This is a genomic window from Candidatus Villigracilis saccharophilus, from assembly GCF_016711665.1.
This window is the reverse complement of the sequence record NZ_JADJSO010000021.1, coordinates 1-57671: the sequence shown is the minus strand read 5'-3', so window position 1 is coordinate 57671 and position 57671 is coordinate 1. Positions and strand designations below refer to the sequence as shown.

Genomic DNA, 57671 nt, shown 5'->3' with positions numbered 1-57671 from the left:
GTTGCAACCTTCCCTCCATCAGACGTCGAAGAAGAAGATGACAGCATCAAGATCGCCATTGTTGGAAAACCGAACGCGGGCAAGTCCAGCCTATTGAATAAATTGGTCGGCGAGGAACGCGTGATCGTCAGCCCCATCGCCGGAACGACCCGCGATTCAATCGACACAAAGATCGAATTCGGCGGCTTAAATGTTACATTGATCGATACAGCGGGCATCCGTAAGCGTGGAAAGATCGATCATGGTGTGGAGCAGTACAGTGTCTTGCGGGCATTCAAATCCATTGAGCGGGCTGACGTGGCCTTGTTGATGATCGACGCCACAACTGGCATCACCGCGCAGGATGCTCACATTGCCGGATATATTCTGGACGAATGGAAATCATGCGTGGTACTGGTCAATAAATGGGATGCCATTGAAAAAAACAATGAGACCATGGATGAATACACCGACAAGATCCGTCGGGAGTTAAATTTTATGTCCTATGTTCCCATTTTGTTCATTTCCGCCAAGACCGGTCAACGCATGGAACAGGTCCTGCCAATGGCGCTGCAGGTCCAGGAAGAACGCCTGGCACGGCTGACCACCTCCACACTAAACGAGATCATTCATAAAGCGCAGGATGCCCATCCGCATCCCACACACGCCGGGCGCGCGCTCAAAATGTATTATGCCACGCAGGTTCGCTCTGACCCGCCGACCTTCATGATCTATGTCAATGAACCAAAGTTAATGCACTTCACTTATATTCGATACTTGGAGAATCAGATCCGCGCGGAATATAGCTTTTTAGGAACTCCAATCCGCATCGTAACAAAAGGACGCAGGGAATAAGGGGATGGCGAAAAAAATATCTCTTATCCTGGGTGACACCCTCACATTAGCCATCGTTACGTTCATCGGCTTCGCTACTCATGGCGAAGCTGATGTCTCTTATTTATCGCGCATGGCAGCGTCCTTCTTTCCACTCATTCTCGCCTGGTTTCTCATCGCCCCGTGGCTCGGTCTATTCGACGAAGGTGTAACAGTAAACTATAAATTGCTCTGGCGGATATTCCCCGCAATGGTATTTGTCTCACCGCTGGCTGTGATCTTGCGCGCAGTTGCATTACACAGCGCGGCACAACCCCTTTTTGCGCTGATCTTCGGGCTGACCAACGCCCTGGGCATATTGGTTTGGAGAGTTATTTATCTTTTCATTGCAAGAAGGTAAAATACCCATCTATGGACGAAACTGCGCTCATACATTCCGCACAAAACGGTGATCTTGATTCGTTCAATACACTCATCCTGCATTATCAAGATTCTGTTTTTAATACCGCGCTTCGAATCATGGGCGACGAAGACCTTGCCCAGGATGCAGCCCAGGAAGCATTCATCTCCGCGTTTCGGAGCATCTCCACATTTCGCGGCGGATCATTCAAAGCCTGGTTGATGCGTATGGTCACAAACGCCTGCTACGATGAATTCCGCCGTCAAAAACGGCGACCCACAACCCCGCTTGAACCTGATACGGCGGACGGCGAGGAAATGGATTCTCCGAAATGGCTGGCAGACCCCAACATGACTCCAGCAGAACGATCCGAAGCCGATGAATTGGAACACGCCATACAACATTGCCTCGATGCGCTCCCAACCGATTTCCGCACAGTGGTTGTGTTGGCTGATATTCAAGGCATGGATTACAGCGAAGTGGCAACCGCCTCAAAGGTTCCACTTGGAACCATCAAGAGTCGGCTTGCGCGCGCGCGCCTGAGATTGCGTGAATGCCTGCGCGGTTTCGAGGAACTTTTACCTTCTTCATTTCGTCTGCAAGAGGAAGGCAACTTATGAAAAATTTCCGCGATATCGAACAACTCTCCGCTTATCTGGATGGACAACTCAGTTCATCTGATTCTGTGCGAATTGAGTCACGCATCTCTGCCGACCCCGAACTTGCTTCCACACTACATGACCTTCGCTCCGCCCGCGGCATTCTCCGAAAACTGCCCGCGCGCAAAGCGCCGCGCAACTTCACATTGACCCGCAAAATGGTCGGCTTGAAACCGCCATTGCCGCGCACATTTTCATTCTTTCGTTTCTCAACTGCGTTCGCTACATTTTTATTAATGCTGACATTCGCGGCGAATTCAATATTACCGCGCGTGAGCTTTGGCGCCGCGGCTCCCATGGCTGCCCAGGAAGGGTATGGGATCGGCGGTGGCGGCAGCGGCGGTGGATGCGAAGAGCCGTGTCTTCCAGCTTTGGTCGCCCCTGAAGCCGCCGCGACTGAAGCTCCGTCCATGGCAATGGAAGCGTTGCCAACGGAGGGACTCCCCTCTGCAAGCGAGGATGCGGCCCGGGTTGGGGAAACAGCCATAACAGCGACACCTGCTGCCAAAGAGGCAGGCAATGCAGCAGCACCGCAGGATCAGGATCAGCCTGGAGTTAAGAGTGAAGCGCTGATCCCCGCGTCATGGCAGCTTGGTCTATTGATCATCGGCCTGCTTAGCGCATTGACTATGTTCGCTTTGCGTCAATCTGCGATCCAAAAGTGGAAATAAATCCAAGTAAAAAATAATGGCAAGAAACGAGAATTTTAAGTTCTGTCCGCGTTGCGGGGCGGAAGTGGCGCACGAAGACAAGTATGGGATGGTGCGCCCAGTCTGTCCGCAGTGCGGGTGGATCCATTTTGTCGACCCAAAGGTTGCCGCGGCTGTCCTTATTGAGTGGGATGGCCGCGTTCTGCTTGTGCGGCGCACGAACGAGCCATTTCGCGGAATGTGGACCTTGCCGGCTGGTTTTGTAAATGGCGGTGAAGACCCCGCTGAAGCGGCCGCGCGTGAATGTTTGGAGGAGACGGGTCTGACCGTGCGTGTGACCCATGTTCTGGATGTGATCGCGGGACGGGAACATAATCGCGGTGCGGATTTTATTATCGTGTATCAGGCTGAAGTAATCAGCGGAGCACTGCTGGCAGCCGATGATGCCGACGCCGCGGAGTGGTTCGCGCGTGAAGCGCTGCCGCCTTTGGCGTTCAAGGCCACTCAAAGAATCCTGGCGGGAAATTAATTAGACATTGCAGTTATTTGTCAATATCACCAAAGTACTTTCGCATTGTTGGTTTCTAGAGTATCCTTGCGAAAATTTTTCAAACCCATACAAGGAGATTTAAGTCATGAAATCGCAATACCGCATGTTATTTGCTTTTGTTGTTTTCCTGGTGGCGATTGGCTGCGTATGCAGTACGACTGGCACCCCCACGCCCGCGCCAGTGCCAACTGACAAGCCAACCTCCATTCCAGTCCCAACCAAGGAATCCATATCCCTACCCACCGCCGCGCCGCAGCCCATTGATACGCCTGTCCCAAACAGCGGGGGGACCAGTTCTGATATCCTGACCTTTACAGATCAGAATGACCTGCTGGCTTTTGACCTGCCCGGTGACTGGACTTATGAACACACCGAACTGGGAGACCAGGTGTATTCGGATGCCGATGCGTACAGCGATCTATTTACATCTCCGGATGGCGCTGCCAGTATTGAAAGTCTGGTCATTTTTGCCGCGACCTCCCTGGATAATTCAACAAGCGCTGCCGCCGCATTAGACCTGTTACACAGGTTCTACAGTACGACAGGCAAGGTTGGCGATATCCGCATCTCCAGCGACCAGATCATGCAGGATGGATCGGAGCGTTTTGAGTGGACATCCAAAGGCGGCGATTATTCCGGCAGAACCTACTTCGAACTGCGTGGGAACAACCGAAAAACCTATTTGATGTTCACCGCCTGGTGGGTCAACGATGTGGATCAATCCACATTAGATGTGATTGACAACGCGATTAACTCCTACTACGTTCCCTAGCATATTTTTCAAAAAAGTGACTGGAGAGATCCAGTCACTTTTAATTTCTGTCTGGCCATTAATCACCATTTCCCCGGTCAAGTTTTCAAACACAGTTAAGAGCGATTTATTATGAGATCACAGACTTGTATTCCATTTGTAATCGTCGTTTTATTGTCCATCCTGAGTTCATCTTGTACCGCAAAAAGCGCGCCTACCGAAGCGCCCACCGCAGCGGCAACCATGGACGTCCCTGCCAGCACACCACAGGTAACGGATACGCCCATCCCAACCAGCGGCGGTTCGGAAATTACCATGTTCGTGGACCAGAACAACCTGTTCGCTATTGATCTACCCTCAAACTGGACTCGCGCAACCGAAGCGCAATCTGACCATTACACCGACACGTTCACATCCCCGGACGGCTCGGCAAAGATCGAGAGCCTGATCTATAACGATGGACAACCTTTCGAAGAAGCCAAGAACAAGGATTTCGCGCTTTACCTGCTGAACACCTACTATAGTTCCACGGGCAGGGCTGGCGATATCATTATCAACAGTGACCAGATGATGGAGAACGGTACGCAGCGTAATGAATGGAACTCAAAAAGCGGTGGGTACTCTGGCGTATCCTTCTTCGAACTGCGCGGAGATGACAAGGCGACCTTCCTGATGTTCACTGCTCAATGGAAGGATGGAACTGAGCAGGCAACGCTGGATATAGTTAATCAGATCATTGCGACGTTTAAAGCCCCGTAAGTAATTTGATAAAAAGTGACTGGCGAAATCCAGTCACTTTTTATATGCTACAATAATTTTATGCTTGATACTCGTCCCTCCCCTATCGCAGGCAGATGGTACGAAGCAAATCCCAAAACACTTGCCGCATCCATTGACTCGTACCTGAATAACGCCCAGCTTCCCGAACTCAACGGGGAAGTTATCGCTGTCATTGCTCCTCATGCGGGACACATCTACTCAGGGCATGTGGCAGGCTACGCATTTGCGGCGCTGCGCGGAATACAGCCAGATCTGGTCGTCATCCTTTCTCCATATCACAATTATTCTCCCCATCCATTCCTTGTCACAGCGCATCAGGCGTATGCCACGCCTTTGGGTGAGATTGAAGTAGACCGATCCGCGCTGGCAGAATTACAAACTGAACTTGGACTTCCCATTACAGCCATTACCAAAGACCAAGAACATTCGCTTGAAATTGAACTTCCCTTTTTACAGCGAGCGTTAAAAAACGAATTTAAACTGCTGCCGATCATGGTGCGTGCTGAGTCACCAAAGATCGCAAAAAATTTTGGTGATGCGCTTGCAAACGTTCTTAAAAACAAAAAAGCCCTCATCGTCGCATCCACAGATCTATCCCATTTCTACGATTCAAAGACCGCAGCCATTCTCGACCACGAAATGTTGAAGCGCTTCGAATCCTTCGACCCCGATTCCATTTTTGAAGCCGAGCAAACAGAAAAAGGATTTGCCTGCGGTCACGCGGCAGTCGCATCCATGCTCTGGGCGGCAAAGTCACTCGGCGCAGACAAAGTGCAAACGCTAAAATATGCCACCTCTGGCGACATCACAGGCGATCACACTTCCGTTGTTGGTTACGGCGCGGCAGTTGTCTTGAAGAAGATATAATCATCTTATGTTCGCCCGCATCGCAGTCAACGTCCCCACCATTACAAACCTATACGACTACTCCATTCCGCCCGAACTCGCGCGTGTGCAGGCGGGCTGTCTTGTCACCGCGCCATTTGGAAATCAGATCGTGCAGGGTGTGATCGTGGATTTGTTGGACTCTCCCTCCGTGGAGAATCCCAAGGCGATCATTGACCTGCTCGACCCTGCCCCCGTTCTGACTCCGCCCCAGCTTGCTCTGGCGATTCGATTGGCAGAATCAACGCTCAGTCCGCTCGCGTCCATCGTCAGCCTCATGCTGCCGACAGGGTTATCTCAGCAGGCAGATGTCACCTACGAATTACGCAACCCGAATTATGAAGACAAAACGCATGCCATCACAACCCGCCTGCTGAATTTACTAAAGGAACGCGGCATATTGCGCGGCCGTCAAATCGATTCCCATTTTGCGAGAATTGATTGGCGCAGAACCGCACAGGTGCTTGTTAAGAAAGGCATCCTTTCAACAAAGCATGTTCTTCCCGCGCCTCGGGTCAGACCAAAATTTGTACGCGTTGCCCAGCTTGCAGTTCCGCCCGCAGAAGCGCAGGAGCAAATGCCGAGCCTCGGAACAAAACAAACTTTGGCGCGCCGTCAGGCCGCGTTAAAATTTTTAATTCAACAACCCGATGCAATCAACCTTTCATGGGTCTATGCTGAAACAGGCTGCAAACTCGCAGACCTCCAAGAGCTTGAAGAGCGTGGACTGATCCGCTTGTTCGAAAGCGAGATATTTCGAGACTCCCTGGAAGGGATCGGCAGACAGATCAACAAGGAAACAAGTAGACAAGTACTTGAACTTACACCCGAGCAATCCGTTGCACTTGAAAACATTTTGAATGCACAGCCTGTCGCGACTTTTCTTCTGTACGGTATCACAGGCTCAGGCAAAACTGAAATTTACTTGCGAGCCGCAGAGGAAGCGGTCAAACACGACAAACAGGTGATCATCCTTGTGCCGGAGATCGCGTTGACTCCGCAGGCGGTGCGCCGTTTTCTTTCACGCTTCCCCGGGCAGGTGGGGATCGTCCACTCAAAATTATCCGAAGGTGAAAGATACGATACCTGGCGGCGCGCGCGTTCCGGGAAATTAAAAGTCATCATCGGTGCTCGTTCTGCCTTGTTCACACCCCTGCCCAATGTCGGCTTGATCGTTGTGGATGAATGTCACGATGGCTCATACTATCAATCCGATATCCAGCCTTCCTATCACGCCGTGACCGCCGCGCAGGAATACGCGCGGCTATGCGGCGCAGTGTGTGTGTTGGGATCTGCCACACCCACCATCGAGCAAAGATTCAATGCTGAGAACAAACAATCCATTAAGTTAGAGCTCCCCCGCCGTATCGTTGAAACTGGTCTGCCGCCCGTTCAGGTTGTGGACATGCGCGAGGAACTCAAGACAGGTAATCGCGGAATCTTCTCGCGTGTGCTGGCAGAGTCCCTGGCCGAAACCGTTTCGCGCGGCGAGCAAGCCATCCTCTTTCTGAATCGGCGCGGAACGGCCACGTATATTTTTTGTCGTGATTGCGGCCATGTTTTGAAGTGTCCCAATTGCGAAACACCGCTGACTTTACATGCCGAAAATAAAGTGCATTTGCTCTGCCACCATTGCGGATATACGCGCCAGAGACCGAAGACCTGTCCGAATTGCAACAGCATCCAGATCCGCGAATACGGGCTCGGCAGTGAAAAAGTGGAAGCCGATGTGCAAGCCATGTACCCCAATATCCGCACCCTGCGCTGGGATTGGGATACCACCCGCCAAAAAGACGCGCACGAAATGATCCTGACTCATTTTTCCAACCACCAGGCGGATGTGCTGGTTGGGACTCAAATGCTCGCCAAAGGACTCGACCTGCCCCTGGTGACTTTGGTCGGTATCGTGCTGGCAGATGTGGGACTGAATCTACCCGATCCATTTGCAAGCGAAAGAGTATTCCAAACGCTGACGCAGGTCGCAGGCCGCGCGGGGCGCTCCACATTGGGCGGCAAGGTCATCATGCAGACCTTCATGCCCGAACATTACGCAATCCAATTCGCGGCACAGCATGATGTGGATGGCTTTTATCTGCGCGAGTTGGAGTATCGCAAACAGCTGGGATATCCGCCATACACAAGACTGGCGCGGCTGGAGTATCGCCACGCTGACCCTGTCAAAGCGGAGGAAGAGTCAAAGAAAACAGCGGACAAGCTCAAGGTCAAAATCGAAGCGGAACGCCGTCATCAAACAGAATTGATCGGACCCGTTCCCTCGTTCTTCTCGAAAGTGGATGACCTGTATCGCTGGCAGATCGTGGTGCGCAGCCCCGATCCTGTTTCATTGCTGCGGGATATAAAATTAACAGATTGGCGAATTGAGATTGACCCAATAAGTTTGCTATAATCTGCGCATCTTTTACAGGAGTGTGAATTATGGAAAGTTTTTCCCGCGGTTGGTCTTTTCTTCAACAAGCCTGGGGCATGGCATTCAAGGACAAGGATCTGCTCAAGCCCTCGGTCTATGCGCTCGTGGTTGGGATGATCGTTTCAGTGATCGGGATCATCCCTCTGGCGATCGCATATTTTATTTTTGGCGGCTCGCAGGCAGGGAATTTTGTTCTCTTCATCCTGGGCGGCATTTTGGTTTTTGCGCAATTCGTGGTCACCTATGTTTTTTCAGGCATGACCGTGTACCTGATCTACGGGTATCTCTCTGAAGGCGATGGCCGCATGGACAAAGCCTGGGCGATCGTCCAGCGCGACTTCTTTGATATTCTCACATTGGCGGCGGCATCCACCGCTGTGAACATGTTAAAGAGCGCGGCCCAGCGTAACCGCAAGAATAGCGTTGTTTCAGGTCTGATGCGCTCGGCGACGAGTCTGCTCGAAACTTTGTGGACAGAAGCAGCCTATTTGATCCTGCCTGCCATGGTGATCGATGATCTAAATCTTAAGAACAGTCTGCAGCGTGTATGGAATATCACCAAACAGAATCTCCTGTTGATCGGTATCAGCACGGTCGGTGTGCGCTGGGTGACAGGCTTGATCAGTTTTGTATTCAGCGCGATCGGATTTGCGATCGCTTTTGTGATCGGCGGAGGATTGGGATTTGTCTCCGGCGGCAATACGGCAATTTCAGTTATTGGGATCGTGATCGGCGCTTTGGTCTTTTTTACATTCGTGATGGTGGCGAGTATTTTCAGTTCCTATACCAACACGGCATATCATACCTGCCTGTATATCTGGGCGCGTGATGTCGAAACCGCCAAAGCACAGGGCAGTTCTGTGCCGGTGAGTGCTCCCGCTCCATTGGCCGCGGCTTTAGCGTAATAAAATAATGTCATTGCGAGGAGCGTTGTTGCTCTTTGCGACGAAGCAATCTCCAACGTGATACGAGATTGCTTCGTCGGGAAAAGTATTCTCCTCGCAATGACAGAAAAAAAGGATTTCCATGCAACCTGCTGAACCTCGCCGAGAAATGATCACATGGCAGGAAGTGGATAAGTTAATTGATTATCTGCTTCCCCAATTTCACCGTGAATTTACCGCCATGGTAATGATTACACGCGGAGGCATCATTCCCGGCGGAATGCTGGCCGACGCGATGAACATTACCCACATCCTGACCGCCGCGGTAGATTTCCCAGCACAATCCAAGAGCCAAAAATCGAGCCTGATGGTCTGGCCGGAGTTCATTCAATTCCCTGCAGAGGATAAAGTGCGCGGCAGACCGACCTTGATCGTTGATGATGTTTGGGGTTCGGGGCGGACCATCACCGCAGTCAAGAATCGTGTTTCTGCCGCAGGTGGATTCGCCGAAACCTGCGTTCTGCACTTCAATCCCTATCGCAATCTATTTGGCAGCGCGCGCCCTGATTATTATGCCGCTGTGACGGATGGATATATCGTGTATCCCTGGGAAGTGAATCGCGGCACGGATCAGGTACTGCTCGGCGAAGTATAAACACATCATGAAAACGGTTGAAACAAAATTTGAAGAGCGCATCAAAACATTGAGGGGAAATCAATATTTTGACGAGCTTCCAGACAAGCTTTTGAAGGAAATTTCAGAACACATGAACATGCGTGAGTATCCACGTGGAGATGTTTTGTTCTGGGAAGGCGACCCTGCCAACGGGATGTACATCATGGAACAGGGCAGCGCCAAGATATTTCGCAGCTCTCCGCAGGGACGGCAGTATATTGTCCGCATTTTGCAGGAGCGCGATACCTTTGCAGAAGTACCGGCCTTTGATGGCGGAATGCATCCCGTCAACGTGGAAGCGCTGGAAACCTGCCGCGTTTGGGAAATTGACGGCGAGACGCTTCGGGAACTTGTCAATTTTTACCCGGCGTTCGCCCAAAAAATTATAAGAAATTACAGTCAAATGCTGCGCGGCATGGTGCGCATGGTAAGTGAGATGGCGTTCTATCAGGTAACCCATCGCCTGGCGCGTTTGATCGAGAGTATGCCTCAGGACAAATCCGCGCCGCATTGGACACAGGAACAACTCGCCGCGCAGTTGGGGACTGTCCGCGAAGTGGTGGCGCGTTCGCTGAAGGAGTTGGAACGCAGCGGCGCGATCAAAATGGAAGACCGCCGCATTCTCATTGCCGATAAAGAGATCTTTCAACAATGGGTACAACCCAACAATTAAAAGAGAGCCATGAAAATTCATGGCTCTCTTTTTGGGTCAAGCAGATTTACCTCAGCACTTCAAGATTGGATACTGAAAGACTGAGCTCGTCATCAGCGGCGGCTTTGATATAGTCAAAATATATCTCAGCGGGAAAGCCGCGGGTGGAGTCATATGTCACAGTGACTTCTTCTGCGTCGCCCGCCAGACCAGCTTCCAGTTCAGAAAAGAGGCGTTCGATCGTGGCGTGTTGAGAGAATAGCTCATAGTTTGGATCAGTCTCAGCGACCAGAGTCCCATCAGGATAGGTCATCGAAATAACTTCGCCATTCTGCACTTCAACAGTGATCGGCATTTTATCGCTGAAGACACAGAAGCATCCGATGTGCAGTGAAAAACGATAATGGGTAACGCCAGAGTCCTGCCAGGTTTGGCGGTTGCGGTCAAGTTCGGATGGCGCGGCAGCAGAACAAGCCGTGAGGATAACAATAAGGGTGAGTAGAATTAACTTTTTCATTTTAGCTCCTTGCTCAAAATAACGAAATATGAGTACAAAAAGTTCCCAGTTGACCCTGCCTTCCAAACAAAAACTCCCCGCCAATTGACGGGGAGTTGATCTTGATGAAATGAATTTACGGGGTCGGCGTCACATAATACGCGCCCGTATTAAGCAGGCTGGTATCGCCAATGGACTGCGCCGCGAGCATTTGCGCCTGTCGCGCGCGGTTGGTGGCGTCGGCCAAAGTCTTCAAGGCATATTCGGGATTATGGAAGCCAGTGCTATTTTCAGCAGAGACAATATCCCACATGTACTGCGCTTCGCGGTGAAGTTTGCGCGCTTCATCGAGCAATGCGGCGTCGGCATTGCCAGCGGCGACCGCGGCTTTGATGGCTGTGACCGCATCAATGATCGCATCCTCAGTGGAGATCTTTGTGGTGGCGACTTGTTCTTGAATAATGTTCACACGGTCAATTACATATTCAGTATCGGTGTGACATTGACCGCAGGATTCTTCCGGGTTGAGCAATGGGCTATGCACATCATGCGAGGAATACTTCGTCGCGCCGTCACGGGTGTATGGCATGTGACAATCTGCGCAGGAGACACCCGCATTATAGTGAGTGGAACCAGCGGTGAAGAATTCATATTCAGGATGCTGGGCTTTGAGCATGGGTGTATCGGTTTCAGGATAGACCCAATCTTTGAATCCAATTCTTCGTAATAGGTAAGGATTTCTTCAACCTTTGTGCCGTTGTCCCACGGGAAGGTGAGATATTTTCCGTCGCCCTTGAAATAATATTCAACATGACAGTTCGCGCAGACAACGGTCCGCATTTCCTGGCGGGTAAACGTTGTCCAATCCTTGCCCTGACGTTCAAAGGCTTCCTTGAGCGCGGGGTTGGTCACGATCAGGCGCATGGTGCCTGCCTCATGACAGTTGGCACAACCGAGAGTGTTATTGATGTTCGGCGTCATTTCATTGAACGACATCTTGTCATAGGCTTCCATGCCCATTCTGTCCCATAGACCAGGATTATCAGATGATTTGCAGGAATAGCATGTGGCGGGTGTATGTTTGGGATCGCTGTCATCCAGATTCAAACGCTTGGTGGCGCGCACATCATCGAGCATGTTGATGTGACCGCGGTCATCGTTGTAATCCTTGCTGAACGGGTAGCCCGCAAACAGGATCACCTGACGCGGATCACGTTCGAGCCATGAGAACTGCGAAGAACCCCCGTAGGTGGTATCCGTATTATTCGTCTTGGTCTTCATCAAAGAATCATATTGATTGGGGAAGTTGACAGCCCATTTTGCCGAATCAGGTTCCATGGGCGCGATCTCAACCAATGGCTGTACAGCGCGTTTTTCCGCAGGTTGATTCTTCACATAAGTCAGAACGCTGACAAGCACAACAGCCAGAACGACCACAAGGCCTGCCAAAATAAGATTAATATATTTTTTCATTGATGTATTCTCCTTTATTTGATCGGATAAATTGTCGAGTCTTGATAGGGAATATTTGAAGCGCCGCGTGTGCCATGCGCGATGTCACGATGGCAATCCCAGCAATAACGGTCAAAAGGCTGGGCGCCCATCACAACAGTTTCAGCAGCATCTTCATGGCAGTGGATACAATTGGCTTGAATGATCCCCTTGGTCTTTTCATTCGCGCGGATCGCCACAGGAATTCTCCCCGTCACAAAAGCGAAAGTATCCTTCGCGCCCTGCCTGCCCTTCTCGGCATAATACACCGCGAAGTTATCGTGCGGCAAATGACAGTCGGTACACTTGGCGAAATTTTCGTGCGCGCCATGATACCAATTTTCGTATTGCGAATCCATCACATGGCAATTTGCACAGGTTTCAGGCGCATTCCCGCCATAGGCGGCGGCATCTGAAACAAACACAAAATATCCAAGCGAAAAGATCGCGGCAGTAATAGCAAGAACGATTGGGAATTTTGACATTGGCTACCCTCGAATAAGATTAACTAATGCTTAATATAAATTAACCTTCGAAATCTTATTGTGACTTTTGTCACATTTTGACGAGGAAAATTCACCGTGAATTTATCTGATATTGAATTTTTAGCGCTTCATTCCCCACTCGTGCCTGCTCCCCCGGAATAGGCATTGACTTCTACTTTGGCTTGTACAACCTACCCTTCCAGGTCACACCTGTCCCTGAGATCACCTTCCACGCTGAAGTAAGCATCATGGAAGCGAAAACGCCTGCGCCTAAAGGTGTTGTCCACGCATACCAGGCCGAGATGTTCATCGCGCGTGCCACTCTTGCGCGCATCAAGATCAATACCCCAAATACTGTCAGCGCCTGCAAGATAATTCCCAATGCCAAGACATCACCTGTTTTTATATACAAGAGCAAACCAAGCACAGGCCAGATCGGCAGGAACAAGGCCGCGATCAAAGCCAGCAACGCGCCAAACGCGCCCAGCAATAACATGGATGGATGATCGCGCAAGCCAAGATAAATATTCTTCGTCCAGCCTTCCCACATGGTTGCCAGGGATGTGTACATTCGAGTACTTAAGACCTGCATCCCATCCGCAACGACAAGATGATATCCATTCCACTTTACTTGTTCCGAGATGGCTTTATCTTCAACGATCTGATCCTTTACGCTTTCATGTCCGCCGATGGCATCATAGACACTGCGCTTGATAAAAATGAATTGACCATTTGCGATCGCATCGCGAGTCTTTGGGTCATTGACCTTGCGCGGAGAGAAGCCCACTGAGAGTGCGGTCATCACCAATGGCATAACCACCTTCTCCCAGAACGAACCTAATATCTGCTGATTCATCGTGGTGAACAAGTCCGCTTTTGTTTCAATGGCTTTGGCATACACGGAGGAAATGGCTTCGGGTTTCAGAAATGTATCCGCATCCACAAAGCACAGCCACTCACCATGTGCCGCTGCCGAGGCTTGGAATAATGCATGGGGTTTTCCAGCCCAGCCTTCGGGTAGGTCTGATCCGCTGATCGGGATGAGGCGAGAATCACGGGACGCGATCTCTCTTAATTGAGACAGAGTAGCATCTGTGGAGCGATCATCCAAAATGATGACTTCAATATTGGGATAATCCTGTGCAAGTGCAGACTCAGCGCATCGGCGAATATTATTTTCTTCATTGCGGGCGGGAACACAAATTGAAATTAACGGAGGATTGATCGGCGGTTTCGCTGGCGTGACAATAATATCGAGATGATATTGATTGTGAATCCAAAAAATGATGATCAGCGCGGCGACAAAAAGAATAGTGGATGTTATGAAGTAAGGCATGGAAAATTGTCCAAGGTCGAAAGTCGAAGGCCTGCTTTTGACCTTGAACGTTCGACAAATTTATATGACGGTAACTGAGCTTCCCCGATCTGTCTTTTCAATTTCAATGCGATTTGGGAACGCATCCTTGAGTTCATCAAGATGAGTGATGACGAGTATTTTTGCAAAATCATGTTTGACAAGATTAATGGCTTCAATGAGTCTCTGGCGGCCCTGCGCATCCTGCGAACCAAAGCCTTCGTCAATGACAAGCGTTTGCAAACGCGCGCCTTTACGCTGCGCAAGAATTTCAGAGAGCGCCAGCCGAATGGCAAAATTAACACGGAAAGCTTCGCCGCCCGAATACATTTCATAATCACGCAGTCCCGATGAATCGCTGATCTGAATATCCAGCGTTTCTTTCAAATCATCACGTTTCTTATCCTTGTATTCAGCCTGCGTTACAAAACGAATCGACATTTGTCCGTCGCTTAATCGTTCAAGCAGGTCATTCGCTTTTTGTTCGATCTGCGGAAGCGCCTGTTCAATTAATAGAGCTGGCACACCATCCTTGCCGAATGCGCGTTCCAATGTTTTGTGACGGACGATCCTCTGGTTGTGTTCTTCGCGTTGGACGGCATAATCTTTTTTACGCGCGCGAAGTGTAGTTAATACATCCACTTTTTGACGGGCGGCACCGACCAGATCACGGGTTCGATTTTCATCTTCACGCAGCGTATACAGTTCGCGTTCCACAATATCCAGGTTGGGAGATGCCCCTTCGGCAGTTTGGAGATTTTTTAGCGAGACTTGATAATCGGTGTCCAGGCTGACGATTTCGGTTCTTCGATTTTCGATTTCGGACTCGAGATTGGAAATTTCACCTTCAATCTGTTTGTTCACTTCACGAGCTGACTTTAGACTATTAAACTCCTCCTCGGTGCTGCGGCCATGTGTTACAGTGAGTCTTACTGCTTCGTGCGCAGCGTGTCATAGCCAAGTTTTGCAAGTTCCTTATCCAGTTTTGTCAGTTGTTTGCGCGCATCCGCCGAAAAGATTCTTTTTCCAGAATTTTGGTTACATCTGCAAGGCGTTTTTTACCGGATTTTTCCCAATCTTTCGCAAGGCTGCAAAGTCTCGATCCGTTCGGTGAGCTGGGAGATGGTGCTGGAATATTTCAGTCGGTCGTTTTCCGCATTCGCAAGTTTCGCAATATTTGAGCTGATATCCGCCAGTTCTTTTTCGAGGTCGTCATTCTCGGTCTTATTGGCGCGGAACTTATCCCCTTTTTGCTTGCCTTCCTCTTCCAACTGTTCAAGAGTGGACTGACGGTGCTTATCAGTCAGATCCTGACCACACAACGGACAGGTCGCGCCGTCTGCGGCTTTGAGCGATTCGATCCGCTCCTTTAGGCTGTTCATGCTTTCTTTGAGTGCTTCGTTCTCCGCTTTCAGAAATGCCTGTCTTTCACGCGCGACATTTCTTCTGTTTTCCAAGTCCGCACGTTCAATGACCTTCGCCTCTGCATCCTGTAATTCCGCTTGAGATTTTTCAATTTCAAGGTTGAGCATATTGACAGAATCGTTTTGACTGCCCATCTCTTCCTGCTCAATCAAAAGACCGCGCTGTTCTTCTTCCAATCTGGCTTTTTCTGTTGCAATTTGTTCCAACAGCGGAGTGCGATCCTTCTCATGTTCGCGAAATTTCATCGCGACCTGATCCAGCTCTTCCAATTCCTTGCGCGCCTTTTGCCAGCCTTTATAAGCGGATTCGATCTCTTTTGCGCGGCTGATCAGATCTGGTATCCAGTTCGGTCCGACTCTTTTTCCGAGAGCCTGGTCTCAAGTCCGCGCAGGAAAAGCGCACGCGCTCCAGTGAAGCGGCCAATGTGTCAATATGTTTGCGCTGTTCCGCAAGCAATGCCGCATTCTTCCTGATATTCTCCAGCGCAGATTCCTGCACAGCACGGGTGGATGAGAGCTGCTTCAAGGTGGTCTCAAGTTCCGCCAGCCGTGACTTGCGTACATCTTCCTCCGACAATTCAGTGTCAATCTCAGCGATGCGGCCGTCTATTTCATCCACCTCGCGTTCGATGAGTTTTCTTCTTTCAGCGGTGCGATCCTTAAATTCATCCCAAACTTCCAAACCAAGGATCGTCCCCAGAACAGTTTTTCGCTCGCTGGCTTTCTTCTGCGTGAACTGGTCAGCTTTGCCCTGCAGAAAAAAAGACGCATTGATAAAGGTCTCATAATCCAGCCGTAAAGTCTGCTCGATTCGCGCTTGTGTATCACGGGTTGTTTTTTCAGTGAGGGGTTTCCAATTTTCCTTGTCCTGAACCTGAAATTCAAGCACAGTGCTTTTTCCGCGCGGAAGAGTTCTTTGCACGCGAAACACATTCCCTTCATATTCAAAGATCAAGGCAACTTCCGCGGCTTTGACATCCTTATGCAAATTGATGACATCCATCCCCTTTCCACGGGCCTCACCGAACAAAACCCAGGTCAATGCATCCAGCAGAGAAGATTTACCCGCTCCGTTATGACCCGATATACAAGCAAGTTCAAAAGAATTGAAATCAAGATCGGCCGGGTCCCGATAAGAAAGAAAGCCTGAAATGCGAAGATGGCGGGGAATCATGATGGAACATATCCTGTTGAAAAGAAGGTGTAATTTTGATCGCTAAAAACATCGAACGAGCGCGGGAAATATCTTATTGATGATGTTGGATTATAATCGACGAGATATGTCTGAAGATGTAGCGCCACATGCCCGCCGTCGAATGACCATCCTCGCGGTCATCATTGCCACCATTCCATGTTATTGCATTGGTTTCATTACGCTATCACTCGCTCCAGATTCCCGCAGCACTGCCACCCCCACGATCACTTTTACCGCAACCGGCGCCACCTCCACTCCAAGTCCCAGTTTTACTCCGCCAATCATAACAGGCACCATCACAAGCACACCCAGCGGCACCCCGACCCATACTCCAACGATCACACCCACAGGCACCACAACCAATACACCCTTCCTGCCCAATACCAGTACGCCAACTTTTACGAATACTCCAACACAAATACCTTCCAGTACCTTTACACCAACATCCACATCAACAGAGATCCCTTCCAACACGCCCACTTTCACGTATACTCCAGTTCCGCCCAATACACTCACGGCTTCGCCAACAGCACTGGGTGCTCCATAAGCCTTAGATCACATCCCAAATCAAACTTCAGGGTCAACTATTTATGACTGATATTCTTCCTTTCCTAAAATCAATAATTTCTGTATCCGGTTTATCTGGATACGAAACACCAGTAGCAAACCTCATCGAAGAAAAATGGACTCCGCTGGTGGATGAGATCAGCCGAAGCAGGCTCGGTTCCATTCACGGACTGAAAAAGGGATCTGTTTCAGGGAAAGCGCCCCGCCCCTCGGTCTTGATCGCCGCCCATATGGATGCCATCGGATTGATGGTCACACGTATCGTGGATGGATTCATCTACGTTACGAACATAGGCGGCGTGGACTCGCGCGTCCTGCCTGGTACACCTGTCATGGTGCACGCCACGAAGAGCGGAGAAAGCCTTTATGGCGTCGTGGCTATGCCACCTGCCAATTTGCTGCCAGAAGGACAAAGTTCTGGCGCGGTCGCTTTAAAGTATCTGATGATCGATACAGGGCTGACAGCGAGCGAAGTCTCGAAGCGGGTTCACATCGGAGACAGAGTCTCCTTTAACACGGAACCAGTTGAAATGTCAGGCGGATGCGTAAGCGGCCATACACTTGATAACCGCGCATCCATTGCGGCGCTGACCATCTGCCTTGAGGAACTAAAATCCAAGTCACACGCCTGGGATGTTTGGGCGTTGGCATCCATTCAAGAGGAGGTCACTTTTGCGGGTGCATATACTTCCTTAAACCAATTAAGACCGACCATCGCAGTGGCATTGGATGTGACTTTTGGAAAAGGCACAGGCGCGAACGATTACCAGGCATTCCCGATCGGTAAAGGCGTGACGCTTGGGATCGGTCCCAGCATTCATCCGTTTTTACATAAGCGGTTCAAGGAAGTGGCGGAAAAAGTGGAAATCCCGGTTAAGAGCGAGGCGATGCCAGAGCATTCTTCCACAGATGCAGACGCAATGCAGTTAACCGCCGAAGGCATCCCAACCATGGTCTTGAGTATTCCGCAAAGATATATGCACACGCCTGTGGAATTGGTTGCGCTAAAAGACATTCAGCGCGCTGGACGATTGCTTGCAGAGTTCGTGGCTTCCCTTGAAGCGGATTTTATAAACCAGATCGCGTGGGATTAAAAAGGTAAACAACTATTATGCTTTCACTTGGTGCAACACAATTCAAACTGCTTGAAAAATTATGTAACGCAATGTCCGTCTCCGGTGACGAGGGCGAGGTTCGGCGTATTGTTCTCGAAGAAGCTAAACCTTACGCAGATGAAATCAAGGTGGACGCGCTCGGAAGTGTGCTGGTAAGAAAAAAAGGATTGACTGCGAGCAGCCACAAAAAACCGTTAAAAGTCCTGCTCGATGCACATATGGATGAAGTCGGTTTTATGATCGTGAATGATGATGAGAATGGTTTCTATAATTTTGAAACCGTCGGCGGAATTGACCCGCGCCATCTTGTTGGCAAGCAGGTCATTGTCGGCAGGGATCATATCCCCGGCGTGATCGGAGCCAAACCAATTCACCTAACGACTGTCGATGAACGGAAGAATACCATCAGCACAGATGCCATGCGCATTGATCTGGGTCCCGAAGGCAAGGCGAAAGTTGGTGACCGCGCAACTTTCGCGACTAAATTCAAACGCGTTGGACCGTCCATCATGTCCAAATCCATTGACGACCGTATTGGAGTGGCGATCCTGATCGAACTTCTAAAACATGCGCCAAAGAACATAGAATTGTGTTTATCGTTCAGCGTCCAGGAAGAAGTCGGTTTGAGAGGAGCAAAGGTCGCGGCTCATTATTTTGAACCTGACCTCGCCATCGCGGTTGATTCCACGCCGGCACGCGACCTGCCAGACTATGAAGGCAATGAAAATATCACTTACAACACAAAACTTGGCGAGGGTCCGGCAATTTATGTAGCGAACTCATCCACGATCGATGACCCGCGCCTGGTGCGTTTCCTTGAAGAAACGGCCATCAAGGAAAATATCCAATATCAATTCCGTCAACCCGGCGGAGGCGGAACGAATGCGGGCGCGATCCAACGTTCACGCGCGGGCGTGCCTGTCGTATCGGTATCGGTCCCGCACCGTTACACCCATTCCCCCGTCAGCGTATCCCGCATCAGTGACTGGAAGAATACATTAAATCTTTTACACATGGCATTAAAGAATATGACCCCAGATCTTCTTAATAGGTAATGTGATGAATGGACTTGTCGCTTTATTAGGTTCTGGAGAATATTTGCCTGTTATGGATGACGTGGATCGTTACCTGCTCGCCAACTGCGGAGCGGGTGAACGAAAGCCGCGCGTTGTCTGCCTGCCGACTGCGGCTGGACAGGAAGGCGATGCAAGCGTAAATCGCTGGTCTACGATGGGCATTGACCATTTCACCCGCCTCGGGGCTGACGTTCAGGCTCTCCCAGTGATCGACGCGGAATCAGCCAACGATCTGAACCATGCAACGGCTGTGGAAGATGCGGATCTGATCTACTTCTCAGGTGGCGACCCGTCCTATCTGTATCGCACCATGAAGGATAGTCTCGTCTGGCAGGCGGCACAAAAAGCATGGGCGCGTGGAGCAGTGTACGCCGGCTGTTCGGCAGGTGCAATGATCCTGGGCAGGGAAATCCCTGATTTTCGAACCATGGGACTGCGATCCAAGCCTGCATTTGGACTTGTGCCGATCGCATTCGTCATGCCCCATTTTGACGCCATTCCGTTGTTTGCCAAACCGCTCGCATCTTCCCTGCGTGGTCGATTAAAGGAAGGCGAGATCATGGTCGGTGTGGATGAGAACACTGCCATCGTCGGGAAGATGAATACAGAATGGACTGTGCTGGGAAAAGCAAAAGCGCACATCTTTACAAAAAATGAAAGCAAGAGTTATGCCGCGGGCCAAAAATTTTCACTAGGAATATAAACGATGAAACAATTATTAAAAACACTCACAGAAACATTCAGCCCATCAGGTTACGAAGATGAAATTCGCAAGGTAATCACCAAGGAAGTCAAAGCGCTGGCAGATGAAGTCCGGGTGGATGCTCTTGGAAACTTGATCGTGCGCAAGAAACCGTCAATCGGATCTAAAGATGCCAGAAAGATCATGATCGCCGCGCACATGGATGAGATCGGCGTGATGGTGACGCATGTGGATGAAAATGGATTTGTGCGTTTTACGAGCATTGGCGGCGTCTATTCACGCACACTGGTGGGCGGACACGTGCGCTTCGCGAACGGGGTCAGCGGCGTGATCGGGCTTGAACCGACGAATGCGCCCAACGAGATCCCGCCTATGAGCAAAATGTTCATTGATGTTGGCGCAATCAGCAAAAAGACTTGTCCAGTCAAGACAGGCGATGTTGCTGCGTTCGAACGTACATTCCTCGATCTGGGTGATCGTGTGGTCGCCAAATCCATGGATGACCGTATCGGATGCCTGGTGGCGATCGAAGCATTACGTGCCTTGAAGTCCACACCCCATGATGTTTATTTTGTATTCACGACTCAGGAGGAAGTTGGCACACATGGCGCGCAAACCTCCGCATTTGGGATCAATCCTGATCTGGGTTTTTCAATTGATGTAACAGGCTGGGGCGATACACCAGGCCAGAAGGATTTTGACGTGGCGCTCGGCAAAGGTCCCGCCATTAAGATCCGCGACGGCGGGATGTTGTCCGATGCACGCATCGTAGATTGGATGATCCGCACGGCTGAAAAAGCCAAACTCCCCTATCAACGTGAAGTTCTTTTAGGTGGGACAACCGACGCTCGCGCCATGCAATTGGTTCACGGCGGCGTGCCAGTCGGCTGTATTTCCATCCCATGTCGTTATGTGCACACCCCATCTGAAATGGTGGATTTTAATGACGTCAAGAATTCGGTGAAACTGATCGTTTCAATGTTGAGCAATCCAGTTTCAATTTAGCATAATAAATACACCCATCAGCAAACTGGCGTACTCCAGAAATAAAAAGGTTTGGCATTTCCATGTGCCAAACCTTTTTTCTAATCCAGACACTTTATTCCTTGGATTCTCTTTCTGTATCTTCCTTCTTTGGCATATTCGGGAGGATCATCGCTGCACCGGTGCTGAGGGCGAACATACCCATTGAGCCTGCGCTGGCATAATGGGTCAAGCCTACCAACATACCAAAAAATCCAAAAATCAAAGCGATCTGAACCTGCCAGACTGCCTTCTTATACGCATCCATCGTGAAACGCCCAACACCAAATCCAAGGGCTATGAAACCAAGCGCTCTGATGAAGTGACCGAAAATCGAAAGAACCTCTACGAACTCATTCATTTACATCTCCTTGAAAATTTTTACAACCAGGCCCATAATCCCCAAAAGACGATCATGACAACGCCAAGCCCGACTCGTGCAGCCACTGACCATCCCCAGCCTGTCATCCATGCTTTTGTATTGGCAAAAGCAGTTTGCTTATCCTTTAACCTGTACCATTCGGCAAGGTATAACCCCAGAGGGGATGCAATGATGCCAAAAATGGGGGTGAAAAACACACTGACTACGATCCCAGCCACGAACGCCCATATGATCGAGCTCCAGGGTACATTCTTATCACGCACATGCTTGGCAATGATGATATTGTCCGCAATATTGCCGCCGACCATCAAAATAGTAATAATGCCAAAAAACAGCCAGCCAGCCCAATTCATGTTTCCGCTTACTGCCTGGATGACAGCATAGACCACAGTCGCGATCCACATCACGGTCAGGCCAGGAAAGACCGGTATAAGCAATCCAAACAAACCTGTCAGCAAGGCCAGGAAGGTAAAAACTTCCAAAAGTGTTTCAAAATATAATTTCCAAAATTCAGGGTCAGCCATATTTCCCTCGTGGTTTAAATACACCTGACAGGTTTAAGAAACCTGTCAGGTGTTGTCAATTACTTGATCACATCGATCCCGCCCATCCATGGGCGGAGCACTTCGGGCACAATAACCGAACCGTCAGCCTGTTGATAATTTTCCATGACCGCGATCAGTGTGCGCGGCATACCCAATCCTGAGCCATTCAAAGTGTGAACGAATTTTGCCTTGCCGCCATCAGCCGGACGATACTTGATATTCGCGCGGCGCGCCTGGAAATCGGTGACATTCGAGATCGATGAGACTTCCAGCCATTCATCACAGCCTGGCGCCCAAAGTTCGAGATCATACGTAATGGATGCGCCAAATCCCAGATCACCACTGCACAACCGTTTTACACGATATGGAATACCCAGCAGTTCGCAGGTCTCCTCCGCATCCCTGACCATCTTCTCATGCTGGGCTTCCGATTCTTCGGGCTTGCAATAGGTGTACATTTCAACTTTATCGAATTGATGTCCGCGCTTGATTCCGCGCACATCCCGCCCCGCACTCATCTTTTCACGACGGAAGCAAGGTGTATATGCGGTATATAATTTTGGAAGAGCAGCCTCGTCAAGAATCTCATCCATGTGCAGACCCGTCAGGGGAACTTCGGCTGTCGGCACAAAGTAGTAATCTTCCTCATGATCTTTGTATAAATTATCCGCGAACTTTGGCAATTGTCCCGCGCCAAACACGACCGCTGTCTTGACCATAAATGGCAGGTATTCCTCCTGATATCCCTGGCGAATATGCAGGTCAAGCATCCACGCGATCAAAGCGCGCTGCAATCTTGCGCCTGCCTTTTGCAAAACATAGAAACGTGAGCCAGTCAATTTTGTACCACGTTCAAAATCCAGAATACCAAGCGCGGGTCCAAGATCCCAGTGCGGCTTCGGCGTGAATTCAAATTTGCGCGGCTCACCAACGGTCTTGATGACCACATTCTCAGAGTCATCCTTTCCATATGGCACACGCACATCGGGGATATTCGGCATGGAAGATGTAAGCGCGACCAGTTCTAGTTCTACTTCACCAACCTGCCTGTCGAATTCTGCGATCTTATCTCCGACACCACGCATCGCTTCAATTTTTGACTTTCGAGCTGTTTCATCTTTTAATTGCCCGATCTCCTTTGAGACCGTATTCCGTTCCGCCTTGAGCACTTCCACTTGTGAAAGAAGGGCGCGGCGTTTTTCATCCAATTGCAAGATCGCATCCACAGGAGATGGATCCATTTGACGGTCTTGCAGCGCCTTGCGGACTACTTCAGGTGTTTCTCGAATGATATTGATGTCCAACATTTTGCACCTCCAAGTGCATTAATACAATACGCCCCCGGTCCATTTGCAGGACGAGGGGGCGTCTCGTGGTGCCACCTGCTTTCATTGCGCCCCCTCCCCTTTGGAGAGGCCTTGCTTGAGGGAGCAATCTTGGCTTGCGCTGTAACGGGAGCAGCCCGGTTCTCTTACAATAGCGGCGTCAGATCTTCCAACTATTCCTGCAAGAACAACACTGGTGAAGAGGATTTCATCATCTGGCTGATCGTCTCACACTACCCGACGACTCACTGGACAGTTACATGATTACTTTTTTTCACGCTGGTTTTATTTCGTAAAATTATACCCCCCGCGGGAAGGATGTCAAGAAATTTGAAACGTGTATAATTTAATCATTCGAAAAACCTTTTGAAAATTTTGTTAGAGGATCTTCACAAACCAACATTAAATTTTGTGGTATATTTTTATTAAGGAGTAACTGCCATGAATGAGCGCATCCTAATTATTGAAGACGATCAAGCAATTCTGAAATTATTGCAGCGCGGACTGGCTTATGAAGGCTACACCGTAGACACTGCCATCGATGGGCGCATGGGGCTGATCGCAGCCCGTGACCACACACCAGATCTTGTCGTTCTGGACTGGATGCTGCCCGGCATGGATGGATTGGAAGTCTGCCATCGCCTGCGCACAGGCGGCTCGATACCCATTTTAATGCTAACTGCCAAAGACACTGTGCAGGACCGCATTCAAGGATTGGACGCCGGCGCGGACGATTACATGGTCAAGCCGTTCAATCTCGATGAACTGCTGGCGCGTGTGCGCGCCCTATTGCGCCGTACACAACCAGAACGCATTCCCGTGCTGAAATTTGCGGATCTTTCACTTGATACAGGCTCACGCCAGGCCGCACGCGGCAATCGTATGGTGGCATTGACCGCCAAGGAATATGAATTACTTGAATTATTCCTGCGTCACCCGAAACAAGTGCTTACCCGTGAAGTGATCTTTGACCGCGTCTGGGGATACGACTTCGGTGGTGAGAGCAACGTGCTCGAAGTATATATCCGCTATCTGCGCCAGAAACTTGAAGGGGAAGGCGAGATCCGCCTGATCCATACTGTCCGCGGTGTCGGATATGTTTTGAGGGAAAATCCGTAAACTGAAAGCGGCAGTCTAACTGCCGCTTATTTTTTCTCAGGTTATCTTAAACTCAGATCATTACAATTCCCCCCATGACTCTGCGTCAGCGTTTTACCTTGCTTTACTCAACTTTCATGGGTGGAATTTTACTTATCTTTGGAGCATCTGTATATATCCTTGTTAATGTGATCCTGCTGAATCAAGTTGACAGCATGCTTGCTGTGGTTGTTCGCGACATCACCCAGGTTACCAAAGTTAATGCGCTCGGCGAATTGAACCTGATCAGCCTGCCCCCTTTGGATATGACCTCGAACGCGTATATCCAGGTGTGGGCACCGGACGGAAAGCTGATCGCGACCTCTCCGAGCATTGGGACATTGACCAAATCCCTCGATCCTGCGGGCCTGAATGCCGGTCTTGCCATCTATGAAGATTCATATCTCGATGGAGCCCATCTGCGAGTGTTGAGCGTTCCACTTATGTTAAGAGAACGCGTTATTGGCACTTTACAGGTTGGAGCAAGCCTGAGCGTGGTGGATGCAACACGCAGCAACCTGCTTTCGATCATGGCGGTAATCGCGGTTGTGGCAGTTCTCATGTCTGCAATCGGTTCATGGGTCATTCTGGGACGCGCGCTATCCCCGCTTGAGTCCATTGCAGAGACCGTTGACCAGATCAACCGCGCAGACGATCTTTCACGGCGTATCCCCTATCAGGAACGTGGAAATAAGGAAGATGAAATAGGCGACCTGGTCGTTTCGTTCAACCAGACACTCGAACGTTTGGAATCCCTCTTTACTTCCCAACAGCGCTTTCTCGCGGATGTCAGCCACGAACTGCGTACGCCGCTAACTGTCATCAAGGGCAATGTAGACCTCATCCGCCGCATGAAGCAGGCAGATGAAGAATCACTAAGCAGTATCGATCAAGAGGCGGGCAGGCTCACACGTCTGGTCGGCGGTTTGCTCATGCTGGCTCAAGCTGAATCGGGGAAGCTGACCCTTGTACTCAAACCAGTTGAATTGGATCTTCTGCTAACAGAAGTCTTCACAGAGATGCGCATACTGGCTGGCAGCAAATTACATGTCCATCTCAATGAAATTGATCAAGTGATGGTCAATGGCGATCGTGACCGTTTGAAACAAGTAATCTTGAATTTAGCCTCCAATGCGATCCAGTACACCCCTGCCGGCGGAGATGTTTACCTAAGTCTGGCAAAGATCGGAGAACAGGCGCGCATCATTATTCGAGATACAGGACCTGGCATTCCAGCTGAAGACCTGCCGCACATCTTTGACCGTTTCTATCGCGCTGAAAAGTCCCGCACTCGTTCGACTACCAGCGGATTTGGTCTGGGTCTGTCGATCGCGCATTGGATCGTGGAACATCACGGCGGACAGATCAAAGTTGAATCAAAAGAGGGAAAAGGCACCACATTCGTGATCTGGCTTGGTATTCTGCAGTAGACGTTTTACTTCACCACTATGGCAAGCCCAATCTCAAATGCGCTTGCCGGCATAGACTCACTCCATAGTTTTCATACCATTGATTCAGCGCCGCGCTGGAATCAATGCCGTTTTTTGCATCTTCGTATATTGGCGCGCCATATTGAACATATCTTTTCGTTTGAGCCGGCCAGTTCCACTCAGCGCGTCCGATAACGCCGATTCCGCCGTTGTAACCTGCCATAGCCAGCCGCGCGTCTCCGCCTCCTGTTGCTAATGATTTGGAAAGGTAAGCGAGTCCCCGCGCAGCATTGGTTTCCGGGTCGTAGGGATTGTCAACAGCATAGAAATGAAACGGCATGACCTGAAACAATCCCATGGCACCGGCGCTTGATATGGCACGCGGATCCCCGCAGGATTCGATCTGCATAACAGTGGCAACCAGGTTTGGGTCCAGTTGTGAAGCGGCCGCCCACTTTGAGATGGAGTCTGCCCAATATTGGATTTCGATCCTAAAGATGGGGGCAATGCCTGTCGAAGCGGCGGGCGGCGATTCTTCCACTGAAGTTGGAAGAATCGGAGTTGTCTTCCATGCAAATGACGCCAGGATCACGCTGATTGCGATGACCGCGAGCGGCACGACCGTAAAACCAGACAAACAGCCGCTGCCTTGTTCGTGCGGGGCCGCGGCTGTTTGCCGGTATATTCTTGTTGGGCGAGCGCGGGGCATGCATATCCTTTCTATTTTGGGTCATAAGGACCCGGCTCGAATTTCGATAAGTTTTAGGAAAGTTACGCGTCGTAATGACTTGTACTTTCAGATGCGCGTGAATTGTAGGAAACAGGATGATAGGTCGGTTCAGGCGGGATGAATGAACTTTGTTGTGATACAGCAGGTTTCGGGGCGGGTTTGAATCCCACGGAATTGCCAGAGTTTACGGGGCGGTTGATCTGCGATGCGGGACGCAAAACGGGCTGATTGACCGGCTGGTTGACAGGGCGATGTTGAGGCTGGTAACCAGATTGTCGAGGCTGTGGATTATTGTAGGAAGCTTGAGTTTGTCTTTGTGAAGCAGAGGCTGTAGAGAATAATCGGTCACCCGCAAGTGAGAAGGTACCTATAATAAGAAGGCGGATCAGCCAGACCATTGCAGCGATAAAGATCGGAACGGCTTTGGTAAGGGTCTCTGCGCTCATGACCGCGCTGCCTTGCAAATTTGGGTTGTTATTGATGGCGACCGCCACACCCCACCAGGTAAGAGTTGCATTGAAGCCAGCAGCGAGAACCCATGCTCCAAACAGATAATATACTTCAGTTGGCTCATCACGCCCCTGTTCGGGAGTGAATATGCGGGCGATGCCGGCAAAGTCAATACCGCAGAAGGCGATTGCAAGGACGGTAGACCAGCGCAAACCGATAAAAGTCAGGTCGCCAAGCATATCGTGCAAGGCAAACTGAGTCGTGCTAAAGTTAAATATCTCAAAGGACAGCAAGGCGCCTATGATCATCACTCCCCACGCGGCGCCGCGATTGAATTTTAGGTTGTGAGTTAGTTTGTACCAGACCGTTTTCAAGCCATCAATAAGCGGATTACGTAAAGTAGTCATTTTGATCTCCTTGTTTATTTGTTGCAGGATTTTAGAACACATGTTCTATTTTGTCAAGAGGTTGATTAAAATTGAGTCAAAGCGCTATTTAGACCAATTTCGCTTTGAATAAAGCAGTGTGTTGATGGTAAAATGCGGCGATGCTTCCGCTTCCATTGCCCTACCAGACCTACATCCGCCCACGCGGCTTTCCGCCGGTAGCGAAAACCCTGCCCGTGGCGGTGGATAAACTTGTCACTGCGCTGCGGCCCGAGAAGATCATTTTATTTGGATCGTACGCATACGGCACCCCGACCGCGGACAGCGATGTAGATCTGCTGATCATCATGAAAACCCACGCAAAGCGCGTGGATCGTTATGTGCTGGTCTCCAATATTCTCAATCCGCGTGAGTTCCCAGCGGATATTTTGGTTAAGACTCCCAGAGAAATTTTGGAAGAAAAAGAAAAAAAGGAAAATTTCTTCCTGCGGGAAATTCTTACGCGGGGAAAAGTCTTATACGATAAAGCCAAAGACTGATCACCTTGTCTTTGAACGATTCAACAGAACTCATTTGACCGTTCCCGCTCGTCCCCATTACACTTAACTGCGAAAACAAATCTATGAACTTGCATGACTTGTCAATAGGTATGCAAGCCGCGAAACTGGAGACTTTATGATTTTCTCGAACACTCCGCGTCCGGAGACCTTGCGGTCTCTTGCGGATGTTAAGCTCACACCGTTCTGGCTGGATGACCCGCAGCGCCCCGAGCCTGCCTCAGCATTGACAGAGAACATCGAGGCAGACCTTGTCATTATTGGCGGGGGGTTCACAGGATTGTGGACCGCGTTGACCGCAAAACAGTCTGAACCAAATCGTTCTGTGGTCTTGCTTGAAGCAGGGGAAACGGGCAGCGGCGCCAGCGGACGAAATGGCGGTTTTATGGCTTCGTCATTGACCCATTCATTTCAAAATGGGTTGAATCGCTGGCCAAAGGAAATGTCCAAGCTGGTGGAGTTGGGGCACAAAAATCTGGATGAAATCGAAGCCACCATCAAGCAATTCAAAATTGAATGCGACTTTATTCGTTCAGGCGAGATCAACGTCGCCAATGAAGAATATCAAATCGAGGAACTACGTGAAGAAGCCGAACACTCCGCGCAATATGGAGAGCATGTCCAATTTTTAGACCAGGAACAAATGCGGGCAATTGCCAACTCACCCACCTACCTTGCAGGGATTCACGATCACTCCGTGGCAATGGTTAACCCCGCGCAGTTGGCGTGGGGTTTGAGGCGGGCATGCCTGGAAGTTGGAGTCCGCCTGTATGAGCGCACTCAGGTCACAGCATTGGCAGAGAAGCGAGATTTGGTTTTCGTTAAAACACATTACGGTCAAGTCAAAGCAAAACGTGTTGCACTTGCCACGAATGCGTTTCCGCCCCTGCTCAAACGTCTTTCATTTTACGTTGTGCCTGTTTATGATTACGTGCTGATGACCGAGCCGCTTTCAAAGGAACAGCGTGACGCGATCGGCTGGCACGGGCGTGAGGGGTTGAGCGATAATGGGAATCAATTTCATTATTATCACATCACGGCAGATGGACGGATTCTATGGGGCGGATACGACGCCATATATTATCGGAATAATGGAGTGGCTCCGCATCTGGAAAACCGCCCCGAATCTTTCGCCCGATTGGCTGAGCACTTCTTCCAAACATTCCCCCAGCTGATGGGGCTGCGCTTCACCCATGCCTGGGGCGGCGTGATAGACACCTGCTCACGCTACACCGCCTTTTGGGGCAAAGCCTATCATGGCAAGCTTGCGTACGCGCTCGGCTACACAGGACTTGGAGTCGGCGCATCGCGTTTCGGCGCACAAGTGATGCTGGATCTGTTGGATAACAAAAAGACCGAACGCACCGAATTACAGATGGTGAAATCAAAACCATTCCCCTTCCCGCCTGAACCGTTCCGCTCGCCGATCGTCAACTTTACAAGATGGTCGCTCAACCGCGCAGATGTTCATGGCGGACAAAGAAATTTATGGTTAAAGATCCTGGATAGGCTGGGATTGGGATTCGATTCGTGAAGCATAAAGTGCGCTGCACATAACGGAGTAGATTCTCCCGCTACCCTGAATTTATTCACCTGCAAAACCTCATCCCTTTAAGCCTGGCGCATCGCACTTTTATTAAAAATTCACAATGTTTTTACTGACAGGATACCCTAAATCAGGTATCCTGTTTTCATTGAAATAAGAATAGGCTCAATTCGTCATACTTTATCATGCTCGATACTACCCAGTCCAAGGAGGACAAATGGCACGAGTTTTGTTAGTGGATGATTCAATGTATCAAAGAAACAAATTGCGGAAAATCCTCGAAGCCGCAGGGTATGAGGTGATCGAAGGCAGCGACGGCGAGGAAGGTCTGTCCATAGCCGCAAGCAATAAACCCGATTGTATGATGCTGGATCTGATCATGCCCAAAGTCGGCGGCATGGAGGTTCTGCAGGAGCTTCATGAAAAACATATAACCATACCCGTCATCATTCATACCTCCGATATTCAGGAAGAGACAAAGAAAGAATGTTTGGCTTTGGGAGCTGTCGCTTTCTTAAACAAGCCGTCGCGGGACGAGGATGTGCTCGCCGCGATCGCAGAGGCGCTTAAACCCCAGGGCAAGGAGTCTGGAAATGCGTCTATTACCTAGCCAGGTCGATTCCTTAAAGGAAATGGTCAATATCGGCGTTGGACATGCGGCCGGCGTGCTGAATGCCATGCTGAATTCACGGGTCAAACTGCATGTGCCCGTTGTCGAAATGATGAGTCATGAAGAGCTGCAGACCAAGATCCAATCCATGGGGAACGGCAACCTTTCCTCGGTTCGGCTTGGATTCAAGGGACCGTTTTCTGGAAACGCATCGCTGGTTTTTCCAGCTGATGGAGCAATCAAACTGGTAAGCATATTGACAGGCAGTGAACCGGGCTCAAGGGATCTGGATGCAATGCGGGTGGGTACGCTGACCGAGGTGGGCAACATTGTTCTCAACGGCGTGATGGGCGCGATCGGCAACGAACTCAAACTGCATGTTTTTTACTCGGTGCCCATTTATGTGGATAACCCCTTTGAAGTAATCCTCTCCACCTCGCAAGCCGAGGTCGATGCATATGTGGTGTGGGTACAGACAAGTTTTACCCTGGAGACCGAGTCGATCGCCGGCGATATTATCCTGGTGTTTGATGTTGGTTCCCTGGATCTGTTACTGGAAGCAGTCAACCGGGCCATGGGAATTTAGAAGTGATTTTCCTGCCGTGTTTGTCAGGTTTTGTTTGCCCGGTTATCGGTTCTTAAAAAGCACCGTGCGCAAAGAGGATACCTCATGAAAATTCTCACTCGGGCTTTATTTCTGGTTGTCTTGCTTGGCTGTTTGCTGGCAGTTGACACTCCCAGCGTATCTGGCGAACCGACAAAAAAAACAGTACTGGTGTTTTCTCCTTTTCAAATTGACCTGTCCACCAACCTGATCGCTTCGCAGGCAATTCGTGAGGAGTTTGGCAAAGCTGACGATCTTAGCCTTGATGTGTATTATGAATACCTCGACCTCAATCGTTTCTCCGACCCCGCCTATCAACAAAATATTTTTGACCTGCTGACAATCAAGTATAAAAACAAACAGGTTGACCTGGTCATCGTTGGCAGTGAGGCGATGCTGAAGCTCTGGCTGGCACAGCGTGCCGAAATTTTACCGAATACTCCGATCGTTTTTTTTGACGTTTTTACAGAACATTTGGATGCATTGGATCTTCCAGGAAATGTAACTGGCGTGAGTGGGACAGAGGATTGCACAAAATCAGTTCGATGGCTGTTAGAAGCGATGCCTGAAGTGAATGAGGTTGTGCTTGTGATGGGCGCGGGGAAGATCGAACAGGGATTTTTTGATCATATACAAAAACTGCAAGAGAATATGAAAGGGCAGGTGAAATTTACAAACCTGTCCGGCCTGCCTTTGGCAGAGATCACACAGCGGGTTGCAAAACTGCCGAAAACCTCGATCGTTCTTTACCATCCCATGTTCGAGGATGCGGAAGGGAATAAGTATCGCCCATTGGAGGTATTACAAGAACTGACCACAGTATCCTCCGTGCCTGTCATGGGCGGCTACGATCAGTTTATTGGGACGGGCATCATCGGCGGGTATATGTACAGCATCGATCAGCAAGCCCGCGATGCGGCGCAGATCAGTTTGCGGGTTTTGCGCGGCGAGGCGATCGACTCCATCCCGATAGAGCAAAACGAGAGCGATCGCTTTATTTTTGACCATCTGGCTTTACAGCGCTTTGATCTCCCTTTATCACTTCTACCGACAGATAGCATCGTTAAGAACCGTCAATACTCCTTCTGGGAACTCTACCGCACACAGATCATTTTGGCTATCGCCAGTTTTACGCTGCTACTGTTATTGGTGGCGTTTCTTGGAATCACAACGCAACGTTTAAGCAAGGCGCGGTCTGAATTAAAATATCTCAATGAAAACTTGGAATCTCAAGTTCATGAACGTACCGCCGCGCTCAGTCAAACCAATCACCAGTTGGAACAGGAAGTCGCCGAGCGCCAACAAGCGGAAGCAGCCTTGCAGGAAAGCGAAGCGCGCTTCCGCAGTTATTTCGAATTGCCATTAACGGGGCGCGCCATCACCTCGCCGGACAAAGGCTGGATCGATGTGAACACCACGCTCTGCGAGATGCTGGGCTATACCAAGGAAGAACTGATGCAGATGACGTGGGCGGAACTCACCCATCCCGATGATCTGGCCGCCGATTTGGCACAGTTCGATCGCATCCTTGCCGACGAGATCAATGGCTACGACCTGGAGAAACGCTTTCTCTGCAAAGATGGGCGCGTTATCCATACCCACCTCGCCGTTCAATGCTTACGTGATCCCGACCGCTCGGTTGACTATGTCGTGGCCTTGATCCAGGACATCACCAAACGCAAGCAAGCCGAAGAGGCATTGCAGGCTAGCGAATTTTTTGTCAATGGGGTGTTGAATTCACTTACCGCGCATATTGCCGTCCTGGACGAGAACGGCGTCATCATCAGTGTCAATGAAGCCTGGAAAAAATTTGCGACTGATAATAACAGCCCCGACCCCGACTGCTACGTGGGCGTAAATTATTTGACTGTCTGTGAAACCGCAGTGCGTGCTGGTGAAAAGAGCACCGAAGCCTTGCTGCGAGGAATGAAGGCCGTATTGGCTGGTTCTCAGGCTCAATTTATTGATGAATATCCGTGCGACGCACCGGACACCCCGCGCTGGTTTACCGTGACCGTTTTACCCCAAAACCAGCCATTAAAAGGTCTCATCGTGGTTCACCAGGATATCACTGAGCGCAAACAGGCGGAAGAAAAATTGCGCGAGAGCGAGGAGAAATTTAGAAGTTTGCTCGACAGTCAGGAGAGCAACATCATGGTGTTTGATTTTGATGGGATACATCATTATGTGAATCAGGGCGGTCTCGCATCCATTAACACCAGTTCCGGCACTTCACAGGATATTATTGGGAAGAGATTACACGATCTATATCCCGGGCATATCGCCGATTGGCAATTGGAACAAATCCGGCAGGTCTTTACCAGCGGGCAGGGCATGTCCGGAGATTTCAGGACCGGTCCGGAAGATCATTCCAGCTGGTGGCATCTCAACCTTCAGCCTATTCGCAATGCGTCGGGGCAGGTTACACAAGTGATGGTCAATTCATTGGACATTACCGAACGCAAATACGCCGAGCAGGCCCTGAGCGAAAGCGAGGCGCGTTATCGGCTTCTGTCTGACAATATTTCGGATGTCATTTGGACCCTTGATCCTGAAACGATGCATTTTCTGTATGTCTCTCCTTCGGTGGAACAGTTATTAGGATACACACCGGATGAGCTCAAAGCAATGCTTTTTGTCGACACCCTACTTCCTGAAGTTCGCGAGCCATTTCTGCAACGCACCCGAGAACGGGTGGAGAGTTTCCTGGCTCATCAGGTATCCAACACGGGCTATCGCGCTGAAGTAATGCAGTTCCGGAAAGATGGTTCGTCGGTTTGGGTTGAAGTTGTAAACAATTATTACCTTAACAAGACCACGGGGCGCGTCGAAATCCAAGGCGTCAGCCGCGACATTACCGAACGCAAGCAGTTGGAAGATGATTTGCGTGAGAATGAAAGACGTACTGCCACCATTCTTCGCTTGAGTCCGGCTGTGATCGGCGTCAGCACAGTTTCAGAAGGACGCTACACGGATGTCAACGATGCGTTTGAAAACGTGTTGGGCTATAGTACGGCAGAAGCCATTGGCCGCACTTCGTTTGACTTGAATTTATGGGTGGACGAAGATACGCGTTCGAATGTCCTTCGTGAGATCCAGACGCGTGGACGAGTTGAAAATATGGAAATCCGATTGCGGCGTAAATCCGGCGAGGTATTCCCCGCACTCATCTTTATCACCCCCATTGCCTTACATGACACACCCTGCCTGTTAACCATGATGATGGACATCACCGAACGCAAGCGCGCGGAGGAACAATTGCGTGAAACTCGCGACACGCTGCAAACCATCATTTATTCCTCTCCTCTGGCAATCTTGACAATGGATGCCGAGGATCAGGTCACAATGTGGAATCCCGCCGCGGAAGGAATGTTCGGTTGGTCGGATAAACAAACTCTTGGAAAGATCGATCCCACTGTACCCGAAAACAAGATCAGAGAATATGAAGCCCTGCGCAATGCCACCCTGAGCGGCATGTCCTTTAGCAACATGGATACCGTACGCATGAAAAAAGACGGGGACCAGTTCCCTGTCAGTCTTTCGGTGGCGCCTTTGCGCGGACAACAAAACGAGGTCATCGGCAGACTGCACATCATTACCGACATCACAGAGCGAAAGAAACTTCAGGAAGAATTACGCCAGCAGGCTACAACGGATGAACTGACCAAAGTATCCAACCGCCGTCATTTCATTGAACTGGCGAACAGTGAAATAAAACGCGCCATTCGGCTCAAGCGCCCGCCCGCCGTAGCGTTGATCGATATTGATCATTTCAAACAGATCAACGACACCTACGGACACGCGACAGGTGACCTGGCGCTGATCGCGTTCACGCAAATATGCCAGAAGCAGATCCGTGAAATTGATGTGTTTGCGCGCTTCGGCGGCGATGAATTTGTCCTGCTCTTTCCAGAGACAAGTCAGGAACAGGCGTACGAGATCGTTGAACGCATTCGCATGGCGCTGACGACCAACCCCGTGGATCTGGACGGCAGGCCAGTTACGATCACTCTCAGTTGTGGAATTGCGAGCCTGGGAGACGAGCAAACATCCTTCGATGCCCTTCTGAACCGCGCCGACCAGGCGTTATACCGCGCCAAAGAAGCAGGGCGCAATCGGGTGGTGATAGAAACCGACCTATAAGTATGCAGTGTTATTATCCAGATGATTAAATCAAAAGACCTCGGAGTTCTAAAAGAACTCCGAGGTCTTTGACTACTTACTTCTTCACCGGCTTCGACATCTCATCTCTGACCGTATTATACAAACTCTCGGCTTTCAGATCACTCAAAGAATAGCACGGCGCTTTGAGATGATCGGCAAGCTGCTGGGCGAGTCCCTGGTCAAAGGCGGCGTGTTCCATGTTGATGACCACAGCGCGAGTCTTTTCGTTGGCGATCATTTCTGCGAATTTGAAACCTTCTTCCTGCGGCGGTAATGTCCCAATGGACACATTGCCTGCACCATCGGTTAAGACAATGAGCAAAGGTTCCACATCAGGATGAATATGCTTTTCATGAGTCAGCACATCATGCGCCATGAACAACCCTGCTGAAAGCGGAGTCTTTCCGCCGACGGGAATATCCATCAGCGCGCGTTGTGCGAGTTGAACTGAGTTGGTTGGGGATAATACTAAAGTGGCGCGGTCTTTCTGGAAAACGATCAAGCCCACACGATCACGGCGTTGATAAGCATCGGTCAACAACGAAAGGATCGCACCCTTTGTTGCGTTCATGCGTTCTGCAACCGCCATAGACCAGGAAGCATCCACTAAAAACAAAACCAGGTTCGCAACACGCTTGACGCGGATCTTGCGCTGTAAGTCGCTTTTCTTGATCGAGAAAGCCAGTTTCTTGCGTTCTTCGACGCGCTGTTTTTGAAAGGGTGCTGCGGCACGGAAGGAGGCATCAAACGCGATATCTGTCAGGTTATCGCCTGCGGGACGCGACTTAATATAACGGCCGTGTTTACGCTCCGTTTTGGTGAGCGAACGGCGGCCTGCCTTTTGACGAGTTAATTTATCGAGCGGGGTATTGAGTTTACGAGGCTGGAAGGTCTCACCAGCTTTTACTTTTTGTCCGCCGTCCCACCAATTCGCATTGGAACTTGCAAAAACTTCCTGTTGCTGCATGGGTTCGGGATTGCCCTGCTGGGGACCTTCCTGCTGTTCATCTTCGAGTTTTAAGTTTTTTTTTCCTCGCCTTCGCCGTCCTGCTTGCTCTCGGATTCATCGTCCGATTCGCTCGGCTGAGACTGGCCCGCCAATTGCTCAATGCGTTCCTGCAATTGTTCAGTGGTCATCTCGGCTTGCTGGAAGGGAGTGCGTTTGATACGGTGCGGAAGCGCCAGCTCTGCGGCAAGCGCGATATCGTGATCGTTGATCTTGGTGCGGCCTTCGAAAGCAGCTTCAGCACGCGCAGCTTTGAGAATGACCAGATCCGCGCGGTGACCATCCACATTTAGGGACGAGGTCAAGGCGGCAATGGAAAGCAGGTCACGGCTGGTGTATTTGACCTGGTCAACCAGTTCACGTCCAAGCGCGATCTTCTGCGAAAGTTCATCTTCTTTTTCAAGCCATTTTGCGCGGAAGGCTTCGGCGTCGCGTTCATACGATAAATTGCGTTCCATGATGGTCACGCGTTCGCGCGCATCACGGATACCGACGATATCCACAGACAGTGCGAAGCGGTCCAGCAGTTGGGGGCGGAGATCTCCTTCTTCAGGATTCATCGTCCCAACGAGAATGAAGCGCGCTGGGTGGGCAAAAGAAATGCCTTCGCGTTCAACCGTGTTGACTCCCATGGCGGCTGAGTCCAGCAAAATATCCACGACATGATCATCGAGCAGATTCACTTCATCAATGTAAAGTAATCCGCGGTTTGCGGAGGCGAGCACGCCAGGTTCAAAATGACGTTCGCCTTTTTGAATGGCTTTTTCAATATCAAGCGTACCGACCACACGGTCTTCGGTGGCGGAAACAGGCAGGTTTACAAAAGGTGTGGCGCGTTCGGCGGTGGGAAGTTTTTTCGCAGCGGCGTAGCGTTCCTTGCACTCCGTGCACCATGTGCCGGATTTATCCGGGTCGCATCCGAAGCGGCAATCCTGCACAACCTTGACGTGCGGAAGCAGGGCGGCCAATGAACGGGCGGCAGTAGACTTTGCAGTTCCACGTTCACCGCGAATTAATACGCCGCCGATACGGGTATCAACGGCATTGAGAATGAGAGCGCGTTTCATGCGCTCTTGACCAACGATGGCTGTAAAGGGAAATATAGCGGGCATTTGTTTACTCCAAGGCGTGATTATACCGCCGGTTGAATAAATTACGAAGCTAATGGTATAGACCACAGTTTGATCAAGATTATTTGCAGCGTCCGGTAAAGGGCGTTTTATATGTCAAGGCAGAACATGTTTCGGCAGGCTAAACATTTTCCTCAAAACATCCTCGTTCATTAATAAAAAGTCCTTTTGTATCAGGGTTGTCAACTTCTGCATTCACTTGTATAATCCCGCTTACATTTCTGTAATTTGGAGCTACGCGTGATAGATAACAATGAAACCCTAAGTGGGCAAGGGAATGATAATGCCCAGGGAGAAACCCCGAATAATCAAACGATGGAGTCACTGCTTGAATCAGAGTCCTTAAGTGTTGAGCTGCCTCAAGTCGGGGAGATCCGCAAAGGCATGATCGCAAGCATTGGTGCAAGCCAGATCCTTATCAGTGTTGGCGCAAAGTCCGAAGGTGTTGTGGCTGGCCGCGAGTTGGAACAACTCACAGCTGAAGAACGCGCCGAACTTAAAGTTGGACAGGAAGTTAACGTTTTTGTGCTCAACCCTGAAGATCAAAATGGCAATGTCGTTTTATCTTTCAAGCGGGCACAGGAAGAAATGTCCTGGGAAAACGTTGAGAAGATGATCACTGATGAAACAGTGATCGATACCAAGATCATTGGTTTCAACAAAGGCGGATTGATCGTCGCAGTTGGAAATCTGCGCGGGTTTGTGCCTTCCTCCCAGATCAGCGCGTCACGCCGCGCCCAGTCCTCAGGCGACACTCCTGAACAACGCTGGCAGAAGATGGTTGGTCAGGCAATCTCGGTCAAGATCATCGAAGTGGACCGCGAACGCCGCCGCCTGATCCTTTCAGAACGCTCTACAAATACTGAAACCCGTTCTTCCATGAAAGACCGCGTTATCAGCGAATTGGAAGAAGGCAAGATCTATACAGGCAAAGTTACCAGCCTCGCAGATTTCGGCGCATTCGTCAACATCAACGGCGCGGACGGACTCGTCCACCTCTCCGAACTTTCATGGGACCGCTTCCAGCATCCCAAGGAACTTCTCGAAGTGGGGCAGGAAGTCAAAGTTAAAGTCATCAATGTTGACCGCGAAAAGAAACGCATTGGCCTTTCCATGCGCGCCCTTCAGGATGATCCCTGGAAGAATCGCGTTGAGAAGTTCAGCGTCGGTCAGCTTGTCGAAGGCCAGATCACCCGCCTGACCAAGTTTGGCGCGTTTGCCCGTCTCGAAGGCGATATCGAGGGACTAATCCACATCTCCGAGCTAAGTGAGAACCGCGTGGAACATCCCAAGGAAGTCCTCAAGGAAGGCGAAACCAAGACCCTGCGCGTCATCCGCATCGACGGCGACCAGCACCGCATCGGCCTCAGCCTCCGCAAAGTGGACTCAGCCGCATTTGCCGACAAAGACTTCAAGATGCTGACACAGGAATTCGGCGATCAGAGCGAAGAAACTCCGGATAACCCAGTAATTCCAGCCGAACCAGAAACGCCATCGGCTTCAGAAGAAAATAAACCAGAATAAAAAATTAACCAGAGCGCACCGAAAGGTGCGCTCTTCAATAATCCCATGCCACTTATAGTTGACGCCCACGCAGATATAGCCTTTAACATGTTCAAATACGGACGCGATTACACGCGCTCCGCCGCAGAAACACGCCAGCTTGAAATTGGCAGTCAAACCGTAGCAGACAATGAAGATGCGCTCCTCGGCTGGCCTGATTATCAGCGCGGACAGGTGGCGGTCATCTTTTCGACCATCTATGCCACCCCAATCCGTCACAGCTCAAGCAGCAATAAATCCCAGGTCTATAAGACATTCGACGAAGCCCATCAACTTTACAAAGAACAGTTATTGACCTACCACCGCATGACCGATTCCGCGCCCGATAAATTCCGCCTGCTCGCTTCAGTACGCGACCTGAACCTGCTCCTCGACCATTGGCAATCCCCCAGCGAGAACGGACATCCCGTCGGCATGGTGGCGCTCATGGAAGGCGCAGAGGGCATTCGTACTCCATCAGAACTGGAAGAATGGCATGAACTGGGTTTGCGCCTGATCGGCCCCGCCTGGGTCGGCACACGCTACAGCGGCGGCTGGAAGGAACCAGGTCCGCTCACAAAAGAGGGCCGCGAACTTTTATCCGCGATGGCAGATTACAACTTCATACTGGACCTCAGTCACATGGATGAACTTGCTTCCATCGAAGCGCTTGATATGTACCGCGGACCGATCGTTGGCACACACGGCAACTGCCTCGCGTTGATGCCAACCTCCGATTCAAACCGCCATTTCTCCGACCGCATTATTGAAGGCATCATCGAACGCGACGGTGTGGTGGGCGTGGTCCCCTACAACTCATACCTGAAGGTCGGCTGGACAGTTGGAAAACACTCCAGAGATGAAGTGCCGCTGGGGGTTGTCGCAGATCACATTGATCACATCTGCCAGATCGCAGGCGACTCGCTCCACGCGGGTATTGGATCGGATTTCGACGGCGGTTTTGGGTTACAGTCCGTTCCGCCAGAAATTGATACAATTGCCGATCTGCAAAATCTGGTATCCTTATTACAGGCACGCGGCTATTCTGAAAAAGATATTGAGAACATTCTCGGCGGCAACTGGCTGACGCGCCTGAAAAGGGATCTGCCAACCTCATGACAAAAAATCAACCTGTACCCGCATCCGCACCTGTGGAAACCACCCCACAACGTGATAACCCTGTCACACCACGTGTTCGCATCAGCATCGGTCTGGCACTGATCGGATTGGTGATCTTTGCGATCGGCGCAAAACCTGATTGGTTCGGCTGGGATCGCAGTCCAGTTGTAGGCTTTGTACAGATCATTGTCTTTCTGATCGGACTTGCCATCATTTGCCTTGGTGGATATATCGGCCTACAAAGCCTGTGGTGGGGACAGGAACGCACGATTACATCTGAGATCGGATCAAGACTGGCCGCGACCGGCTATGTGATCGCGGTTTTTGCAGGCTTGGCGGATATTTTCGGAATGGGCTCACAATCCTTTCCTCAGTCCCCTTATTTTGGCCCGTGGCAGGCTTCAGGAGTGCTTATCGGACAGGGTATTATTGCATTGGGCTTTTTGCTATTGATCCCGTTTAACGCTAAGCTATCGAATCAATAATTGTCTTTTACACTTCAATATGATAATGACCCAAGGCCCGCTGAAAAGCGGGTTTTGTTTATTATCCATGGAGGCATAGTTTTTATTTCACGGTACAATTTGAATAACCATTTTATCCTCAGAACCTTTTGGTATCCAAGTCTCATTATGAAAACACCGAGAATCCATTTTCAAAACGAAAATTTCACGCTCATCCATGACGACGTTGTATCAACCATGCTTGTGGATGCGAATAGCATAGACCTTGTCGTCACATCCCCGCCCTATAATGTGGATATCCAATACAATTCGCACAAGGACGATGTTTCTTATGCAGACTATTTGGAATTCAGCAAAATATGGATGTCGCGCTGTTTTGAATGGTTAAAAGAGGATGGGCGCTTTTGCTTGAATATTCCTCTCGACAAGAACAAAGGCGGTCAGCAAAGCGTTGGCGCCGACCTGACGGCCATCGCGAAAGAAGTCGGTTTTCATTATCACTCCACCATCATTTGGAATGAAGGAAATATCTCCCGTAGAACCGCCTGGGGTTCGTGGAAGAGCGCATCTGCTCCATATGTGATCGCTCCTGTTGAGCTGATCGTTGTGCTCTACAAGAACCAGTGGAAAAAAACAAGCGGCAGCAGGGTGTCGGATATTGAGCGGCAGGAATTCATGGATTGGACGAATGGCTTGTGGGTCTTTAATGGGGAAAGCAAAAAACGGATCGGCCACCCCGCTCCCTTCCCGATAGAATTGCCGCGCAGGTGCGTAAAGCTTTTCAGTTACGTGGACGATGTTGTCCTTGATCCATTCAGCGGAAGCGGAAGCACACTGATCGCTTCCGTGTCTAATAATCGAAAGGGCATTGGGCTGGATGTTGACAGCAAGTACTGCGAACTCGCACGTAAACGCATCCTGGCATACATTCAGCCGGAACAAGTTAAAATCCAAAAAAATAAAACTACGAAAAAGAAACCGACACCAGCTAAAAAGACCGAGCGCTGATCTCCGGGTCATTTTTACGTCTTTTTGTTTACTTGCGTACCGCACAAGTAAACAAAGGGAAAAAGATAATGCAGAGCAAAAATTCCCGCAACCGTTTCGATAAAAAAGATTCACTCGAACTCGGCGAACATGCCGAGCAGAATTTCATTCTCCTTGCTGTTAAACTGGGGTGGAAAATTTCAGCCTCATCGAAAGCTGAAAATATTGACGACCATTGGGATTATCTTGTCGAAAAAGAAGATAAGCAATTCAAAGTTGAAGTGAAGAGCGCGAAACGCGTTGACAGGCACGATTTGGACGCTCAGTTGGATTATGTTTGGGTGGAATTCCAAAATGTGCGCGGTAAAGTCGGCTGGGTGTTTGGCAAGGCAGATATCATCGCGTTTGAGAAGGAATCCACTTTTATCTTTGTCAAACGACTTGACCTGCTGGCATTGGTGAATAAAAAAGTAGACCTTGTTGCCAAGGTACGCGACCCGAAAGATGCGCTTTATAAAATTTACAGGCGCGATGGCCGCAAGGATAAGTTAACCCTGCTGCCGATCAACGACATTGAAGAGATAAAATTCATGGAATGGAGAAACACTTAAATGCGTTTGAAAATAAAAAAATGTGCTCAAACCATATTCAGCCTGTTCTTTTTTCTGACCGCCTGCTCTCCTGCTGCTGTAACCGCTGTAAATATTGAATCTCAGCCTGAGTCCCTTCCTGTAACTTCAACAATTCCTCCGCTGACTTCCACATCCGCGCCGCCCACTGAAACATTTACCCCCACACATACAGAGACTCCTACAGCCACCAGTAGTGCCACAGCCATTCCCACAGTGGATAGCCTGAGAGCCACCGTCACCGCGGATCTGTTAAGCTGTCGTTATGGACCTGGGTCAGAGTATTTATATTTATTCGCGCTAAAGAAAAGCGCTGTCATAGAGTTGATCGGGCGCACAGATGGAAATAGCTGGCTATTGGTTAACAATGAACCGCAGCAATGCTGGGCACATTCGAAATTCCTGGACATTTCAGGTGATCAGCAACTTCTGAAGATCATGTACCCCGCTGAAGACGGTTACAAATTGCCAGTTTCGCCGTATTATGTACGCACCACGATCTTAAATGCGGTCCGCAAAGAGGGTAATAAGATCACCGTGGACTGGATCCATATCCCGGTCAGTCCTGGCGATTATGAAGACGCGGACATGTTCCAATACATCATCGAGGTCTGGCGCTGTGAAGACGGTCAGATACTCTTTGAACCGTTGGTTTCAAATTATCCACTGATCACCTTCGTGGACGAAGCAGGCTGCACATCCGCCTCACACGGACGTGTGTACGTGCAGGATAAACATGGCTACGCAGGACCGGCTGAGATCCCATGGCCCGAGAAATAAGCATCCTCTGATCGCACAAATTTCACATATAAAAAAAGACCTCCAAGAATAAACTTGGAGGTCTTTTTTGGCTCCTGACCTAGGACTTGAACCTAGAACCTAGCGGTTAACAGCCGCTCGCTCTGCCGATTGAGCTAGTCAGGAAAGCGACCGACATTATAAGGGTCAGCATGGGGAATGTCAAGTAGATGATCAAGTTGGTTCTGATGAAAAGCAACGGTATTCTGATAACAATTTCTAGAATCTTCGCTTCACCCAGAATGACATTATTAATAATGGATCGAACTTAGGTTATCCAACTTATCTGTACTATGAGTAGCATGGATGCGGCGAATGGTGCCTGTCAAGCCGCGCACGACAAGGCTTTCGGTTGTAATATGATTTCCATAGTAGCGCACACCTTGAAGCAATTCACCATCGGTGATGCCTGTGGTCGCAAAGAAGACATCTTCTGAGGAAACCAGGTCATTCATGTTTAATATCTTATCAAAGTCATAACCTGCCTCACGTCCGCGTTGCAGTTCGTCCTCGTCACGAGCAAATAATTTGCCCTGGATCTCGCCGCCCATTGCGCGCAGCGCGCAAGCTGTGATCACACCTTCAGGGGTGCCGCCGATGCCAAAGAGAACATCCACGCCCGAGTCAGGCTGAGCAGTCATCAAGGCGGCGGCAACATCGCCATCAGGAATTTCGCGGATACGCGCGCCGGCTTTGCGAATTTCAGCGATCATATCGTCATGGCGCGGACGGTCAAGGATGATGGTGGTCAGGTCTTCCACCGCCCTGCCTTTTGCCCTGGCGATCGCCTTAAGATTTTCCGTAATCGATTTTTCAATATCAATTTTGCCTTTGGCTTCGGGTCCCACCGCGATCTTGTTCATATATAAAAACGGACCGGGGTTGAACATTGTCCCGCGCGGGGCAACAGCCACCATTGCGAGCGAATTTGAACGGCCAAATGCCAAAGGGCGGGTCCCGTCAATTGGGTCCACAGCAACATCCACATCAGGCTGTGAACCGTTGCCCACTTTCTCGCCATTAAATAACATCGGAGCCTTATCCTTCTCCCCCTCACCGATGACGATGATCCCATTCATGTCCACAGTCCCGAGGACAAGGCGCATCGCATTGACCGCAGCCTGATCAGCTCCTTCTTTATCACCTCGTCCCATATAGCGGCCAGCCAGCATCGCCGCTGCTTCTGTGACGCGCGCAAGTTCAAGCGCAAGGTTTCGAGTAGGGGTAGCGCCAAGAACACTCATGATGCCTCCAAATTTATATGATGAACCAGACCAGGAAATAATAACCGATCACCGCACCCCATAACCACGAGTCGATACGGTCGAAAAAACCACCATGCCCGGGGATAATATCACTTGAGTCTTTGATACCTGACTGGCGCTTGAACATGCTTTCGCCGAGATCGCCAAAAGGCGGAAGGGTTCCGAGCAATAATCCCATGATCGCACCCTGCCAAATGGTAATGTCACTCGTCAGGCTTCCAAACGTCTTGAACACCCAGACATAGAATCCGCCAGTAACCATCCCAGTGAAAACACTGGCAGCATACCCTTCCCAGCTTTTCTTGGGGCTGAGACGCGGCGCCATTTTATGTTTGCCGTATGCCCTGCCAATCGAATACGCGCCTGAATCCCCCGCCCAGACGCAGAACATCACCAGCATAAACCACCAACCGCCTTCTGGAAGATTCCGCAACTCAAACAAGTAGGAACCAATCCAGCCGATATATGTAACCCCGCCAATGGTCATACAAAAATCAAGCGCGGATTGGTCGCGTCCGCGCTCATAACTAACCAGGTGATATGCCATTGCAATAAGGATGATCGCTGCAAATACAGGCTGTGCGAACCCGGGGAAGAACGCGCGCATGATGGTTACAAGCGCAACGCCTCCCACAGTAATATGCATCTGCGGTTCAAATTTCACCGCTCTAAAAAGATGAACATATTCCCAAGCCGCACCAAGCAGAAATGTGCCCATCAACAAATAATAAAAGATGCCGCCAAAGATGATGGCAGGCACCCCGATTAAAGCAAGTCCAAGAGCTGTGATCAGTCTTTTACGCATTGGATTCCTGTAATTCTCCCGATGATACCTTCCCAAAACGCCTGTCACGCTGGGAAAAAGATTCCAATGCCTGACGATATTCTTCCTTGTTAAAGTCCGGCCAGAAAGTTGGCGTTATATACCATTCTGAATACGCAGCCTGCCAGATCAGGAAATTACTCACACGCAGCTCACCTGAAGTACGGATGATAAGGTCAGGATCTGGAACGCCGGCGGTATATAAATATTTGCCAACCAGTTCATCTGTTACTTTTTCAGGAGGCACTCCATCCTTCATCATGCGTTGAATGGCTTGAACAATCTCATCACGCCCGCCATAATTAAACGCAATATTCAAAACCAAACGGTCATTATTCTTTGTGACATCAATCGCATCAAGAACTTTTTCCTGAAGAGAAGGCGCAAGTCTTTCCAGACGGCCAATATGACGCAACTGCACGCCTTCTTTATTCAATTCATTTAACTCACGGTCTATGACATCTTCAAGAATATACATCAACCCCTTTACTTCTTCGGGTGGGCGTCCCCAATTCTCGGTAGAAAAGGCATAGATGGTGAGATATTTAACCCCAAACTCAACACTCGCACGGATCACACGGCGCAGGTTCTCAGTCCCAGCCTTGTGACCAGCCAAACGCGGCAAGCCGCGCTGCAACGCCCAACGTCCATTGCCATCCATGATCATGGCAACGTGTTGGGGAACTTTTTCGAGAGGGATCGAGGCGGGAGTTTCAGCCATATTTAAGACTCGGTAGAGTGTCCAATCAAAAAACTATACTTCCATGATCTCTTGTTCTTTGCTATAGCCGTGCTTCGCAACTTCTTCAATGAATTTATCAGTCAACTTCTGAAGATCATCTTCACCGCGCTTGAGATCATCCTCGGTGATCATTTTTTCTTTTTCATAATCACGCAGGTCGTTGTGCAGGTCGCGGCGAATATTTCGAATCGCAACACGGGCTTCTTCCAAACGATGCCCCATTTGCTTTACCAGGTCACGGCGGCGTTCCTCATCCAAAGGAGGCAAATTCAAATGGATCACCTTGCCGTCAGAATTGGGATTCAGCCCAAGATTTGAGGCGCGGATCGCTCTCTCAATATCTTTGATGGAGCCCGCGTCGAACGGCTTAATCATGATCGAACGCGGTTCAGGCACGCTAATGGATGCCAGCTGTATCAAATGAGTCGGTGTTCCATAATAGTCCACAGAAAGTCTTTCCACCAAGGCCGGGCTGGCGCGCCCAGTTCGAATCCCCGCCAGGTCATCTGACAAGGATTGGATCGCGCCACGCATTCTTGATTCAGCATCTTTCAAAAGATCTTTAATTTCTTCGGTACTCACAATCTTCCTCCTGCCGCCTTGAGTGTAAACTGCCCAATTTGAAAAAGGAAATTATGAATATGAAGATAAATTTCCTTTGACAATCTACGCGGCACTGTGTGATAAATAATTACTACGCAAGGATACCTTAAAACAAGAATTTATGCTATGGGAGCGTGATTACGCGAGAGAAAATGAATAAAATTGATAGTCTCTCAATTAACCAATCTTTCCTCTTTCATTCAAAAAGTAATGAAGAAAGAGGAAAGAAGTTGTAATAACGCTAACTTTGGAAAGAAATTTAGGCGCTGACCAACGTGCCGACCTTTTCGCCGCGCAGTGCGCCCAACAAGGCTTTTGAATCCCAAAGATTGAGAACCAGGATCGGCAGGTCATTTTCCATGCATAAAGTGATGGCGGTACTGTCCATGACTTCAAGCCTGCGGTTCAGCACTTCGATATAGCTTAACTGATCAAACTTTACCGCATCCGGATTCTTTTTCGGATCCGAGTCATACACGCCATCCACCTTTGTGGCCTTGATGACGACTTGCGCGTCAATTTCTGTTGCCCGCAATGCCGCGGCTGTATCTGTGGAGAAGAAGGGATTTCCCGTGCCCGCGCCAAAGACCACCACGCGCCCTTTTTCCAAATGACGGATGGCGCGACGGCGGATATAAGGCTCGGCAATGGCCCGCATTTCGATGGCAGACATCACACGTGTAAAAACGCCCTGTCGTTCAAGGGCATCCATCAACGCCATCGCGTTCATCACAGTAGCCAGCATGCCCATGTAATCTGCAGTGGAACGATCCATGCCGCGGTCCAGCCCCTGTTTGCCGCGCCACAAATTTCCTGCTCCGATCACAACCGCCACATCCACACCCATCTCGCGGACCTCCTTGATACGACTGGCGATCGATTCTGCCTCATCCACATCAATGCCAAATCCAGCCTTACCGCCCAGCGCTTCCCCACTTAATTTGAGAAGGATACGTTTATATTTCAGATCAGACATTCATGCCTCCAAATAAATTTTTTAGGTTAATACGTATTTGAAAAAAAGCCAACCCGAAGGCTGGCTTTTCTAAACTACTTAATTTGTACTTTCACCCAGCTCCCATCGCTGGAAGCGGCGAACGATCACACTTTCGCCGATGGCTGCAATACTCGACAAAATTAATTTTTCAATGGTCATGGTTTCGTCACGGATATATGTCTGGCGCATAAGGCAGACTTCGTCCTTATACTTCTCAACACGACCAGCAACGATCTTTGCCATAACAGCCTCAGGTTTTCCTTCTTCAACAGCACGGGCACGGGCGATCTCAGCTTCATGCTCAAGTTCTGCGGCGGGAATCTCTTCAGCAGTCACATACCTGGGAGCGCTTGCAGCGATCTGCAATGCGATCTCATGAGCAAGAGAGCGGAATTTTTCAGCGCGAGCCACAAAATCTGTCTCGCAATTCACTTCCACCATAACGCCCACACGTCCGCCACCGTGAGAATACATTTCCACGATACCGTTGGAAGCGGTTCGATCCGCGCGTTTCGCGGCAGTGGCCATGCCTTTTTCGCGCAACCAATCCACAGCCTTCTGATAATCACCATCCGCTTCCTGCAAGGCCTTGCGGCAATCCAACATCGGTGCGCTGGTAGCGGCGCGCAATTCCTTGATCATTTGAGTTGTTATTTCCATTTCACAATCCTTGAAAAATTCTATGAAGTAGTAGGTTACGCAGCTTCGCCAGCAGCGGGCTCGTCATTCACGGCGGGAGTTTCTTCCACCTTGCGGGTAACATTCAATTTTGCCAATGTGGATTCGCCGAGCAAAATATCTTCTGTCTCAACCTGATCAGTATCAACTACAGGCTTGCGGGGTCCGCGCGTCCTGGCTTTATTTGCTTCAGCCTTAACTTCTTCAACCTGTTCAGGTTCGTCTTCCTTACGCATCGCCTTGCCTTCGAGCACTGCATCAGCGACCTTGGCAACCAGCAATTTGATGGCACGAATGGCATCATCGTTGGAAGGGATCACATAATCAACATTCTGCGGATTGCAATTGGTATCCACCAATGCAACGATCGGGATCTTGAGCAGATTTGCTTCACGCACTGCGGCTTCTTCGCGACCCACATCGATAATGAACAGCAGATCAGGGCGGCGCTTCAAAATGCGTGATCCAGAGAGACGGGTTGTCAGGCGCAAAATATCGCGCTCAATGAGCAAGCCTTCCTTTTTGGTCAAACGATTAATCTCACCACTATCGCGCAATTTCTCAAGGCGTTCCAACTCCTGAATACGCTTATACATGGTTGACCAATTGGTGAGCATACCACCCATCCAGCGTTCGGTCACATACGGCATGCCGCAGCGGATGGCTTCTTCAGCAACGGTTTCCTGTGCCTGGCGCTTTGTGCCGACAAAAAGAACATTGCCGCCATTCGCAACCGTATCACGAATGGTGTTATAGCCCTGATTCAACAACTTAACGGTCTGTTGCAGGTCAATGATATGAATACCGTTACGCTCGGTGAAGATGTACGGCTTCATGCGCGGATCCCACTTGTTCGTGCGATGTCCGAAGTGGACACCGCTCTCAAGCAGGGCCTTCATAGAAATGACGGCCATTTGTATTTCTCCTTAACTTTTGCCGTTCTCCAACGCGCAGTGTAATCACTGGCGTGGAACGGAATGAGTTTAGCGGGGATACGGTCTTTCAACCTAACCCGCTCAGGGACGCTTATTGCCCGTCCCGGGCAGAATGTGCTTTTTTCAAAGCCGCAGGATTATATCATAGGATTCAGGAATGAAAATCCCCTATCTGCTACGATTTGTAAACTGGCGGAAGAGGCAAAAGCATAAGTAAGAGCGAAGCCAGCTCCGAATGTGGAGCTGACTTCGCTCTTACTTGAGGTAATTCTTGTTTATTGTTTTTATGCCGGTACAGCTTTGCTATATAACTGGTGCCTGAGAAAATCTATGTCTTTCCGTACACGCCCATCACCATTTTTGTATTGATCCTTGACCTTATCAATCGCAGACATGACCGTCGAATGGTCGCGCCCGCCCAATGCCTCTCCAATTTGCGGGAAGGAGATCTTGGCTTCTTCACGCAGTAAATACATGGCGATCTGTCGGGGGTGCGCTACTTCTTTTGTGCGGTCACGGCCTAACAGTTTTTCGATGGACAATTTATAGTAATCAGCCACTTGGTTGACAATTTTCTCTGGTTCCAGGTCACTGCGGGATGGCAACAAGTCGGAAAGAGCCACTTCCACAAGACTTGGGGTGAGCGCAGATCCGCTCAGGTCTGCAAATGCCACGATCCGATTCAACGCGCCTTCGAGTTCACGAATATTGGACTGCACCTGCTTGGCGACGCTTTCCAAAATCTCATCCGAAATATGACGGCCTGTGCGTTCAGCTTTGGAGCGCAGGATAGCAAGACGGGTTTCGAAATCGGGAGCCTGAATATCGGCAGTTAACCCCCACTCAAAACGGGAGCGCAGGCGTTCTTCCAAGGTGACCAGAGACTTGGGAGGACGATCGGACGAAACGATGATCTGCTTGTCCTGTCCATGCAGGGTATTAAAGGTATGGAAGAATTCCTCTTGCGTGGACTCCTTGCCTGCAATAAATTGGATGTCATCCACCAGCAAGACATCCGCAGAGCGATATTTCTCGCGAAAAGCCTGTGTTGTATGGGTACGAATGGCATTGATCATGTCATTTGTAAATTCTTCAGAAGAAACATACAGAACGCTCAATCCGTCGGCATAGCAGGCATTCCCAATTGCATGCAACAAGTGCGTTTTCCCAAGCCCCACACCACCATAAAGAAAAAGAGGATTGTAGGCACGGGCGGGTTTTTCTGCCACTGCTTGACAAGCTGCATGCGCAAGGCGATTACCGGAGCCGACAACATAGGTATCAAAAGTATAACGAGGATTGAGTGTAATGTGACGCGGTTTTGGCTCTGGGATGGTAGTCTCGATAGAAGCAGGAACAGGCTCAGGATCGGTATGCGAATCGTGCTCATCCACCTGGGTAACAACGAATTTAACAGAAACATTCGAATTCAATATTTCGATCAACATGCGGCTAACCGTGGCCATGAGACGACTTTCCAGCCAGTCGCGCGCATATGCATTACGGACACCAACTGTGAACATGCCATTATCATAAGACAGGGGATGCGTGTCACGCACCCAGGTATCGAAAGATGCCTTTGGCATTTCCATTTGAAGCTGTGCGAGTACAGAATGCCATGCTTGCTCTGCGTTCATAAAATTTCCTTAGCGTAGAATTTTTAAGTACATTAAATAGCCCGCCTTGTATCGCGGCTTTCGAGTTTTGCAACGTTATTTTTTAAAATGGTACAGGGGTTCGGATGCGAAGGGCAAACATCCTTTATAACAGCGTAGATACATTCTAGCAGATAGCGCCAATAGATAACAGGCGATAGGCCTACGGTTAGCTAAAAAGATTTGTTTTTTTAAGGTTGGTGAATGTTAAAGAAAGATCGCGCAATCAAGGCAGATACCGCCATGCAATAGAACGTGTGTTTCAGCCAAGCACACCAGAGTTCACCCAGAGTACCCCCATATATGGGTATAAATAATTATTTTAAGGCAAATGGCATATTCCCATCTTAAAAAATCGTGATGTTAAAGTTTTTAGATTCATATTAAACGAGACTCGAGTTCCTGTGATTCGTTTTGCAATGATTCAACATTTTCGTGATTCAATGTTTTATCGAGCGCGGAACCCATACAAGGATGGTTGTCCCCTCTCCGTGGACCGATGAAATATCAATATCCCCGCCGACCGCGTGCGCGCGTGTTTGCATGTTCGCGAGGCCGTGTCCGATGGATGTTTGCATCTTATCCAAATCGAAGCCTTTGCCGTCATCTTTGATCTCAAGCAGCGCGCGTTCGCTGGTTGTCCACACAACGATTTGTACTTTTTTTGCCTTTGCGTGTTTTGCAGCGTTAGCCAATGCTTCCTGGCAAATATGGAATAAAGCCAATGACTGTGTATGCGGCAGGTCTTTCATATCAGCATCAGGGCCGGTAAAGATCACTTCAGAGAAAGTATGGGCGCGGTATTCTGCGATCAGGCGTTTGATGCCTGCCAATAAGCCCTCATTGCCAAGTTGACGCGGTCTCAAGTCAAGGATATAGGCCCGAATATCACGGATTGCCTGATTTAGTCCATCAATCGCGTGATGGATGCGGTCTTTGGCGGACACGGGATCATCATTCAAGGTAAGCTGGACACCCTCAAGCGCCAGACCGACACCATAAATAGATTGAATGATGCCGTCATGCAGATCCATACCGATACGGTCTCGTTCTTCCAAAACGGCCAACCTGCGCGCATTGGAATGCAAACGGGCATTCTCGATCGCAAGCCCGGCCCATGCACCCACAGCTACCAGCATTTGAACATTTCTTTCATCAAACGGATCATTCGTACGGGTTGCAATGCTCATCACGCCCATTAGATTTTCGCCTGAGAGCAAGGGAACACATGCAATTTGCTGAAAGCCAGCCTGGACAACCGCGTCACGCAGGAAACTTGCATCACTCGCCAATTGCCTGCCGACCAAAGGCTTGCGGGTCTTGGCAACGATGCCTGGATACCCATCACCGACATTAAAAATATTACGCGTCCAAAATGCTTCCGCGGCTTGACCGCGATGCAGGACCATACGGAGTGTGGTTTTGTCTTCTTCCAGCAGAAAAATATCGCCAGCTTCGACCTTCATGTAGTTCATCACAAGCCCAAGGGTCTTGTTAAGGATCTCGTCCAGTTCCAGGCTCGAGGTCAGGGTGGATGCGATGCCATTCAGCAGTCCCATATCCACGTTGCGGCGGGTCAGCGCCACGTCGCGCTCCTTCATTTGTTCATACAAACGGGCATTGGTGATGGCAGTAGCCGCATAGGAAGCCAGCATTTGGATGATCATTTCATCATCTGCGGTAAATTCCACGGCATCTATTTTTTCGGTCAGGTAGATCTGTCCCAATTGCTTATCACCCGCGCGGATCGGAACCCCCAAGAATGACGCCATCTTCGGGTGAAACGCGGGAAATCCAACAGCGTGCGGATGATCCGATATGACTGGAATACGCAATGGAAATTTAACATCCATTAACTCACCGATCAGACCTTTCCCAACGGGAGGATGCGCCATTTTCTTGATCTGGGCATCGGTCATACCGATCGTGATGAACTTTATAAGTTTTCCAGTATCATCCAAAACCCCAAGCGCCGCATAACGCGCATCCACCTGCTCACAGGCAGTGGATACAATGCGTTCAAGCAATGTTTCAAGCGAAACATCCTTGACCAATTCCAAACTTGCGCTGTGAAGCGCAAATAAACGGTCCTGCAATTGTTCACGGGTAAGGAGCATACAGACATTATAATCAATCCGTTGCTTTTTGATAGAATTTGAAAGAAGCCAAACACTATACTTGGGATAACTCACATGACCAATTCGCGTATCTCTGGATTTTATAACCTGACCCTCGAAGAACGCCGTGCCAAACTTGCGGAAGCCTCGGGTCGGACGCCCGAAGACCTGCTCCCGTTCACTACAGGCGGACTCTCCGCTGAATCAGCCGACCACATGATCGAGAATGTGATCGGCATGTATGCGCTGCCAGTCGGCATCGGGCTGAATTTCATGGTCAACGGGCGCGATGTGTTGATTCCCTTTGTCGTGGAAGAACCGTCCGTTGTGGCAGGCGCGTCATTTATGGCAAAACTTGCCCGCGCTGGCGGCGGATTCACAGCCACAACTACCGAGCCGTTGATGATCGGTCAGATGCAGTTGATCAACGTGGTCAATATGAATGAAGCGCGGCTAAAGATATATGAACACAAAGCTGAACTACTCGCCACAGCTGATGCGATTGACCCGATCCTGAAAAAATTCGGCGGCGGCGCACGTGACCTTGAAGTCCGAATGATCGAAGAATCGGCCATTGGTCCATTTATTGTTATTCACCTGATCTATGATGTACGTGACGCGATGGGCGCGAACGCGGTCAACACGGCCTGTGAAAAACTCGCGCCGCAGATCGAAGCCATTACAGGCGGAAAAGTTCACTTACGGATTTTGTCGAATCTGGCAGATAGAAGAATTGCCCGCGTGCGCTGTACAGTCCCCGTCAGCGAGTTGACCATGGGATTTGAATCCTTCAAAGGCGAGACCGTGCGCGACGGCATCATTGCCGCTTATGCCTTCGCAGCAGCCGATCCCTACCGCGCAGCGACCCACAACAAGGGCATCATGAACGGCGTGGACTCGGTCGTGATCGCCACCGGCAACGACTGGCGCGCCATCGAAGCCGGTGCGCACGCTTACGCGGCCCGTTCTGGCAGATACACATCCCTCTCCACCTGGGGCAAGGACAAGGACGGTAACCTCGTCGGCACGCTCGAAATGCCAATGGCGGTGGGAATCGTCGGCGGGGCGACCAAAGTCCACCCGGCCGCTCAAGCCGCAGTTAAGTTGATGGGCGTCAAGACCGCCTCCGAATTATCAGAGATCATCGTCTCAGTCGGTCTTGCTCAAAATATGGCCGCCCTGCGTGCCCTCGCCACCGAAGGTATCCAACGCGGACATATGTCCCTGCACGCAAGGCAGGTCGCCATCGCCGCTGGCGCATCTGGCGAGTTGATCGAGAAGGTCGCCGCGCAAATGGTGGCGGAGAAGATTGTGCGGGTGGATCGAGCGGAAGAGATTTTGAAAGGATTGTAAGGGCCGCCGTGCGTCGCGATCCGCCCCAACTCAAACCAATGGATATTTGGGATGTACGCGCCTTTGTTTACAAAAATTTTGCGGATACGACTCACCCGCCGAGTGTGGAAGACGCTGCCCAGCACTTTAACAGCACTAACGAAGAAGCTGGCGAATTGTACAAGGAATTACACAATCGCCACTCCTTCTTCCTCGAACCAAATACAATGACTATCCGCATGGCGAACCCGTTTTCAGGGATTCCCACGGACTTCAAAGTCCATGCAAACGGGAAGACCTATTACGCAAACTGCGCCTGGGACATGCTCGGCATTCCCGCCGCTCTGCACTGTGACGCAGTCATCGACGCAGTGTTTACAGAGAGCAACGAAGCCATTCAATTGGAAGTAAAGGATGGCAAGGTTACAAACGGTGAACTACTTGTCCACTTTCCAATTGCTTTCTCACGCTGGTACGATGACCTCGTCTTCACCTGAGCGACCATGCTTCTCTTTCGGTCGGAAGAATGGGTTGAAAAATGGTGCAAGCAAAATCATCTCGAACGCGGAGAAATTCTGACCATCAACCAAATTTGGGAACTCTCGAAACTCTGGTACAGTAATCGAATGTCTGTAGATTTTCATGGACGAAGTGTCGAACAGGTTGCTGAGGTTTTCAGGCAGGCTGGGTTGACGTCAGCGTTTTGGCATGGAGCGGGATAAATCCCTCCCTCAGTTCATGGAAGTCGGATAAATCCGACTCGTCCATCAGCCCGAAGGGCTTCCACGCACTGAGGCAGGACTTTAGTCCGCACCGTGCAGGTAGGTTTGACTTCAAAGTTTTGGTTCGGTTCGGGATAAATTTCTCCCTCAGTTCGTAAGAGTCGACTCAAGCCGACTCGTCCACCAGCCCACAGGGCTTCCACGTACTGAGGCAGGATAATAATCCGCACCGAGCGGGCAAATTTGAAGTCAGCGTTTGGTAAATGTAAAAACAATGAGACTTGGAAAACGGTTATGACAATTACAATTACATCATCCACTACCAAGCAAGATGTTTATAAACACATTTCAAGTTCAGCCAGTTATGGAAATCTTGGATTATTCGTTGGAACAGGATTTTCAAAAGCTGTACTAAATGATGATGATAAGCAAATTGCATTATCATGGGGGGAACTCTTAGAGAAAATTTGCGGAAAGTTCGATATTGACTATGATGCCATATTTAAAGACGGAATAGGGTATCCTGAGATAGCAACTAAAATTTGTCTCGCATATTCAGAGCAATCGGGAAAAACATACGGTCAGGCTTTAAGTGAAGTTAAACGAAAAGTGGCTAGTTTAACATCTTGGTATCCCAACGATAAAAACCGAGATGAATTTTTAACCTATTTTGAGCATTTATCTGTTGCGTGGATAATTACGACAAATTACGATTTAGTAATAGAAAGTTTATTAACAGGCAAATCTATACCACTAGGCCCGAATGACCAACTTACAAATCCAAAAAACATTATTCCTATTTATCATTTGCACGGAATGCGTACAAACCCAGAAGAAATAGTTATCTCCCAAGAAGATTATGTTTCTCTTTTTCGACCCAACGAATACCGTCAAATCAAATTAGCTTTGACATTGAAAGAGTCAACAGTATTACTCCTGGGCTATGGGTTAGGGGATGTTAATGTCTTAACTGCAATAGACTGGTCAAAAAATGTATTCAAGGGTGGAACAGTTGACTTTCCTCAAGATGTAATTCAAGTATTAAGAAAAACTAACCCCATAGAAACACCTTATAGAGACCGTAATGGAATCTTAATTGTAGAAACAGATGAAATAAGGAATTTTTTTAATGAGTATGTAGAAGTAAGAAAAGAAGAAATAGTAAGAGAAGCTAATATTACTAAATCATTGGCTTCTATACAAACTATGTTAAATGCGCCCACGCAAGAAAGCATAAATCAATTTATAGATAACAATGATTTTCGAAAAGCATTAATTCAGATATTATCTTCGTCTCCAATCCACTTAACATCTGGTTTTATTTCTTATCTTGATAAATGCTTAACTGAAACCTGGATAAGAACCTCACCAAGTAATGCTTTTGAAGGTTATAACCAAAACTTAAGACTTCTCCTTGATATCTTAACTGGATTTAGTACAAAAAACATTCCTCCCGCTTTATTTCAAACTGCTTATGGATTAGAACGGGTCGCATATTACATCGGAACAGGTAGCGGAGAATCATGGGCAGCTGCTCGAACATGGAATAATAGAAAAGGCGAAATAAGCGCCGACATGGTTAAAGAACTTAGGGATATAGCAAATCAATATTCTTATATAAGGTTGAAACAATTATTAAATACAATAAAGAAGGATTAAATGACAACTCCTAATTCAATACACTCCCCCACACTCCTCAAACCCATCAAGCCAGTTGGCATTGTCGGCTACGGCGCGTATGTGCCGCGCTATCGTCTGCCCGCGAAGGAAGTCGCGCGCGTATGGACAGGCAAGACCAGCGGACTTCCCATCAAAGAGAAAGCCGTGCCCGGACTTGATGAAGATGTGATCACCATGTCCATCGAAGCGGCGCGCAATGCCATGCTCCGTGCTCAAATTGACCCGACAGAACTGCGGGCGGTTTGGGTAGGATCAGAGTCGCATCCGTATGCGGTGAAGCCAACGTCCACGTTGGTTGCCGAAGCGATCGGAGCAGTCCCCAACACGCAAGCCGCAGATTGGGAATTCGCCTGTAAAGCCGGCACCGAAGCGATGGTCGCCGCGATGGGACTGGTCGGCTCTGGTATGGGACATTACGCCATGGCCATCGGGATGGATACCGCCCAAGGCAAGCCGGGCGACGCACTCGAATACACCGCAGGCGCAGGCGGCGGCGCGTACATCATCGGTCCCGCTGAAGAGTCACTGGCGGTCATCAACGCATCGTATTCCTACGTCACCGACACGCCCGATTTCTGGCGCCGCGAATATCAAAAGTACCCCGAGCATGGAATGCGCTTCACGGGTGAGCCTGCCTACTTTAAGCACATCACCGAAGCCGCCACCCATCTCATGGAAGCCAGCGGCACCACCGCCAAAGATTACAAGTGGGCGATCTTCCATCAGCCGAACACAAAATTCCCGCAGCGTGTCGCAGGTCAACTCGGATTTTCTGCGGAACAAATCGCGCCCGGGCTTTTAGTCCACACGATTGGCAATACCTACGCCGGCGCAGCCATGATCGGCCTGACAGCGACTCTCGACATCGCCCAGCCCGGCGACAGAATCCTCGTCGTCTCTTTCGGATCGGGAGCTGGCTCAGACGCCTTTGACATTCTCGGCACTGACAAAGTCACCGCCCGCCAGGGTCTCGCTGTGAAGACGCAGGAATACATCGCCCGCAGAACTGAAATTGATTACGCGACGTATGTCCGCTACCGCGGCAAGTTGGCGATGAAATAAGGGGATGATCTTTTCGATGAAACGAATGATCGTCTTTTTATCAGTCCTCTCGCTGAGCATATCAGCTTGCAATGCGGTATCCCCTACGTCAACACCCGTGGTTTTGGCAGACAGTTTTTTCTCAGGATACGCCTTTGTGGACGCGAATGGAAACAGCCAGATCGACTCTGCGGATACGCCCTTGAAAGATGCAATATTTATTGTTCAACTTGAAGGCGGCGCGGAGTTTGGCGGGCTGACCGATGAGTCAGGAAATGCATTTGTGCTCATCCCTGCCGCTGTTACTTACCCTGTAACTTTAATGATGAAACCACCCGCTGAAAGTGCATTCACCCTCATCGGCCCGCCCACTATTGTTCTGCAGGAAATAGCCAGCGAAAAAGCCAACTTCCTTTTTGCATCAAAGTAACAAACTCATAAATTAACATTCCAGGTAAATCATGGCATTCTTCGACCTCCTCT

Annotated in this window: 57 protein-coding genes, 1 tRNA gene and 2 pseudogenes (1 of these 60 running past the window's edge); 35 read left to right on the top strand and 25 right to left on the bottom strand. The window is 49.8% G+C overall.

What is annotated here, in order from left to right; all coding sequences use genetic code 11:
• The 12 genes from der to IPL17_RS08830 all read left to right on the top strand — a co-directional run.
• On the top strand, positions 1-834 hold the 3' portion of the coding sequence (der, locus tag IPL17_RS08885; protein ID WP_345306727.1) for a ribosome biogenesis GTPase Der. The gene continues 531 nt to the left of window position 1, outside the view; 834 of the gene's 1365 nt are visible here — the last part of the coding sequence; its start codon lies beyond the left edge, outside the window; the stop codon is at positions 832-834.
• Positions 835-838: 4 nt separating this feature from the next.
• Positions 839-1213 carry a DUF3054 family protein gene (locus IPL17_RS08880; RefSeq protein WP_345306726.1) on the top strand — a complete coding sequence of 125 codons (375 nt, stop codon included), beginning with the start codon at positions 839-841 and terminating at the stop codon, positions 1211-1213.
• Positions 1214-1224: 11 nt separating this feature from the next.
• The gene (locus IPL17_RS08875; protein ID WP_345306725.1) at positions 1225-1833 is read left to right on the top strand and encodes a sigma-70 family RNA polymerase sigma factor; all 609 of its coding nucleotides are present in this window, start codon (positions 1225-1227) and stop codon (positions 1831-1833) included.
• Complete coding sequence (locus IPL17_RS08870; RefSeq protein ID WP_345306724.1) at positions 1830-2543, top strand: hypothetical protein; 714 nt, start codon at positions 1830-1832, stop codon at positions 2541-2543. Before IPL17_RS08875 ends, IPL17_RS08870 begins: the two co-directional genes overlap by 4 nt.
• A gap of 16 nt (positions 2544-2559) precedes the next feature.
• Complete coding sequence (locus tag IPL17_RS08865; RefSeq protein ID WP_345306723.1) at positions 2560-3051, top strand: NUDIX hydrolase; 492 nt, start codon at positions 2560-2562, stop codon at positions 3049-3051.
• 106 nt (positions 3052-3157) lie between these two features.
• Positions 3158-3844 (top strand): hypothetical protein, encoded by a 687-nt coding sequence (locus IPL17_RS08860; protein WP_345306722.1) that lies wholly within the window; start codon positions 3158-3160, stop codon positions 3842-3844.
• A gap of 111 nt (positions 3845-3955) precedes the next feature.
• Positions 3956-4582: a hypothetical protein gene (locus IPL17_RS08855; protein WP_345306721.1), complete on the top strand. Its 627-nt coding sequence runs from the start codon at positions 3956-3958 to the stop codon at positions 4580-4582.
• A gap of 60 nt (positions 4583-4642) precedes the next feature.
• A complete protein-coding gene (gene amrB / locus IPL17_RS08850; RefSeq protein WP_345306720.1) occupies positions 4643-5470 on the top strand; it encodes an AmmeMemoRadiSam system protein B in 828 nt (275 codons plus the stop codon).
• A gap of 7 nt (positions 5471-5477) precedes the next feature.
• Positions 5478-7895: a primosomal protein N' gene (gene priA / locus IPL17_RS08845; protein ID WP_345306719.1), complete on the top strand. Its 2418-nt coding sequence runs from the start codon at positions 5478-5480 to the stop codon at positions 7893-7895.
• 29 nt (positions 7896-7924) lie between these two features.
• On the top strand, positions 7925-8821 hold the full coding sequence (locus IPL17_RS08840) for a hypothetical protein (RefSeq protein WP_345306718.1): 897 nt from the start codon (positions 7925-7927) through the stop codon (positions 8819-8821).
• Between the two features lie 121 nt (positions 8822-8942).
• Complete coding sequence (locus IPL17_RS08835; RefSeq protein ID WP_345306717.1) at positions 8943-9455, top strand: phosphoribosyltransferase family protein; 513 nt, start codon at positions 8943-8945, stop codon at positions 9453-9455.
• Between the two features lie 7 nt (positions 9456-9462).
• A complete protein-coding gene (locus tag IPL17_RS08830; protein ID WP_345306716.1) occupies positions 9463-10149 on the top strand; it encodes a Crp/Fnr family transcriptional regulator in 687 nt (228 codons plus the stop codon).
• 46 nt (positions 10150-10195) lie between these two features.
• Here IPL17_RS08830 and IPL17_RS08825 read toward each other — a convergent pair whose 3' ends face one another.
• The 8 genes and pseudogenes from IPL17_RS08825 to IPL17_RS08790 form a co-directional block, all read right to left on the bottom strand.
• A complete protein-coding gene (locus tag IPL17_RS08825) occupies positions 10196-10645 on the bottom strand; it encodes a DUF6174 domain-containing protein (RefSeq protein WP_345306715.1) in 450 nt (149 codons plus the stop codon).
• 115 nt (positions 10646-10760) lie between these two features.
• A pseudogene (locus IPL17_RS08820) lies at positions 10761-11905 on the bottom strand (ammonia-forming cytochrome c nitrite reductase subunit c552).
• A gap of 206 nt (positions 11906-12111) precedes the next feature.
• Positions 12112-12600: a cytochrome c nitrite reductase small subunit gene (nrfH, locus tag IPL17_RS08815; protein ID WP_345306714.1), complete on the bottom strand. Its 489-nt coding sequence runs from the start codon at positions 12598-12600 to the stop codon at positions 12112-12114.
• Between the two features lie 172 nt (positions 12601-12772).
• Positions 12773-13936, bottom strand: coding sequence for a glycosyltransferase (locus IPL17_RS08810; protein ID WP_345306713.1), 1164 nt, complete (start codon positions 13934-13936; stop codon positions 12773-12775).
• A gap of 60 nt (positions 13937-13996) precedes the next feature.
• Positions 13997-14818: an SbcC/MukB-like Walker B domain-containing protein gene (locus IPL17_RS08805; protein ID WP_345306712.1), complete on the bottom strand. Its 822-nt coding sequence runs from the start codon at positions 14816-14818 to the stop codon at positions 13997-13999.
• 194 nt (positions 14819-15012) lie between these two features.
• Entirely contained in the window at positions 15013-15624 is a 612-nt protein-coding gene (locus IPL17_RS08800; RefSeq protein ID WP_345306711.1) for a hypothetical protein, read from the bottom strand.
• Between the two features lie 49 nt (positions 15625-15673).
• Positions 15674-16552, bottom strand: coding sequence for an SMC family ATPase (locus IPL17_RS08795; RefSeq protein WP_345306710.1), 879 nt, complete (start codon positions 16550-16552; stop codon positions 15674-15676).
• A gap of 180 nt (positions 16553-16732) precedes the next feature.
• A complete protein-coding gene (locus IPL17_RS08790) occupies positions 16733-17089 on the bottom strand; it encodes a hypothetical protein (protein ID WP_345306709.1) in 357 nt (118 codons plus the stop codon).
• Between the two features lie 74 nt (positions 17090-17163).
• Between IPL17_RS08790 and IPL17_RS08785 the strand changes: the two genes are divergently transcribed.
• From IPL17_RS08785 to IPL17_RS08770, 4 genes are read left to right on the top strand one after another with little or no spacing between them, the layout of a single operon-like run.
• On the top strand, positions 17164-18234 hold the full coding sequence (locus IPL17_RS08785) for a M20/M25/M40 family metallo-hydrolase (RefSeq protein ID WP_345306708.1): 1071 nt from the start codon (positions 17164-17166) through the stop codon (positions 18232-18234).
• A gap of 17 nt (positions 18235-18251) precedes the next feature.
• A complete protein-coding gene (locus IPL17_RS08780; RefSeq protein WP_345306707.1) occupies positions 18252-19310 on the top strand; it encodes a M42 family peptidase in 1059 nt (352 codons plus the stop codon).
• 4 nt (positions 19311-19314) lie between these two features.
• The gene (locus IPL17_RS08775) at positions 19315-20034 is read left to right on the top strand and encodes a Type 1 glutamine amidotransferase-like domain-containing protein (protein ID WP_345306706.1); all 720 of its coding nucleotides are present in this window, start codon (positions 19315-19317) and stop codon (positions 20032-20034) included.
• A 3-nt stretch (positions 20035-20037) separates the two neighbouring features.
• Entirely contained in the window at positions 20038-21039 is a 1002-nt protein-coding gene (locus tag IPL17_RS08770; protein ID WP_345306705.1) for a M42 family metallopeptidase, read from the top strand.
• 94 nt (positions 21040-21133) lie between these two features.
• Here the strand turns inward: IPL17_RS08770 and IPL17_RS08765 are convergent, their stop codons facing one another.
• The 3 genes from IPL17_RS08765 to serS are packed head-to-tail and all read right to left on the bottom strand — an operon-like array spanning position 21134 to position 23291.
• On the bottom strand, positions 21134-21418 hold the full coding sequence (locus IPL17_RS08765) for a hypothetical protein (protein WP_345306704.1): 285 nt from the start codon (positions 21416-21418) through the stop codon (positions 21134-21136).
• A 20-nt stretch (positions 21419-21438) separates the two neighbouring features.
• Positions 21439-21963 carry a DUF456 family protein gene (locus IPL17_RS08760; RefSeq protein WP_345306703.1) on the bottom strand — a complete coding sequence of 175 codons (525 nt, stop codon included), beginning with the start codon at positions 21961-21963 and terminating at the stop codon, positions 21439-21441.
• A 59-nt stretch (positions 21964-22022) separates the two neighbouring features.
• A complete protein-coding gene (gene serS / locus IPL17_RS08755) occupies positions 22023-23291 on the bottom strand; it encodes a serine--tRNA ligase (RefSeq protein ID WP_345306702.1) in 1269 nt (422 codons plus the stop codon).
• A 459-nt stretch (positions 23292-23750) separates the two neighbouring features.
• Here serS and IPL17_RS08750 point away from each other — a divergent pair, with 459 nt between their 5' ends.
• Positions 23751-24428: a response regulator transcription factor gene (locus IPL17_RS08750; protein WP_345306701.1), complete on the top strand. Its 678-nt coding sequence runs from the start codon at positions 23751-23753 to the stop codon at positions 24426-24428.
• 74 nt (positions 24429-24502) lie between these two features.
• Complete coding sequence (locus tag IPL17_RS08745) at positions 24503-25876, top strand: HAMP domain-containing sensor histidine kinase (protein WP_345306700.1); 1374 nt, start codon at positions 24503-24505, stop codon at positions 25874-25876.
• 16 nt (positions 25877-25892) lie between these two features.
• On the opposite strand, the gene IPL17_RS08740 is transcribed toward IPL17_RS08745, so the two are convergent.
• The gene (locus IPL17_RS08740; protein ID WP_345306699.1) at positions 25893-26585 is read right to left on the bottom strand and encodes a transglycosylase SLT domain-containing protein; all 693 of its coding nucleotides are present in this window, start codon (positions 26583-26585) and stop codon (positions 25893-25895) included.
• Between the two features lie 62 nt (positions 26586-26647).
• Positions 26648-27463 carry a hypothetical protein gene (locus IPL17_RS08735; protein WP_345306698.1) on the bottom strand — a complete coding sequence of 272 codons (816 nt, stop codon included), beginning with the start codon at positions 27461-27463 and terminating at the stop codon, positions 26648-26650.
• Positions 27464-27603: 140 nt separating this feature from the next.
• On the opposite strand from IPL17_RS08735, the gene IPL17_RS08730 reads away from it, so the two are divergent.
• The 5 genes from IPL17_RS08730 (at position 27604) to IPL17_RS08710 (ending at position 34902) form a co-directional block, all read left to right on the top strand.
• Positions 27604-27981, top strand: coding sequence for a nucleotidyltransferase domain-containing protein (locus IPL17_RS08730; RefSeq protein WP_345306697.1), 378 nt, complete (start codon positions 27604-27606; stop codon positions 27979-27981).
• Between the two features lie 136 nt (positions 27982-28117).
• The gene (locus tag IPL17_RS08725; protein WP_345306696.1) at positions 28118-29533 is read left to right on the top strand and encodes an FAD-dependent oxidoreductase; all 1416 of its coding nucleotides are present in this window, start codon (positions 28118-28120) and stop codon (positions 29531-29533) included.
• Between the two features lie 229 nt (positions 29534-29762).
• A complete protein-coding gene (locus tag IPL17_RS08720; protein ID WP_345306695.1) occupies positions 29763-30155 on the top strand; it encodes a response regulator in 393 nt (130 codons plus the stop codon).
• Positions 30139-30741, top strand: a complete 603-nt coding sequence (locus IPL17_RS08715) for a chemotaxis protein CheC (RefSeq protein ID WP_345306694.1) — start codon at positions 30139-30141, stop codon at positions 30739-30741. Before IPL17_RS08720 ends, IPL17_RS08715 begins: the two co-directional genes overlap by 17 nt.
• A gap of 84 nt (positions 30742-30825) precedes the next feature.
• Complete coding sequence (locus IPL17_RS08710; RefSeq protein WP_345306693.1) at positions 30826-34902, top strand: ABC transporter substrate binding protein; 4077 nt, start codon at positions 30826-30828, stop codon at positions 34900-34902.
• 76 nt (positions 34903-34978) lie between these two features.
• Here IPL17_RS08710 and IPL17_RS08705 read toward each other — a convergent pair whose 3' ends face one another.
• Together IPL17_RS08705 and IPL17_RS08700 are read right to left on the bottom strand one after the other, a co-directional pair.
• Positions 34979-35890: a VWA domain-containing protein gene (locus IPL17_RS08705; protein WP_345306692.1), complete on the bottom strand. Its 912-nt coding sequence runs from the start codon at positions 35888-35890 to the stop codon at positions 34979-34981.
• A 50-nt stretch (positions 35891-35940) separates the two neighbouring features.
• Positions 35941-37041: an ATP-binding protein gene (locus IPL17_RS08700; RefSeq protein ID WP_345306691.1), complete on the bottom strand. Its 1101-nt coding sequence runs from the start codon at positions 37039-37041 to the stop codon at positions 35941-35943.
• Between the two features lie 258 nt (positions 37042-37299).
• Here IPL17_RS08700 and IPL17_RS08695 point away from each other — a divergent pair, with 258 nt between their 5' ends.
• From IPL17_RS08695 to IPL17_RS08670, 6 genes are all read left to right on the top strand, one after another.
• The gene (locus IPL17_RS08695) at positions 37300-38583 is read left to right on the top strand and encodes a S1 RNA-binding domain-containing protein (protein WP_345306690.1); all 1284 of its coding nucleotides are present in this window, start codon (positions 37300-37302) and stop codon (positions 38581-38583) included.
• A 45-nt stretch (positions 38584-38628) separates the two neighbouring features.
• Positions 38629-39720, top strand: a complete 1092-nt coding sequence (locus IPL17_RS08690; RefSeq protein WP_345306689.1) for a membrane dipeptidase — start codon at positions 38629-38631, stop codon at positions 39718-39720.
• Positions 39717-40205, top strand: coding sequence for a hypothetical protein (locus IPL17_RS08685; protein WP_345306688.1), 489 nt, complete (start codon positions 39717-39719; stop codon positions 40203-40205). The genes IPL17_RS08690 and IPL17_RS08685 overlap by 4 nt, the downstream gene beginning before the upstream one ends.
• A 147-nt stretch (positions 40206-40352) precedes the next feature.
• Complete coding sequence (locus IPL17_RS08680) at positions 40353-41192, top strand: site-specific DNA-methyltransferase (RefSeq protein ID WP_345306687.1); 840 nt, start codon at positions 40353-40355, stop codon at positions 41190-41192.
• 68 nt (positions 41193-41260) lie between these two features.
• Positions 41261-41782: a hypothetical protein gene (locus IPL17_RS08675; protein ID WP_345306686.1), complete on the top strand. Its 522-nt coding sequence runs from the start codon at positions 41261-41263 to the stop codon at positions 41780-41782.
• Positions 41783-42580: a hypothetical protein gene (locus tag IPL17_RS08670; RefSeq protein ID WP_345306685.1), complete on the top strand. Its 798-nt coding sequence runs from the start codon at positions 41783-41785 to the stop codon at positions 42578-42580. It begins immediately after the preceding gene.
• Positions 42581-42648: 68 nt separating this feature from the next.
• Here the strand turns inward: IPL17_RS08670 and IPL17_RS08665 are convergent.
• From IPL17_RS08665 to IPL17_RS08620, 10 genes and pseudogenes are all read right to left on the bottom strand, one after another.
• Positions 42649-42724 (bottom strand) — tRNA-Asn (locus IPL17_RS08665).
• Between the two features lie 125 nt (positions 42725-42849).
• Positions 42850-43842 carry a class II fructose-bisphosphatase gene (gene glpX, locus IPL17_RS08660; RefSeq protein WP_345306684.1) on the bottom strand — a complete coding sequence of 331 codons (993 nt, stop codon included), beginning with the start codon at positions 43840-43842 and terminating at the stop codon, positions 42850-42852.
• Positions 43843-43855: 13 nt separating this feature from the next.
• A complete protein-coding gene (locus IPL17_RS08655; protein WP_345306683.1) occupies positions 43856-44668 on the bottom strand; it encodes a phosphatidate cytidylyltransferase in 813 nt (270 codons plus the stop codon).
• Positions 44661-45407 (bottom strand): isoprenyl transferase, encoded by a 747-nt coding sequence (locus IPL17_RS08650; protein WP_345306682.1) that lies wholly within the window; start codon positions 45405-45407, stop codon positions 44661-44663. Before IPL17_RS08650 ends, IPL17_RS08655 begins: the two co-directional genes overlap by 8 nt.
• Before the next feature lie 33 nt (positions 45408-45440).
• Positions 45441-45962, bottom strand: a complete 522-nt coding sequence (gene frr / locus IPL17_RS08645) for a ribosome recycling factor (protein ID WP_345306766.1) — start codon at positions 45960-45962, stop codon at positions 45441-45443.
• Positions 45963-46290: 328 nt separating this feature from the next.
• The gene (gene pyrH, locus IPL17_RS08640; RefSeq protein WP_345306681.1) at positions 46291-47007 is read right to left on the bottom strand and encodes a UMP kinase; all 717 of its coding nucleotides are present in this window, start codon (positions 47005-47007) and stop codon (positions 46291-46293) included.
• Positions 47008-47085: 78 nt separating this feature from the next.
• Positions 47086-47712, bottom strand: a complete 627-nt coding sequence (tsf, locus tag IPL17_RS08635) for a translation elongation factor Ts (RefSeq protein ID WP_345306765.1) — start codon at positions 47710-47712, stop codon at positions 47086-47088.
• Between the two features lie 233 nt (positions 47713-47945).
• Positions 47946-48620 (bottom strand): annotated as a pseudogene (rpsB, locus tag IPL17_RS08630) (30S ribosomal protein S2); the annotation flags it as partial.
• A 305-nt stretch (positions 48621-48925) separates the two neighbouring features.
• Complete coding sequence (gene dnaA / locus IPL17_RS08625; protein ID WP_345306680.1) at positions 48926-50278, bottom strand: chromosomal replication initiator protein DnaA; 1353 nt, start codon at positions 50276-50278, stop codon at positions 48926-48928.
• Between the two features lie 458 nt (positions 50279-50736).
• On the bottom strand, positions 50737-52413 hold the full coding sequence (locus IPL17_RS08620; protein WP_345306679.1) for a GAF domain-containing protein: 1677 nt from the start codon (positions 52411-52413) through the stop codon (positions 50737-50739).
• 75 nt (positions 52414-52488) lie between these two features.
• On the opposite strand from IPL17_RS08620, the gene IPL17_RS08615 reads away from it, so the two are divergent.
• The 6 genes from IPL17_RS08615 to IPL17_RS08590 all read left to right on the top strand — a co-directional run bounded on the left by IPL17_RS08615 (position 52489) and on the right by IPL17_RS08590 (position 57618).
• On the top strand, positions 52489-53766 hold the full coding sequence (locus tag IPL17_RS08615; protein WP_345306678.1) for a hydroxymethylglutaryl-CoA reductase, degradative: 1278 nt from the start codon (positions 52489-52491) through the stop codon (positions 53764-53766).
• Positions 53767-53774: 8 nt separating this feature from the next.
• A complete protein-coding gene (merB, locus tag IPL17_RS08610; protein WP_345306677.1) occupies positions 53775-54242 on the top strand; it encodes an organomercurial lyase in 468 nt (155 codons plus the stop codon).
• A 6-nt stretch (positions 54243-54248) separates the two neighbouring features.
• Positions 54249-54467, top strand: coding sequence for a hypothetical protein (locus IPL17_RS08605; RefSeq protein ID WP_345306676.1), 219 nt, complete (start codon positions 54249-54251; stop codon positions 54465-54467).
• A gap of 294 nt (positions 54468-54761) precedes the next feature.
• Positions 54762-56126, top strand: coding sequence for an SIR2 family protein (locus IPL17_RS08600; protein WP_345306675.1), 1365 nt, complete (start codon positions 54762-54764; stop codon positions 56124-56126).
• Entirely contained in the window at positions 56127-57209 is a 1083-nt protein-coding gene (locus IPL17_RS08595; protein ID WP_345306674.1) for a hydroxymethylglutaryl-CoA synthase, read from the top strand.
• A gap of 16 nt (positions 57210-57225) precedes the next feature.
• A complete protein-coding gene (locus IPL17_RS08590; protein ID WP_345306673.1) occupies positions 57226-57618 on the top strand; it encodes a hypothetical protein in 393 nt (130 codons plus the stop codon).
• Positions 57619-57671 lie beyond the last annotated feature (53 nt).

Excerpts from the sequence above, each read along its gene's own strand:
- IPL17_RS08880 (WP_345306726.1), top strand. The coding sequence starts at position 839 with ATGGCGAAAAAAATATCTCTTATCCTGGGTGACACCCTCACATTAGCC.
- IPL17_RS08875 (WP_345306725.1), top strand. The coding sequence starts at position 1,225 with ATGGACGAAACTGCGCTCATACATTCCGCACAAAACGGTGATCTTGAT.
- IPL17_RS08870 (WP_345306724.1), top strand. The coding sequence starts at position 1,830 with ATGAAAAATTTCCGCGATATCGAACAACTCTCCGCTTATCTGGATGGA.
- IPL17_RS08865 (WP_345306723.1), top strand. The coding sequence starts at position 2,560 with ATGGCAAGAAACGAGAATTTTAAGTTCTGTCCGCGTTGCGGGGCGGAA.
- IPL17_RS08860 (WP_345306722.1), top strand. The coding sequence starts at position 3,158 with ATGAAATCGCAATACCGCATGTTATTTGCTTTTGTTGTTTTCCTGGTG.
- IPL17_RS08855 (WP_345306721.1), top strand. The coding sequence starts at position 3,956 with ATGAGATCACAGACTTGTATTCCATTTGTAATCGTCGTTTTATTGTCC.
- amrB (WP_345306720.1), top strand. The coding sequence starts at position 4,643 with ATGCTTGATACTCGTCCCTCCCCTATCGCAGGCAGATGGTACGAAGCA.
- priA (WP_345306719.1), top strand. The coding sequence starts at position 5,478 with ATGTTCGCCCGCATCGCAGTCAACGTCCCCACCATTACAAACCTATAC.
- IPL17_RS08840 (WP_345306718.1), top strand. The coding sequence starts at position 7,925 with ATGGAAAGTTTTTCCCGCGGTTGGTCTTTTCTTCAACAAGCCTGGGGC.
- IPL17_RS08835 (WP_345306717.1), top strand. The coding sequence starts at position 8,943 with ATGCAACCTGCTGAACCTCGCCGAGAAATGATCACATGGCAGGAAGTG.
- IPL17_RS08830 (WP_345306716.1), top strand. The coding sequence starts at position 9,463 with ATGAAAACGGTTGAAACAAAATTTGAAGAGCGCATCAAAACATTGAGG.
- IPL17_RS08825 (WP_345306715.1), bottom strand. The coding sequence starts at position 10,645 with ATGAAAAAGTTAATTCTACTCACCCTTATTGTTATCCTCACGGCTTGT.
- nrfH (WP_345306714.1), bottom strand. The coding sequence starts at position 12,600 with ATGTCAAAATTCCCAATCGTTCTTGCTATTACTGCCGCGATCTTTTCG.
- IPL17_RS08810 (WP_345306713.1), bottom strand. The coding sequence starts at position 13,936 with ATGCCTTACTTCATAACATCCACTATTCTTTTTGTCGCCGCGCTGATC.
- IPL17_RS08800 (WP_345306711.1), bottom strand. The coding sequence starts at position 15,624 with ATGAAATTTCGCGAACATGAGAAGGATCGCACTCCGCTGTTGGAACAA.
- IPL17_RS08795 (WP_345306710.1), bottom strand. The coding sequence starts at position 16,552 with ATGATTCCCCGCCATCTTCGCATTTCAGGCTTTCTTTCTTATCGGGAC.
- IPL17_RS08785 (WP_345306708.1), top strand. The coding sequence starts at position 17,164 with ATGACTGATATTCTTCCTTTCCTAAAATCAATAATTTCTGTATCCGGT.
- IPL17_RS08780 (WP_345306707.1), top strand. The coding sequence starts at position 18,252 with ATGCTTTCACTTGGTGCAACACAATTCAAACTGCTTGAAAAATTATGT.
- IPL17_RS08775 (WP_345306706.1), top strand. The coding sequence starts at position 19,315 with ATGAATGGACTTGTCGCTTTATTAGGTTCTGGAGAATATTTGCCTGTT.
- IPL17_RS08770 (WP_345306705.1), top strand. The coding sequence starts at position 20,038 with ATGAAACAATTATTAAAAACACTCACAGAAACATTCAGCCCATCAGGT.
- IPL17_RS08765 (WP_345306704.1), bottom strand. The coding sequence starts at position 21,418 with ATGAATGAGTTCGTAGAGGTTCTTTCGATTTTCGGTCACTTCATCAGA.
- IPL17_RS08760 (WP_345306703.1), bottom strand. The coding sequence starts at position 21,963 with ATGGCTGACCCTGAATTTTGGAAATTATATTTTGAAACACTTTTGGAA.
- serS (WP_345306702.1), bottom strand. The coding sequence starts at position 23,291 with ATGTTGGACATCAATATCATTCGAGAAACACCTGAAGTAGTCCGCAAG.
- IPL17_RS08750 (WP_345306701.1), top strand. The coding sequence starts at position 23,751 with ATGAATGAGCGCATCCTAATTATTGAAGACGATCAAGCAATTCTGAAA.
- IPL17_RS08745 (WP_345306700.1), top strand. The coding sequence starts at position 24,503 with ATGACTCTGCGTCAGCGTTTTACCTTGCTTTACTCAACTTTCATGGGT.
- IPL17_RS08740 (WP_345306699.1), bottom strand. The coding sequence starts at position 26,585 with ATGCCCCGCGCTCGCCCAACAAGAATATACCGGCAAACAGCCGCGGCC.
- IPL17_RS08735 (WP_345306698.1), bottom strand. The coding sequence starts at position 27,463 with ATGACTACTTTACGTAATCCGCTTATTGATGGCTTGAAAACGGTCTGG.
- IPL17_RS08730 (WP_345306697.1), top strand. The coding sequence starts at position 27,604 with ATGCTTCCGCTTCCATTGCCCTACCAGACCTACATCCGCCCACGCGGC.
- IPL17_RS08725 (WP_345306696.1), top strand. The coding sequence starts at position 28,118 with ATGATTTTCTCGAACACTCCGCGTCCGGAGACCTTGCGGTCTCTTGCG.
- IPL17_RS08720 (WP_345306695.1), top strand. The coding sequence starts at position 29,763 with ATGGCACGAGTTTTGTTAGTGGATGATTCAATGTATCAAAGAAACAAA.
- IPL17_RS08715 (WP_345306694.1), top strand. The coding sequence starts at position 30,139 with ATGCGTCTATTACCTAGCCAGGTCGATTCCTTAAAGGAAATGGTCAAT.
- IPL17_RS08710 (WP_345306693.1), top strand. The coding sequence starts at position 30,826 with ATGAAAATTCTCACTCGGGCTTTATTTCTGGTTGTCTTGCTTGGCTGT.
- IPL17_RS08705 (WP_345306692.1), bottom strand. The coding sequence starts at position 35,890 with ATGCAGCAACAGGAAGTTTTTGCAAGTTCCAATGCGAATTGGTGGGAC.
- IPL17_RS08700 (WP_345306691.1), bottom strand. The coding sequence starts at position 37,041 with ATGCCCGCTATATTTCCCTTTACAGCCATCGTTGGTCAAGAGCGCATG.
- IPL17_RS08690 (WP_345306689.1), top strand. The coding sequence starts at position 38,629 with ATGCCACTTATAGTTGACGCCCACGCAGATATAGCCTTTAACATGTTC.
- IPL17_RS08685 (WP_345306688.1), top strand. The coding sequence starts at position 39,717 with ATGACAAAAAATCAACCTGTACCCGCATCCGCACCTGTGGAAACCACC.
- IPL17_RS08680 (WP_345306687.1), top strand. The coding sequence starts at position 40,353 with ATGAAAACACCGAGAATCCATTTTCAAAACGAAAATTTCACGCTCATC.
- IPL17_RS08675 (WP_345306686.1), top strand. The coding sequence starts at position 41,261 with ATGCAGAGCAAAAATTCCCGCAACCGTTTCGATAAAAAAGATTCACTC.
- IPL17_RS08670 (WP_345306685.1), top strand. The coding sequence starts at position 41,783 with ATGCGTTTGAAAATAAAAAAATGTGCTCAAACCATATTCAGCCTGTTC.
- glpX (WP_345306684.1), bottom strand. The coding sequence starts at position 43,842 with ATGAGTGTTCTTGGCGCTACCCCTACTCGAAACCTTGCGCTTGAACTT.
- IPL17_RS08655 (WP_345306683.1), bottom strand. The coding sequence starts at position 44,668 with ATGCGTAAAAGACTGATCACAGCTCTTGGACTTGCTTTAATCGGGGTG.
- IPL17_RS08650 (WP_345306682.1), bottom strand. The coding sequence starts at position 45,407 with ATGGCTGAAACTCCCGCCTCGATCCCTCTCGAAAAAGTTCCCCAACAC.
- frr (WP_345306766.1), bottom strand. The coding sequence starts at position 45,962 with ATGCGTGGCGCGATCCAATCCTTGTCAGATGACCTGGCGGGGATTCGA.
- pyrH (WP_345306681.1), bottom strand. The coding sequence starts at position 47,007 with ATGTCTGATCTGAAATATAAACGTATCCTTCTCAAATTAAGTGGGGAA.
- dnaA (WP_345306680.1), bottom strand. The coding sequence starts at position 50,278 with ATGAACGCAGAGCAAGCATGGCATTCTGTACTCGCACAGCTTCAAATG.
- IPL17_RS08620 (WP_345306679.1), bottom strand. The coding sequence starts at position 52,413 with ATGCTCCTTACCCGTGAACAATTGCAGGACCGTTTATTTGCGCTTCAC.
- IPL17_RS08615 (WP_345306678.1), top strand. The coding sequence starts at position 52,489 with ATGACCAATTCGCGTATCTCTGGATTTTATAACCTGACCCTCGAAGAA.
- IPL17_RS08605 (WP_345306676.1), top strand. The coding sequence starts at position 54,249 with ATGCTTCTCTTTCGGTCGGAAGAATGGGTTGAAAAATGGTGCAAGCAA.
- IPL17_RS08600 (WP_345306675.1), top strand. The coding sequence starts at position 54,762 with ATGACAATTACAATTACATCATCCACTACCAAGCAAGATGTTTATAAA.
- IPL17_RS08595 (WP_345306674.1), top strand. The coding sequence starts at position 56,127 with ATGACAACTCCTAATTCAATACACTCCCCCACACTCCTCAAACCCATC.
- IPL17_RS08590 (WP_345306673.1), top strand. The coding sequence starts at position 57,226 with ATGAAACGAATGATCGTCTTTTTATCAGTCCTCTCGCTGAGCATATCA.